The sequence below is a fragment of the Enterovibrio norvegicus FF-33 genome, from assembly GCF_000286835.2.
Taxonomy (GTDB): domain Bacteria; phylum Pseudomonadota; class Gammaproteobacteria; order Enterobacterales; family Vibrionaceae; genus Enterovibrio; species Enterovibrio norvegicus_A.
The window spans coordinates 595692-653362 of sequence record NZ_AJYD02000013.1 but is presented as its reverse complement, the minus strand read 5'-3'; the positions used below and the strand labels follow the sequence as shown (position 1 = coordinate 653362).

Annotated in this window: 48 protein-coding genes, 1 tRNA gene and 1 riboswitch (1 of these 50 only partly in view); of the genes, 21 read left to right on the top strand and 28 right to left on the bottom strand. The window is 46.6% G+C overall.

Annotated features, from left to right (window positions below):
- From A1OO_RS05250 to apbC, 3 genes are all read right to left on the bottom strand, one after another.
- A protein-coding gene (locus A1OO_RS05250) for an AsmA family protein (protein WP_017004826.1) crosses the window boundary here: on the bottom strand, positions 1 to 165 show its start. 2001 nt of this gene lie to the left of the window's left edge; the window shows 165 of its 2166 coding nt (coding positions 1-165); the start codon lies at positions 163 to 165; the stop codon falls past the left edge of the window.
- A 361-nt stretch (positions 166 to 526) separates the two neighbouring features.
- Complete coding sequence (gene udk, locus A1OO_RS05245; protein WP_017004824.1) at positions 527 to 1168, bottom strand: uridine kinase; 642 nt, start codon at positions 1166 to 1168, stop codon at positions 527 to 529.
- A 167-nt stretch (positions 1169 to 1335) separates the two neighbouring features.
- Positions 1336 to 2394 carry an iron-sulfur cluster carrier protein ApbC gene (gene apbC, locus A1OO_RS05240; protein ID WP_017004823.1) on the bottom strand — a complete coding sequence of 353 codons (1059 nt, stop codon included), beginning with the start codon at positions 2392 to 2394 and terminating at the stop codon, positions 1336 to 1338.
- 270 nt (positions 2395 to 2664) lie between these two features.
- Between apbC and metG the strand changes: the two genes are divergently transcribed.
- On the top strand, positions 2665 to 4716 hold the full coding sequence (metG, locus tag A1OO_RS05235) for a methionine--tRNA ligase (RefSeq protein WP_016961531.1): 2052 nt from the start codon (positions 2665 to 2667) through the stop codon (positions 4714 to 4716).
- 462 nt (positions 4717 to 5178) lie between these two features.
- Entirely contained in the window at positions 5179 to 6006 is an 828-nt protein-coding gene (locus A1OO_RS05230; RefSeq protein WP_017004822.1) for a hypothetical protein, read from the top strand.
- A 91-nt stretch (positions 6007 to 6097) separates the two neighbouring features.
- On the opposite strand, the gene A1OO_RS05225 is transcribed toward A1OO_RS05230, so the two are convergent.
- From A1OO_RS05225 to lrp, 6 genes are all read right to left on the bottom strand, one after another.
- Positions 6098 to 7660: a methyl-accepting chemotaxis protein gene (locus A1OO_RS05225; RefSeq protein ID WP_017004821.1), complete on the bottom strand. Its 1563-nt coding sequence runs from the start codon at positions 7658 to 7660 to the stop codon at positions 6098 to 6100.
- Between the two features lie 308 nt (positions 7661 to 7968).
- Positions 7969 to 9255 carry a serine--tRNA ligase gene (gene serS / locus A1OO_RS05220; protein WP_016961528.1) on the bottom strand — a complete coding sequence of 429 codons (1287 nt, stop codon included), beginning with the start codon at positions 9253 to 9255 and terminating at the stop codon, positions 7969 to 7971.
- Between the two features lie 168 nt (positions 9256 to 9423).
- On the bottom strand, positions 9424 to 10758 hold the full coding sequence (locus A1OO_RS05215; RefSeq protein WP_026024053.1) for a replication-associated recombination protein A: 1335 nt from the start codon (positions 10756 to 10758) through the stop codon (positions 9424 to 9426).
- A gap of 123 nt (positions 10759 to 10881) precedes the next feature.
- A complete protein-coding gene (gene lolA / locus A1OO_RS05210) occupies positions 10882 to 11478 on the bottom strand; it encodes an outer membrane lipoprotein chaperone LolA (RefSeq protein ID WP_026024052.1) in 597 nt (198 codons plus the stop codon).
- Positions 11479 to 11491: 13 nt separating this feature from the next.
- Entirely contained in the window at positions 11492 to 14317 is a 2826-nt protein-coding gene (locus A1OO_RS05205) for a DNA translocase FtsK (protein WP_017004819.1), read from the bottom strand.
- 225 nt (positions 14318 to 14542) lie between these two features.
- A complete protein-coding gene (gene lrp, locus A1OO_RS05200) occupies positions 14543 to 15037 on the bottom strand; it encodes a leucine-responsive transcriptional regulator Lrp (protein ID WP_016961524.1) in 495 nt (164 codons plus the stop codon).
- Positions 15038 to 15202: 165 nt separating this feature from the next.
- Between lrp and ald the strand changes: the two genes are divergently transcribed.
- The 7 genes from ald to infA all read left to right on the top strand — a co-directional run bounded on the left by ald (position 15203) and on the right by infA (position 22956).
- Positions 15203 to 16318: an alanine dehydrogenase gene (gene ald, locus A1OO_RS05195; RefSeq protein ID WP_017004818.1), complete on the top strand. Its 1116-nt coding sequence runs from the start codon at positions 15203 to 15205 to the stop codon at positions 16316 to 16318.
- 121 nt (positions 16319 to 16439) lie between these two features.
- Positions 16440 to 17402 (top strand): thioredoxin-disulfide reductase, encoded by a 963-nt coding sequence (gene trxB, locus A1OO_RS05190; protein ID WP_016961522.1) that lies wholly within the window; start codon positions 16440 to 16442, stop codon positions 17400 to 17402.
- Positions 17403 to 17534: 132 nt separating this feature from the next.
- Positions 17535 to 19304, top strand: coding sequence for a heme ABC transporter permease/ATP-binding protein CydD (cydD, locus tag A1OO_RS05185; RefSeq protein ID WP_017004817.1), 1770 nt, complete (start codon positions 17535 to 17537; stop codon positions 19302 to 19304).
- Positions 19297 to 21018, top strand: coding sequence for a heme ABC transporter ATP-binding protein/permease CydC (gene cydC / locus A1OO_RS05180; RefSeq protein ID WP_017004816.1), 1722 nt, complete (start codon positions 19297 to 19299; stop codon positions 21016 to 21018). The genes cydD and cydC overlap by 8 nt, the downstream gene beginning before the upstream one ends.
- A gap of 74 nt (positions 21019 to 21092) precedes the next feature.
- A complete protein-coding gene (gene aat, locus A1OO_RS05175; RefSeq protein WP_016961519.1) occupies positions 21093 to 21815 on the top strand; it encodes a leucyl/phenylalanyl-tRNA--protein transferase in 723 nt (240 codons plus the stop codon).
- Complete coding sequence (locus tag A1OO_RS05170) at positions 21805 to 22518, top strand: arginyltransferase (protein WP_016961518.1); 714 nt, start codon at positions 21805 to 21807, stop codon at positions 22516 to 22518. The genes aat and A1OO_RS05170 overlap by 11 nt, the downstream gene beginning before the upstream one ends.
- Before the next feature lie 219 nt (positions 22519 to 22737).
- The gene (gene infA, locus A1OO_RS05165; protein WP_016961517.1) at positions 22738 to 22956 is read left to right on the top strand and encodes a translation initiation factor IF-1; all 219 of its coding nucleotides are present in this window, start codon (positions 22738 to 22740) and stop codon (positions 22954 to 22956) included.
- A gap of 83 nt (positions 22957 to 23039) precedes the next feature.
- On the opposite strand, the gene clpA is transcribed toward infA, so the two are convergent.
- Positions 23040 to 25301 carry an ATP-dependent Clp protease ATP-binding subunit ClpA gene (gene clpA, locus A1OO_RS05160; RefSeq protein WP_016961516.1) on the bottom strand — a complete coding sequence of 754 codons (2262 nt, stop codon included), beginning with the start codon at positions 25299 to 25301 and terminating at the stop codon, positions 23040 to 23042.
- A gap of 58 nt (positions 25302 to 25359) precedes the next feature.
- A complete protein-coding gene (gene clpS / locus A1OO_RS05155) occupies positions 25360 to 25680 on the bottom strand; it encodes an ATP-dependent Clp protease adapter ClpS (RefSeq protein WP_016961515.1) in 321 nt (106 codons plus the stop codon).
- 816 nt (positions 25681 to 26496) lie between these two features.
- Between clpS and cspD the strand changes: the two genes are divergently transcribed.
- Positions 26497 to 26718: a cold shock domain-containing protein CspD gene (cspD, locus tag A1OO_RS05150; RefSeq protein WP_016961514.1), complete on the top strand. Its 222-nt coding sequence runs from the start codon at positions 26497 to 26499 to the stop codon at positions 26716 to 26718.
- A 440-nt stretch (positions 26719 to 27158) separates the two neighbouring features.
- On the opposite strand, the gene icd is transcribed toward cspD, so the two are convergent.
- Positions 27159 to 28406, bottom strand: coding sequence for an NADP-dependent isocitrate dehydrogenase (gene icd, locus A1OO_RS05145; RefSeq protein WP_017004815.1), 1248 nt, complete (start codon positions 28404 to 28406; stop codon positions 27159 to 27161).
- Positions 28407 to 28649: 243 nt separating this feature from the next.
- Between icd and A1OO_RS05140 the strand changes: the two genes are divergently transcribed.
- The 5 genes from A1OO_RS05140 to A1OO_RS05120 all read left to right on the top strand — a co-directional run bounded on the left by A1OO_RS05140 (position 28650) and on the right by A1OO_RS05120 (position 33787).
- On the top strand, positions 28650 to 29309 hold the full coding sequence (locus A1OO_RS05140; protein WP_017004814.1) for a pseudouridine synthase: 660 nt from the start codon (positions 28650 to 28652) through the stop codon (positions 29307 to 29309).
- Between the two features lie 85 nt (positions 29310 to 29394).
- A complete protein-coding gene (gene mnmA / locus A1OO_RS05135; protein ID WP_017004813.1) occupies positions 29395 to 30507 on the top strand; it encodes a tRNA 2-thiouridine(34) synthase MnmA in 1113 nt (370 codons plus the stop codon).
- 13 nt (positions 30508 to 30520) lie between these two features.
- The gene (hflD, locus tag A1OO_RS05130) at positions 30521 to 31141 is read left to right on the top strand and encodes a high frequency lysogenization protein HflD (RefSeq protein WP_016961510.1); all 621 of its coding nucleotides are present in this window, start codon (positions 30521 to 30523) and stop codon (positions 31139 to 31141) included.
- A gap of 21 nt (positions 31142 to 31162) precedes the next feature.
- The gene (gene purB, locus A1OO_RS05125) at positions 31163 to 32533 is read left to right on the top strand and encodes an adenylosuccinate lyase (RefSeq protein ID WP_017004812.1); all 1371 of its coding nucleotides are present in this window, start codon (positions 31163 to 31165) and stop codon (positions 32531 to 32533) included.
- Positions 32534 to 32653: 120 nt separating this feature from the next.
- Positions 32654 to 33787 carry a cupin domain-containing protein gene (locus A1OO_RS05120; RefSeq protein WP_016961508.1) on the top strand — a complete coding sequence of 378 codons (1134 nt, stop codon included), beginning with the start codon at positions 32654 to 32656 and terminating at the stop codon, positions 33785 to 33787.
- 86 nt (positions 33788 to 33873) lie between these two features.
- On the opposite strand, the gene oppF is transcribed toward A1OO_RS05120, so the two are convergent.
- From oppF to A1OO_RS23540, 6 genes are all read right to left on the bottom strand, one after another.
- Positions 33874 to 34869, bottom strand: a complete 996-nt coding sequence (gene oppF / locus A1OO_RS05115) for a murein tripeptide/oligopeptide ABC transporter ATP binding protein OppF (RefSeq protein ID WP_016961507.1) — start codon at positions 34867 to 34869, stop codon at positions 33874 to 33876.
- On the bottom strand, positions 34869 to 35834 hold the full coding sequence (locus A1OO_RS05110) for an ABC transporter ATP-binding protein (RefSeq protein WP_017004811.1): 966 nt from the start codon (positions 35832 to 35834) through the stop codon (positions 34869 to 34871). Before A1OO_RS05110 ends, oppF begins: the two co-directional genes overlap by 1 nt.
- Before the next feature lie 9 nt (positions 35835 to 35843).
- The gene (oppC, locus tag A1OO_RS05105; protein ID WP_016961505.1) at positions 35844 to 36758 is read right to left on the bottom strand and encodes an oligopeptide ABC transporter permease OppC; all 915 of its coding nucleotides are present in this window, start codon (positions 36756 to 36758) and stop codon (positions 35844 to 35846) included.
- Positions 36759 to 36768: 10 nt separating this feature from the next.
- Entirely contained in the window at positions 36769 to 37689 is a 921-nt protein-coding gene (gene oppB, locus A1OO_RS05100) for an oligopeptide ABC transporter permease OppB (protein ID WP_016961504.1), read from the bottom strand.
- A 72-nt stretch (positions 37690 to 37761) separates the two neighbouring features.
- On the bottom strand, positions 37762 to 39402 hold the full coding sequence (locus A1OO_RS05095; RefSeq protein ID WP_016961503.1) for an ABC transporter substrate-binding protein: 1641 nt from the start codon (positions 39400 to 39402) through the stop codon (positions 37762 to 37764).
- 690 nt (positions 39403 to 40092) lie between these two features.
- On the bottom strand, positions 40093 to 40251 hold the full coding sequence (locus tag A1OO_RS23540; protein WP_016961502.1) for a hypothetical protein: 159 nt from the start codon (positions 40249 to 40251) through the stop codon (positions 40093 to 40095).
- Between the two features lie 851 nt (positions 40252 to 41102).
- Between A1OO_RS23540 and A1OO_RS05090 the strand changes: the two genes are divergently transcribed.
- Entirely contained in the window at positions 41103 to 43625 is a 2523-nt protein-coding gene (locus A1OO_RS05090) for a glycosyl hydrolase family 18 protein (protein WP_017004810.1), read from the top strand.
- Between the two features lie 104 nt (positions 43626 to 43729).
- On the opposite strand, the gene moaE is transcribed toward A1OO_RS05090, so the two are convergent.
- The 5 genes from moaE to moaA all read right to left on the bottom strand — a co-directional run bounded on the left by moaE (position 43730) and on the right by moaA (position 46434).
- On the bottom strand, positions 43730 to 44170 hold the full coding sequence (gene moaE, locus A1OO_RS05085) for a molybdopterin synthase catalytic subunit MoaE (RefSeq protein WP_016961500.1): 441 nt from the start codon (positions 44168 to 44170) through the stop codon (positions 43730 to 43732).
- A gap of 2 nt (positions 44171 to 44172) precedes the next feature.
- A complete protein-coding gene (gene moaD / locus A1OO_RS05080) occupies positions 44173 to 44418 on the bottom strand; it encodes a molybdopterin synthase sulfur carrier subunit (RefSeq protein WP_016961499.1) in 246 nt (81 codons plus the stop codon).
- The gene (gene moaC / locus A1OO_RS05075; RefSeq protein ID WP_026024050.1) at positions 44415 to 44894 is read right to left on the bottom strand and encodes a cyclic pyranopterin monophosphate synthase MoaC; all 480 of its coding nucleotides are present in this window, start codon (positions 44892 to 44894) and stop codon (positions 44415 to 44417) included. Before moaC ends, moaD begins: the two co-directional genes overlap by 4 nt.
- Positions 44895 to 44897: 3 nt before the next feature.
- Positions 44898 to 45410, bottom strand: a complete 513-nt coding sequence (gene moaB / locus A1OO_RS05070) for a molybdenum cofactor biosynthesis protein B (protein ID WP_016961497.1) — start codon at positions 45408 to 45410, stop codon at positions 44898 to 44900.
- A gap of 37 nt (positions 45411 to 45447) precedes the next feature.
- The gene (moaA, locus tag A1OO_RS05065) at positions 45448 to 46434 is read right to left on the bottom strand and encodes a GTP 3',8-cyclase MoaA (protein WP_016961496.1); all 987 of its coding nucleotides are present in this window, start codon (positions 46432 to 46434) and stop codon (positions 45448 to 45450) included.
- A riboswitch (molybdenum cofactor riboswitch) is annotated at positions 46423 to 46558 on the bottom strand. (Overlaps the previous gene by 12 nt.)
- Positions 46559 to 47058: 500 nt before the next feature.
- On the opposite strand from moaA, the gene A1OO_RS05060 reads away from it, so the two are divergent.
- Entirely contained in the window at positions 47059 to 47625 is a 567-nt protein-coding gene (locus A1OO_RS05060; protein ID WP_016961495.1) for an LON peptidase substrate-binding domain-containing protein, read from the top strand.
- Positions 47626 to 47789: 164 nt separating this feature from the next.
- The gene (yvcK, locus tag A1OO_RS05055) at positions 47790 to 48683 is read left to right on the top strand and encodes a uridine diphosphate-N-acetylglucosamine-binding protein YvcK (RefSeq protein WP_026024049.1); all 894 of its coding nucleotides are present in this window, start codon (positions 47790 to 47792) and stop codon (positions 48681 to 48683) included.
- On the opposite strand, the gene A1OO_RS05050 is transcribed toward yvcK, so the two are convergent.
- The 3 genes from A1OO_RS05050 to uvrB all read right to left on the bottom strand — a co-directional run bounded on the left by A1OO_RS05050 (position 48651) and on the right by uvrB (position 52779).
- A complete protein-coding gene (locus A1OO_RS05050) occupies positions 48651 to 49004 on the bottom strand; it encodes an Hpt domain-containing protein (RefSeq protein ID WP_016961493.1) in 354 nt (117 codons plus the stop codon). The genes yvcK and A1OO_RS05050 overlap by 33 nt on opposite strands.
- 13 nt (positions 49005 to 49017) lie before the next feature.
- The gene (luxO, locus tag A1OO_RS05045) at positions 49018 to 50460 is read right to left on the bottom strand and encodes a quorum-sensing sigma-54 dependent transcriptional regulator LuxO (RefSeq protein ID WP_016961492.1); all 1443 of its coding nucleotides are present in this window, start codon (positions 50458 to 50460) and stop codon (positions 49018 to 49020) included.
- A gap of 303 nt (positions 50461 to 50763) precedes the next feature.
- On the bottom strand, positions 50764 to 52779 hold the full coding sequence (gene uvrB, locus A1OO_RS05040; protein WP_016961491.1) for an excinuclease ABC subunit UvrB: 2016 nt from the start codon (positions 52777 to 52779) through the stop codon (positions 50764 to 50766).
- A gap of 214 nt (positions 52780 to 52993) precedes the next feature.
- On the opposite strand from uvrB, the gene A1OO_RS05035 reads away from it, so the two are divergent.
- Entirely contained in the window at positions 52994 to 53722 is a 729-nt protein-coding gene (locus A1OO_RS05035; protein ID WP_016961490.1) for an SDR family NAD(P)-dependent oxidoreductase, read from the top strand.
- 2 nt (positions 53723 to 53724) lie between these two features.
- Positions 53725 to 54570, top strand: coding sequence for an amidohydrolase family protein (locus A1OO_RS05030; protein WP_017004809.1), 846 nt, complete (start codon positions 53725 to 53727; stop codon positions 54568 to 54570).
- Between the two features lie 94 nt (positions 54571 to 54664).
- Here the strand turns inward: A1OO_RS05030 and A1OO_RS05025 are convergent, their stop codons facing one another.
- Both A1OO_RS05025 and A1OO_RS05020 read right to left on the bottom strand, forming a co-directional pair.
- On the bottom strand, positions 54665 to 55840 hold the full coding sequence (locus A1OO_RS05025; RefSeq protein ID WP_016961488.1) for a mandelate racemase/muconate lactonizing enzyme family protein: 1176 nt from the start codon (positions 55838 to 55840) through the stop codon (positions 54665 to 54667).
- A gap of 53 nt (positions 55841 to 55893) precedes the next feature.
- The gene (locus A1OO_RS05020; RefSeq protein ID WP_016961487.1) at positions 55894 to 56661 is read right to left on the bottom strand and encodes a class II aldolase/adducin family protein; all 768 of its coding nucleotides are present in this window, start codon (positions 56659 to 56661) and stop codon (positions 55894 to 55896) included.
- 743 nt (positions 56662 to 57404) lie between these two features.
- Here A1OO_RS05020 and A1OO_RS05015 point away from each other — a divergent pair.
- Positions 57405 to 57480, top strand: a tRNA-Asn gene (locus A1OO_RS05015).
- The last annotated feature ends 191 nt before the right edge of the window (positions 57481 to 57671 follow it).

The window sequence follows — 57671 nt, the reverse complement described above, 5'->3', positions numbered from 1 at the left end:
CCAGCTCATGTCACCGTCGATCACCAGTTCGCGACCCGTTGCTTTTTTGACTTCATCAGCAATCAGCGGCTTAAAATCATTGGGGTTAATAACAGCAACAAGCACACCTATCGCTATTACTACCAACAGCACCAGTCCAAAAAGGATATAGAGTAGCTTTTTCATGATGACAATCAGTTCCTTGTGAGATGCATTTTAAATAACAGTAAAAGCCTAACGAATTATGAAGCAAAATGCTGCATCACATATTCTCGTTTCCGCTTTTTCGCATGATAAAACGCGTAAAATCAATCTTAGTGAAGCCATGAAGCCACAGAACCCAGCTGATCTTGGTGGTTCACGTTTGCCATTTACGATTGGAGGGGCACAGCGCGGTAGCAGGGTTTGAAAACTCGATGCATTCTGTCCGTTGAATACCCAAACGATTCGCTTAAAGTCACATTTTTCCGCGCATTGGCACAGAGTCTTGTCATTACGTTTATCTCAGTAACAGATAGCAAAAAGCCGGACTTCGCCGGCTTCTTGATTATGATTTTAGCAGTTTCGCAATGTGTGCTTTCAGCACATCAATAGCAATGCGGTTCTTGCCGCCGCGTGGGACAATAATGTCCGCATACTGTTTGGAGGGCTCAATGAACTGCATGAACATCGGACGCACTGTCTTCTGATACTGAGCCAGCACAGATTCCATGGTACGGCCTCTTTCTGCCACATCACGCTTAACGCGACGCAGCAAACAAATATCTAATGGGGTATCCATAAAGATGCTTGCATGCATCAACTCACGAAGACGAGGGTCTGTCAGCAACAAAATCCCTTCCAAAATGATCACCTTCTTTGGCGTCAACGTGGTGGTCTCATTCAGCCGAGTATGCTCACCATAACTATATTGTGGCACTTCTACCGCTTTACCTTCCATGAGGGTTTGAAGGTGTTTACAAAGTAGATCATGGTCAAGCGCTTGCGGATGGTCATAGTTTGTTTTAACACGATCTTCCATGCTTAGGTGGCTTTGATCGCGATAGTAGCGGTCTTCCGTGATAACACCGATCTGATGATCGCCGACTTTTTCCTTTAATTCCTGATAAATGGTGCTGGCGATCAGACTTTTACCGGATGCAGATGCGCCTGCAATACCGATAATGACACATTGGTTGTTGTCACTCATATATGAATACCCGGAAGTTTGGCGAGAAATAAACCGCCTGATTATAGGGAGTTGGATGCACGGACGCCATCTAAATATGTGATGAACATCTCAATTAAAAGTAATCCGCACAATGTTTCATCAACTCTCAAGTGATTTGCGCATCAATTCACTCTTTATTTACAGCCCTAATCCTTCAAGGTGGTAATCGAAATCTGCTCTGCGATGGGCTCACCGCTCCAGTAAAGATGGCACGCGATTCTTAGTGCAAGTTGACGATATACCGCTGCATGCTCACTTTCAGGCTTCGAAACGACAGTCGGACACCCGGCATCGATGTCTTCGCGAATACTCATGTGTAGTGGCACTTGTGCGAGTATCGACAAGTCGAGGTTCTTCGCCATCTTTTCAGCACCGCCCTGACCGAATATCGCTTCGTGATGCCCACATTGACTACAAATGTGATAACTCATGTTCTCGATAACACCGAGCACCGGCACGGCCACTTTATCAAACATGGTCACGCCTTTAATCGCATCCGCTAATGCCAGATCCTGAGGCGTTGTCACCACCACAGCCCCCGTGATAGGGAATTGCTGCGCCATACTTAGCGCAATATCGCCGGTACCCGGTGGCATATCCACCACCAGATAATCCAAATCAGGCCAACGCGTTTCATTCACCAACTGCGCAAACGCTTTAGATGCCATAGGGCCACGCCAGACCATGGCGTTTTCGTCGGGCACGAGATAGCCAATAGAATTGCTAAACAGACCATGCGCTTCAACGGGTTCCATATTCTTGCCATCCAGCGTGACGGGCTGCTTCCCCTTTGTACCTAGCATAATAGGTACAGATGGGCCGTAAATATCTGCGTCCAAGATGCCGACTTTCGCACCCTGTGCGCTCAGTGCCAATGCAAGGTTCACTGAAGTCGTCGATTTCCCCACCCCGCCTTTTGCAGAACTGACAACAATCACGTTCTTCACACCCTTTATCGGGGATTTATCACCGGCCTTCAGTGGAACAACGCGCTGTTGAATCGAGATAGGAGGAATCACATGCCCATTGGCTTTTTGCGCTTCTAACCAAGCGTTTAGTTCAGCAATCAGGTCTTTGGCAGCAAAGGGGAAAGTCAGCGTCACCTCTCCCTGTTTTGATTCGGTCACAATACCGGCGTGGCTAGCCCAGTCGGGGATCAAAGCGGGGTGTTGAAACTGGTTAAGCAAAGCAATGACGTCAGACATATCAATCCCTCTATAATATTGTTACGACCCCCACTCAAGGCAGTCGCGTTCTCCGTGTTCGAAGCGTAATTCATTCGTGTTCGTTGTTAGCCTAATGAAATTCAAACCAAATCGCACGGTTTTCGTCGCTTAAACCTACTGCCGTTCTGTCGCATTCAAACCGCCTCTTTAGAAGCGGCAAACTTAATGTGCGCTAGGCATTCCAACGTGTATCAGGTAATATTTGCGCCATTCTTTCGATTCATTTATCAAAAGCGAACTAACTAAATTATGGCTGCAAACCAACGTAAAATTCTGGTTACCTGTGCCCTGCCTTACGCGAATGGCTCTATCCATTTAGGTCATATGCTTGAGCATATTCAGGCAGACGTATGGGTGCGTTATCAGCGCCTACGTGGCAACATTGTCAACTTCATTTGTGCCGACGATGCACACGGTACTCCAATCATGCTGAAAGCACAGCAATTGGGTATTGAACCGGAAGCCATGATTGCGGCAATGCAGAAAGAGCATGAAACAGACTTCGCAGGCTTTGACATCAGTTTTGACAACTACCATAGCACTCACAGTGACGAAAACCGTGAGCTGGCTTCGTACATCTATACTGAGCTGAAAAACAAAGGTTTCATCAACAGTCGCACCATTTCGCAACTGTTCGATCCTGAAAAAGAAATGTTCCTGCCTGATCGTTTCGTTAAAGGCACCTGTCCGAAATGTGGCGCTGAAGATCAGTACGGTGACAACTGCGACAACTGCGGTGAAACCTACAGCCCAACCGATTTGATCAATCCAAAATCAGCGGTTAGCGGCGCAACCCCAGTCATGAAAGACTCGGTACATTTCTTCTTCGACTTGCCGCAATTCGCAGACATGTTGAAAGCATGGACCACTTCTGGTGCGCTACAAGACGAAACCGCCAACAAAATGGCTGAGTGGTTTGAAACGGGCTTACAACAGTGGGATATCTCACGCGATGCCCCTTACTTCGGTTTCGAAATCCCAGGTGAACCTGGTAAATATTTCTACGTTTGGCTAGACGCACCAATTGGTTACATGGGTTCGTTCAAGAACTACTGTGACAAAAATAGCAACGTGGACTTTGACGAATATTGGAAGAAAGACAGCACCACAGAGCTGTATCACTTCATCGGTAAAGACATTGTCTATTTCCACAGCCTTTTCTGGCCAGCGATGCTTGAAGGCTCAGGTTTCCGTAAACCAACCAATGTGTTCGTTCATGGTTACGTGACAGTGAATGGCGCCAAAATGTCTAAATCAAAAGGAACGTTCGTGAAAGCGAGCACCTATTTGAAGCATTTGGATCCAGAGTGTCTGCGCTACTACTACACAGCAAAACTCAATAACCGTATTGATGACCTAGATTTAAATCTGGACGATTTCGTTCAGCGCGTAAACTCAGACATCGTGAACAAAGTGGTTAACCTTGCTTCACGTAACGCGGGCTTCATTGCCAAACGTTTCGACGGTAAGTTATCAGCAGAATGCGCAGAGCCTGAGCTTTACGCTGAGTTTGCTGGTGCAGTAGAACGCATCGGTGACATGTACGAGAAACGTGAGTTTAGCCGTGCAGTCCGTGAAATCATGGCGCTGGCTGACAAAGCGAATCAGTACGTTGATGAAAAAGCGCCATGGGTTGTCGCGAAAGAAGAAGGCAAAGATGCCGAGCTTCAAGCGATATGCTCTATGGGCATTAACTTGTTCCGTGTGCTGATGGCATACCTGAAACCTGTCATGCCTGAGCTAGCGTTGCGTACTGAAGCATTCTTGAATGAAACACTGACATGGGAAGGCATCGCACAACCGCTGACTGACCATACCGTCAGCCCGTTCAAAGCGCTGTTCAGTCGTATCGATCCAAAGCATGTAGAAGCGATGGTAGAAACTTCAAAAGAAGATGCTGCAGCAGAGAAAGCGCTCGCGGAAAAAGCAGAGGCTGCAAAAGCAAAAAGCCCGCTAGCAGACGAGCCTATCGCAGCTGAAATCGAGTTTGATGACTTTGCCAAAGTAGACCTTCGTATCGCAAAAATCATCTCGTGTGAATCAGTGCCTAAAGCGGATAAATTGCTGAAATTCCAACTGGACCTTGGTGGAGAAACACGCCAAGTATTCTCTGGTATCAAATCTGCGTATAACCCTGAAGATTTGGTCGGTAAATACACCGTCGTTGTTGCTAATCTTAAACCACGCAAAATGAAGTTCGGTATGTCAGAAGGTATGATTTTGGCTGCTGGCCCTGGTGGTAAAGACTTGTGGCTCCTTGAACCACATGAAGGTGCACAAGCTGGTATGCGTGTGATGTAACCACACCGTCATTTGTCACGAATACAAAAGACAAAAGAAGAGGGAGCCAGTTTGGCTCCCTCTTCTTTATCTTTCATATCGCTTGATTAAGTAATAAGAACAAAGCGTTCTATATCCAAGTAATACCAATCGGAATAAGTAAACCGTCATAAATTTGCGCGGAAAAATCGTCAAGAGCAAGGAAGAGATTGCAGTAACTGGTTATTCTACTAATAAAATCTCTGACGCAACTATTGTCGATTTTAACCAGTAAGAATGACTGAATACTTATTTCGATTGGTACAACCTTACAAGTCGATTTGTCTATTTCTTCACACACTTATTGCACCGTATTGGTTCAAAGATGCATCAGCGATGTACAATAAACAGCCACACCGAGCCTAAGGTATTGTTTTTATTGATACAAACAATTGGCATATCCCCTGCAGTATCTGTACAGGCTCTCAATGTGAGGAAAAAGATATGTCACTACTACGCGCAATTACCCCAACTTGGTTAGTACAGCTAAGTAAAAGCGTCTCAAGTACCAAAGAGACCCGTCGAGAACATTACCGCTCACAGATCAACAGTCTTCGCTCTTTATTGTGGATGCTGCACGAACACAATACACGCTATGTTCGCTGCCCTCAGTCGCCACAAGCATCTAAAGCAAGAGATGAGATACGCGAGTTTTGTGAAGAGTTGCAAACGTCTTGCAACAATCCTCAGCGTCCTCTTTTTCGCGTTTTGAGTGCTAGGATGGAGCAGGCTCTTTCGTCACTGCCCAGCCAGTCAAAGGCAGGTTGGTATGCGATACATCACCGCACTTCTGACCACCTTATTTATATCATCGATGAAATTGCTCGTTCATACATTGCAGAGAGCAAACATGATGCAATGTATGAAGAGTATCAGGCATTTTGGCAAACATGGATTGATACCAAAGAGTCTCAGCTGCGCTTTGAGCAAGCCACGATGCGCTTGATCGAAGGTAAAACCGCGGCATGGCAATCTGTCAGCTTACAAAGTCGAATTCTGCAAAAGCGCCTGTATCAACTGTCGCTGATATCCAGCGCTGAAGCGTCGCTTGCTTTTGACCGTATCGACAGCCGTTTTGACTCGGTGATTGGTTCTGAAAATGGGGATATTCCAGCGTCTTCTTTGGTCAAAATCTCCCAGGATCTTAGTGTTGTATTGCTCCACCTTTTTGATCGTGAACTCACGATACGCACCGACGATGCCTTGGTAGAAAAGATGCACGAAGCGAAGAACACAATGCATACATTACCAAGCCCACGCCAAACTGCGTAATTCTCACTATCCTTTGGCGGCGACGACTGAATCAACAGAAACAAAAAAAGGCCAGCAATGCTGGCCTTTAAATTCTTTAACAAAAGTCCCGCTAAGATGTACGACGGAACTGCATCACTAATCGCTTCTGATCACCCAGCGCATCAAACAAATTTTGCGCTTCCACCACAGATTCTCGAGCAATATTAATGGTTTCCTGCGATAGCTCTGAGACCGACTGAATGTTACCATTCATTTCGTTAGACACAGCAGCCTGTTCTTGCACCGCTGTCGCGATTTGATGGTTTCGGTCGTTAATGTCTGTGACTAGCTCTTGTGAACGACGAAGTACATCCCCCGCTTGCTCTGCGCTAGCGACACAATCTTCTGACAAGGTTGTTCCTCGTTCCATCGCATCGACAGCCAGTTGCGTACCGTTTTGGATTTTCGAGATAACATCTTGGATCTCTGATGTCGATTCTTGCGTACGCTGAGCCAGTGCCCGCACTTCATCAGCAACCACCGCAAAGCCCCGACCTTGCTCACCGGCACGTGCCGCTTCGATCGCAGCGTTCAATGCCAACAAGTTGGTCTGTTCTGCAATTCCTTGAATCACGTCCGACACAGCACCAATTCGCTTGCCGTGCTCTTCAAGTTCAGAAATAACACTGGATGCAGAACTAAGCTGCTTCGCAAGATTCTGAATCGCGTCGACAGTTTTACCAACGGTTTCCATACCCGCTAACGTCGCATCTTGGGCTTCGGTCGCTGCATCAGAGGCACTTTGCGTGTTACCAGACATATCATTCGCAGTCGCTGACATTTCATTGATTGCCGCGGCTATCTGATCGGTCTCAGCATTTTGTCTATCAAGGTTATCCGCCGTCCTTTGACCATTGCCTTTCGCTGTATTCGCAGCATCAAGAACCTGATCACTACCGTCCATGATTCGACCGACCACAGCATTCAATTCAGCTGCACGCATTTTTAATGCGAGCTCTATTTCTGACACATCATCAATCGCCCCATTGTAGATATATTCCATCAATGGGTTGTCATAGGCTTCTCTCGCCAACTTGGTAACCCTTTCCAACCGACGAGTCAGCATGAAAATAGCCACCATCGAAAAGACCAATTGCACGGCAACTGACGCGGCGAAACCAGCAAAGAAACCCGCAGCCCCCGCTAAAATAGCCCCAGGAACAAACCACATGGCGGCTCGCTGCCAAAGGCGAGTACGTGGCATTTTCAATGCCGATGGTGTCTTACCGGCTAGGAGAAGTGGGTAAACTTTTTCTGCGCGATCAACAGCTATTCGATCAGGCACCATACGCACAGACTGGAATTCCACAATCTGGCCATTTTGTTTGATGGGGGAAGCAAACGCGTTGACCCAATAGTGATCACCATTTTGGGAACGGTTTTTCACCATGCCCATCCACGACTGACCATTTTTTATGAAGTCCCACATGTTCTGGAATGCTGCTGGGGGCATTGATGGATGGCGAACCATATTATGGGGTTGCCCAATCAACTCTTCTTGAGTATATCCAGCGACTTCGCAGAACTCTTTACTTACATATTTAATGATACCGCGCGTGTCGGTGGTAGAGAGCAGGTTGTAATCAGCAGGAAAGCGTATTTCCTTGTCTGTTACCGGATTGTTGACTCGCATACAACGCTACCTTTTTTGTGAGTGATACATATCTCTAATAAGTAATATTAGTCCAATAATTTGGAATGAAATGAGAAGGTTGCGCCTAATTGATGACTTACGTCGTCGTTGAAGTGATAGTGTTTATTTTTCAATCATTTAAAAAATTCCATGTCAGGGAAATTTGTTTACATCAATTCCATAGAACATGTGATTGCATGGGAAAATAAGGAAACAGTGCCCAAGCCAAAAGACATTTTATTGAATAGCAAAATGGAGATATAAAAAAACCGGCAATGATATGCCGGCCTTCTAAATAGCTATATTAATCAGCCAATCTGAGTCAAACCACCCATATATGGGCGCAGCACTTCTGGTACTTCAATTCGACCATCTTCTAACTGATAATTCTCTAGAATCGCAACCATGGTGCGACCAACCGCCAAACCTGAACCATTCAACGTATGAAGCAGTTCTGGCTTCTTCTCTGCTTTGCGACGGAAACGCGCTTGCATGCGGCGAGCTTGGAAGTCAGTCATGTTTGAACATGATGAAATCTCGCGATACGTGTTTTGAGCAGGAACCCAGACTTCTAAGTCATATGTTTTCGCAGCACCAAAGCCCATATCACCTGTACACAGGATCACTTTACGATAAGGCAAGTTCAGAAGCTGAAGAACTTTCTCAGCATGACCCGTTAGTTCTTCCAGTGCCGCCATTGAATCTTCTGGCTTCACGATTTGAACCAACTCAACTTTGTCAAATTGGTGCATGCGGATCAAACCGCGTGTATCACGACCATAAGAGCCCGCTTCAGAACGGAAACACGGTGTATGTGCTGTCATTCGAATTGGCAAATCTGCTTCGTCAACAATCGTATCGCGTACCATGTTAGTCAGCGGCACTTCAGCAGTTGGGATCAGCGACATGCCAACGCCTTCTTCTGTCGCTGGCTGAGTATGGAACAGGTCTTCACCAAACTTAGGTAGCTGGCCCGTACCGAACAAGCTATCTGCATTTACCAAATACGGCACATACATTTCTGTGTAGCCGTGCTCAGTAGTATGAAGATCAAGCATGAATTGTGCGATGGCACGGTGCAAACGTGCCATCTGTCCTTTCATGACGATGAAGCGAGAACCTGACAGTTTCACGGCACTTGCGAAATCAAGGCCACCAGACATTTCGCCCAGATCAACGTGATCTTTCACTTCAAAATCGTAAGTTTTAGGTTCGCCCCAAACAGAAATTTCAACGTTTTCAGACTCATCTTTACCAACAGGCACAGCATCATCTGCAACGTTTGGTACCATTTGTACAATCGTATTCAGTTCATTTTGAAGCTCAGACAATTCCGCTTTTGCTTTGTTTAGCTCATCGCCTAAGTTTTCAACTTCCGCCAGCAAAGGCTGGATATCTTCGCCTTTCGCCTTCGCCTGACCAATGGACTTAGAACGCGAATTACGCTCAGCCTGCAGCTCTTCAGTGCGAACTTGTAGCGATTTACGCTTTTCTTCTAAGTCGCGAAGTGTGTCAACGTCAAGCTTAAAGCCACGACGCGCTAGCTTTTCAGCGGTTGCGTCCAACTCGGTACGAAGTAGTTTAGAATCCAGCATGTTAATCCTGTGAATCGTTATCTAACAGTGCCTGAAAAATTTAACGCTGCCACGCACTACTATGACAACGCCAATATGAAAGGTGCTTAGCCCACTATTTGATGATATTACCATTGAAAATAGAGGGTATTAATTGGCTTAAACAATACCCAAAATACCCTCTTTTTCCTAGCGTTTTTGCGGGCTATTTACATCTAACTGGTCAAGAAATGCCAACTTCTCAGCGATTTTAATTTCAAGGCCACGATTTACGGGTTGGTAGTATCGCGTACCTTTCATTTCTTGAGGGAAATAGCTCTCACCAGCCGCGTAAGCATTTGGCTCATCATGGGCGTAGCGGTACCCTTCACCGTAACCCAAGTCTTTCATTAAATTCGTGGGGGCATTACGCAGATGGTTGGGTACTTCATAGTCTGGGTGCATTTTGGCATCTGACAGGGCTTGTTTCCAGGCCGTGTATACCGCATTGCTTTTCGGAGCGCAGGCCAAATAAACCGTCGCTTGTGCAATGGCTCGCTCGCCTTCCGACGGACCCACGCGCGTGAAACAATCCCACGCACTGATGGCAATTTGCATCGCTCTTGGGTCGGCATTCCCTATGTCTTCCGAGGCTATCGCTAGCAAACGTCTTGCCACGTATAGAGGATCACCACCTGCAGTAATAATTCGCGCATACCAATACAATGCAGCGTCAGGATCAGAGCCTCGAACAGATTTATGAAACGCCGAAATCAAGTCGTACCAAAGATCGCCTTTGTTATCGAACCTTGCAACTTTTTCACCTGCCACTTCTGCCAACAGCTCTAGCGTGATGAGCTTGTCGCCTTTGTCATCCGCTTCTGCCATATCAGACAACATTTCAAGGTAGTTGAGCGTCATCCGCGCATCACCCGAGGTAAAGTTGGCCAACTGTTCTTTAACATCTGACGGAAAACTCAATTTTTCATTGCCCAAGCCACGGGTTTTGTCCGTCAGGGCTTGTTCAATGACTTCAAGAATATCTTCTTTGTCGAGCGACTTGAGTTTGTAAACCCGTGCACGCGAAAGCAGTGCATTATTCAGTTCAAACGAAGGGTTTTCCGTTGTTGCACCAATAAAGGTGACGGTGCCATCTTCTATATGTGGCAGAAATGCATCTTGCTGGCTTTTGTTAAAGCGATGCACCTCATCAACAAACAGTATGGTCCTGCGCCCAACCAGCTTGCTTTCTTTGGCCTTATCAATCGCAATACGTATGTCTTTGACCCCAGAGGTCACTGCCGAAACACGCTCGATTTCAGCATCGGCATAACCCGCAGCGACTTCCGCTAACGTGGTTTTCCCGGTGCCTGGCGGTCCCCATAAAATCATGGAATGCAGTTGACCGCTTTCGAGTGCGCGACGCAACGGCTTTCCTTCGCTTAAAAGATGTTTTTGACCAATGTATTCGGAAAGATTGGTTGGCCGCATACGGGCAGCGAGGGGGCGAAAATCGTCCGCAAATTCCAGACTGAAATTACTCACAAACAGGACTCTCGGTTAGAGGTTGCAAGGTGTTAACTTAGCATGGCTAAGGCAAACACCTCACTCAATAATAAAAATGCGATTGGGTGCAAAAGGCGCTAAGAGGACCAGCGCCTGTCGAGATTATTGACGTTGATCGTCCAGCTCTACCCCTTCAGGAACAGTAAAGCTGAAAAGTGAAGCACTTGGCGACACATTCTTGATATTTTCAAGCTCAAAACGACTGGTTTGGCCATCTTGTTCTACAACAGCAAACTCTGTGATACGCCCATCGGTGCGCACATCGACGATAAACTCACCCAGATTACTGGCTTGCTTTGGCGACAAAACGAAAGTATCTCCGTCTTGCTTCACGTTGTAATTGTTCCAGTCTTTCGGGTCATTACGCGTTAGCAGAACAAACGGTGTTTGCGACGTTGCATCTTCCAACCACATGGCAGTGACTTGCTCAATAAACGGGCTGTAGTACCACAAGGTTTTACCGTCTGAAACAAGGATGTTTTCATCCGGTCGCACCGTTTCCCAGTTGAACAAGTTAGGACGTTTCATGGCAAGTTTGCCTTCGCCTTCACTGATCAGCTCTCCTTCAGGGCTCGTCACTCTCTGCTCGAAGCTAGCCGTAAAGTTGTTTAATTTACCTAAGCGAGTGTTTAATTCTTGCTGGGGTGTTGCAAATACTGCTGGCGCTACCAGCAGTAAGGACATCAACATCTTTCTCATTCTATTTTTCCAATCAATCTCTTGGCGGTGGTGGCGGAGCCAACACCTCTCGATTTGAGTTATGGCCTGGTGCGCTGACAATGCCCTGCACTTCCAGTTGTTCTACGATTCGCGCAGCACGGTTGTAACCAATTTTAAAGCGACGCTGTACGCCAGAGACTGACGCACGGCGAGATTCAGTCACAAATTCAACCACCTGATCGAACAGTTGATCCAACTCTTCACCACCTTCGGCAGCTTCGCCCGGTAACAAGCCTTCTGAGCCTTGGTCACCATTGGTAATGTCGGTAATGTATTGCGGTTTACCCCGTGCTTTCCAGTTACTCACAACACGGTGAACTTCATCATCATTGACGAAAGCACCATGGACACGCGCTGGATGGTTCGAGCCGTTTGGCATAAAGAGCATGTCACCCATACCCAGCAATGATTCAGCGCCACCTTGGTCAAGAATGGTGCGTGAGTCAGTTTTGGTTGATACAGTAAAAGCCACACGTGTTGGAATATTGGCTTTGATAAGACCCGTGATCACATCCACTGACGGGCGCTGCGTAGCCAACACAAGGTGAATACCTGCGGCACGCGCTTTTTGCGCCAGACGAGCAATTAGCTCTTCAACCTTCTTGCCCACAACCATCATCAGATCAGCGAACTCATCGACAATTACAACGATATAAGGCAGTTTTTCCAGTGAAGGCGCCGTTTCGTCCATGCTGTCACCCGGACTCCACAGTGGATCGGGAATAGGATGATTGGCATCAGCAGCTTCTTTCACTTTTTCGTTGAAGCCACCGATGTTTCTCACACCGAGCATAGACATGAGTTTGTAGCGGCGTTCCATCTCGGCCACACACCAACGCAACGCGTTGCCCGCGTCTTTCATGTCAGTAACCACTTCGGTTAGCAGATGCGGGATACCTTCATAGACGGACAATTCGAGCATTTTAGGGTCAATCATGATGAAGCGAACATCTTCTGGGCCCGCTTTGTACAACATGCTGACGATCATGACATTCACACCGACCGATTTACCTGAACCTGTGGTACCTGCCACCAGCATGTGAGGCGCTTTGGCAAGATCAGTCACGATCGCTTCGCCTGCAATATCTTTACCCAATACCACAGAAAGCGGTGATTTCGACGATTGGAAGCGCTCGCTCGCCACCACATCTGACATAAACACAGTTTCACGACTGGTGTTCGGTAACTCTAGACCGATATAGGGTTTGCCTGGGATCACATCGACTACACGCACGGCGCTCGTCGAAAGAGAGCGGGCGATGTCTTTTGATAGTCCCATGATGCGGCTGACTTTGACGCCTGGTGCAAGTTCTAATTCGAAACGTGTGATAACTGGGCCTGGGAATATACCCATCACGGTCACTTTAATCTTGTACTCTTCCAATCGCGTTTCGATAAGACGCGCTTGGTACTGAAGTTCTTCGTCTGTTGCCCGTGTCGCGGTGTTACGCGGCGGGTCCAACAAATCAAGGGTTGGCAGAGGTTCTTTAGGTCTGGGTACGTTCGGCTCATCTTTGACCAAAAATGGGTGTAACGCACCAGCGGCATTCTTCTGAGCTTCACGGATAGTCTGCTGGAATGGGTCTTCATCATCAGGGATCACGGACATGGCTTGTGCCCTATCTAGTTCTGATAGACCATCTGTGTTGCCAATAGCAACGTCAGGACGAGACTCGTCGTTAAGTTCGACAACATCGACATTCATCGAATTTCCTTCCGCTGTCTCGGCTTCAATAGCACTCTCATCAAGATCAACAGGCGGTGTTTCAACTATCGATTCAGAAGGCGTAGGTGCATCCATCATCAAGGCATCGACGTCACCGCTAGGCTGAACAGATGTCTCCACGTCATCATTGCTGATGTCGTCATGACTAACTTCAACGTCAGCGTTATTATCAACAACGCTTTCAAAGACCGGAGCTGGTGACGGGGCAATCACAACCTCAGGGCTGGATTCCATCGTCATGCTTGGTTCTTTACGTTCGACAATCACTGGTGCTGGTGAATGGATTACTGGCATGCCACTGCGCGCACTTGAATCAACCAGTTCATTCACACGTTGGACTTTGCTCAGCGCTGCAATGTCTACCAGCTCACGCTGGTCGCCATCTCTCGTTGGATCAGCAAACAGTGGATCAGACACGTCGACATTTGTTGTATCTATCGTGGCACCCAATGTTTGAGGTTTATCACCGCGAATACGATTCACAACCCATGTGATAGAAGAGAGGGTTTTCTCCCCCAGCGTATCGACGATGGTTAACCATGATATACCTGTAAACAAGGTAAAACCGGCCGCCCACAGAAACATCAATATCAGTGTGGAACCTAGTAGGTTAAACAACGGCAAAGAGAGTGCCGTCAGTACATCACCCACAACGCCACCGGAAGAAAAATACCAGAAGTCATCGAAATTCAGATCTGCCAACGCGGTACTCGTTAATAGAAGCAGAGCAACACCCAAGATTTTGGTGGCCAAGATGGTGTAGTTCAGTGGCTCCGATTCGCCACGACGACGAAATACAACCCAACCACCAAGAAGAAGCAAGAATGGCATGGGATACGCCAACGTACCCAGCGCAAAGAAAAACGTGTCTGCAACCCATGCGCCTGTACTGCCTGCTGCGTTTTGCACCGGTCCATCCCAAGCGGTCTGTGACCATGAAGGATCGGAGGAGTCGTAACTAAGAAGGGACACTAACATGAACACAGCAGACAAGAGCGCGAGAATAAGTGCGCTTTCTTTTAAACGTTGTTTCCCGTTTAAACGACGTGAGGTGTCTGTCTGTTTCTGCTCCTGACGCAAGAAGAACTCCATTATCACCTATCTTTCTAAATTTAAGCCCCAAAATGGACGCGATGGCTTTGTAATTATTCATTATTTGCCGAAGACACGAAGGAAGAAATAGCCTTATTTCCTCTTTCAACGCCCTTTACTTGCAAAAGTGTACACCAAACAAAAAAACAAACCGAGCAGCAAGCTACTCGGTTTATCGAATATAACACTAATGTCAGCCCTCTTTGTTTGAGGGATGTGAGCTTTTTAACGCGTTTTGATGACCAAATGGTTAGTTTGCTTCACTTCTTCCATGACGACATACGTACGAGTGTCGTTCACACCTGGCAGACGAAGTAACGTCTCACCCAAAAGTTTACGATACGCCGACATGTCCGATACGCGGGTTTTAAGCAAATAGTCGAAATCGCCCGATACCAAATGACACTCCTGGATATCTTCGAGCTGCTGAACGGCCTTGTTAAACTGTTCGAACACATCCGGTGCACCACGGTTAAGTGTGATTTCTACAAATACCAACAGTGATGCATCGAGGAACTGAGGGTTCAACAACGCAGTGTAACCACTGATATAACCTTGTCTTTCTAGGCGACGAACGCGCTCAAGACAGGGTGTTGGCGACAGTCCTACTCGCTTAGACAGTTCAACGTTTGATACGCGACCATCTTTTTGAAGCTCATTAAGGATATTTCTGTCAATGCGATCCAATTCCTTGGAGGGTTTCTTTTTGGCGTCAACCATTTTTTATTCCACCTTCTTACGTCCTTGCAATGTAAAATGCCATTTTCATTAACATAACTTATATTTTTAGCATCAAATCTGGCTTTCCGCGAACTATACTAGCTCTAAATACAATAATACTACAAAACAACAGCTAATAACTCTATAAAGAAGCGAGGAATCAGGATGATCATTGGTGTACCTAAAGAGATTAAGAACCACGAGTATCGAGTCGGCATGGTTCCTGCCAGCGTACGCGAGCTTGTTTCCCGTGGCCACGCTGTGTACGTCCAGTCACAGGCAGGCATGGGCATTGGCTTTAGCGATGACGATTACATCAATGCTGGTGCTTCTATTCTTCCAAGCGCAGAAGAAGTGTTTGCCACTGCTGAAATGATTGTCAAAGTTAAAGAGCCGCAGGCCGTTGAACGAGCCTTACTTCGCGAAGGGCAAATTTTGTTTACCTATTTGCACCTTGCACCAGATTTTCCACAGACACAAGACCTTATCAAGAGCAAAGCTGTCTGTATAGCCTATGAAACCGTAACAGATTCTAAAGGTCGACTACCACTTTTGGCGCCGATGTCAGAAGTCGCTGGTCGCATGTCGATTCAGGCAGGTGCACAGGCACTAGAAAAATCTCGTGGTGGCGCAGGAATGCTTCTAGGCGGCGTACCAGGCGTAGAACCCGCGAAAATTGTGGTCTTGGGTGGTGGCGTTGTTGGCTCCAATGCAGCGCGTATGGCAGTGGGTATGCGCGCTGATGTTTCCATCTTAGATCGCAACATTGATACGCTAAGATCATTAGATGAAGAGTTTCAGGGACGCGCGAAAGTACTCTATTCCACAGAAGAAATTCTTGAAAAACACGTTCTCGCCGCAGATTTGGTCATCGGAGCAGTGCTAATTCCCGGTGCAGCAGCACCAAAATTGGTGACGGCCGATCACATCGCAAGAATGAAACCGGGCTCTGCCGTTGTCGACGTTGCGATTGACCAAGGTGGTTGTTTCGAGACTTCGCATGCAACAACCCACGCTGATCCGACATATATCGTGGACGATGTCGTTCATTATTGCGTAGCAAACATGCCAGGAGCCGTAGCACGAACTTCTACCTTTGCATTGAATAACGCTACCTTGCCCTACATTGTGAAACTGGCAAATATGGGGTATCGAGATGCACTGCTTAGTAATGAAGGTCTGCTGAAAGGTCTAAATGTGATTAACGGCAACGTCACCATCAAAGAAGTTGCAGAAGCCTTTGATCTCGATTACCTCGATCCAAGAGTTGCGCTCGCATAATCTTCAAGTAATAACAGATAACACAATTCCATGAAGGGCACCGCAAGGTGCTCTTTCTTTAGCAACACATTTTCCCTACAATCTCTCTCATTACATAACACTCAATCCATCCGGAGAAATAATGAGCAACGTAAAGCATTCAAGCCTTCTTATCTTAGGTTCAGGTCCTGCAGGTTACACCGCTGCAGTCTATGCTGCGCGCGCTAACCTTACGCCAGTCATGGTGACAGGGATGCAACAGGGCGGTCAGCTAACGACCACCACAGAGGTCGAGAACTGGCCAGGGGATGCTGAAGGGTTAACTGGTCCCGCTCTGATGGAGCGCATGAAAGAGCATGCGGAAAAATTTGATACCGAAATCATTTTCGATCACATCAATGAAACCGATCTGACTCAGCGTCCTTTTCGCCTAAAAGGCGACAGTGCCGAATACACCTGTGATGCACTAATCATTGCAACCGGCGCTTCTGCTCAATACTTGGGTATGGAGTCTGAGGAAAAATTCAAAGGTCGCGGCGTTTCAGCGTGCGCAACGTGTGATGGCTTCTTTTATCGCAATCAAAAAGTCGCGGTCATCGGTGGTGGTAACACGGCAGTTGAAGAAGCACTGTACTTGTCTAATATTGCTTCTGAAGTACACCTTATTCACCGTCGTGACACTTTCCGTGCCGAAAAGATCTTGGTTAGTCGCCTGATGGATAAAGTCGAGAACGGTAACATTACTCTTCACACCGATCGTGTCCTTGACGAAGTCTTGGGTGACGACATGGGCGTGACTGGCGTTCGAATCAAAGAAACCCAATCTGACGTAACGCAAGATCTGGAAGTCATGGGCTTGTTCGTGGCCATTGGCCATAAACCAAATACCAGCATCTTTGAAGGCCAACTGGACATGCACAATGGTTACATCAAAGTGCAATCAGGCCTTGAAGGCAACGCGACTCAAACCAGCGTTGACGGTGTTTTTGCGGCGGGTGACGTCATGGATCACATCTATCGCCAAGCCATCACCTCTGCAGGTACAGGTTGCATGGCTGCACTGGATGCAGAACGCTTCCTTGATGCGTTAGAAAGCAATAAGTAATTCGCGTTTCTAGGCCCATTTATGGGCCTATATTTTTGCCAATTTAGCCTTCCTTTACTCCAAGGCAACCATTGAGATTGCATCACTGAAGTCATGCTCAAGTGCCGTGGAATAATAAAACCAAGAAGTACTATGGATAAAAAGAAACAACGCTCGCTTGTCCAGTGGCTCAAAGGGCAAAGTAAGCTTGGCAAAACCTGGCTCATCGCAGCGATTGGCTTGGCATTTCTGTCTGGTCTTTTTTTGATCGCCCAAGCCGCATTACTTGCCAATATTCTTCACGAACTCATCATAGAGAAAACCGACAAATCCGATATTTGGCTTTCTTTCGTCGGATTGGCGATCATTGTTTGTCTTCGTGCAGTTTGCAGTTGGGGGAAAGAACAAGCCGGCTATCGCGCAGGGGAAGCCGTGCGTCTTCACGTTCGTCATCTTATTCTTGATAAGCTCCAGACACTGGGACCTGCAACTATCCAAGGTAAACCTGCCGGTTCTTGGGCAAGCTTGGTGCTAGAGCAAGTCGAAGATATGCAAGATTTCTTTGCGCGTTATTTACCGCAAATGGCAATCGCAGGTCTCATACCTTTTGTCATCCTGCTCGTCGTCTTCCCCCTTAACTGGGCCGCTGGGCTTATCTTCATGCTTACAGCGCCATTAGTGCCGTTTTTCATGGCACTGGTTGGTATGGGAGCTGCTGACGCAAACCGACGCAACTTTAAGGCACTACAACGCCTTTCTGGCCACTTTTATGATCGTCTACGAGGTCTCGCTACCATCAGACTATTTGATCAGGCTGAAGCTGAAAGTAACTATCTCAAGGTCGCCTCTGAAGATTTTCGCAAACGCACAATGGAAGTATTGCGCTTGGCGTTTCTCTCATCAGCAGTACTAGAGTTCTTTACATCACTGTCCATTGCTATCACGGCTGTTTACTTTGGTTTTAGTTACATTGGCGAGCTGAATTTCGGTCACTATGGCTTAGGCATTTCACTGTTTGTTGGTGTTTTCGTTCTGGTTCTCGCCCCTGAGTTTTACCAGCCTTTGCGCGATCTCGGTACGTATTACCACGCGAAAGCGCAAGCGATTGGTGCAGCAGAATCTATTGTTAATTTCCTCGATGCCGAGCCAGAGCATCAAGCATCAGGTACAGCAAAAATCCCCGCAAATATCGTGGCAATCAAAGCAACAGATCTTGAAGTACTCAGTCCTGATGGCGTGATATTGGCCGGCCCGCTTAGCTTTGACATCAAAGCTGGCGAGCGCGTGGCTTTAGTTGGCCAAAGCGGAGCCGGTAAAACCAGCCTTATTAACGCCCTACTTGGCTTTTTGCCTTATCGTGGTAGCCTGAAAATCAACGGTATAGAACTTAATCAGGCTGATTTAGCGCATTGGCGTAAACAAGTCAGCTGGGTCGGTCAAAACCCTCAACTTTTCCATGGCAGTATCAAGGACAATATCTGTCTTCCTGCACCATTGGCGACCGATGATCAGATCCAACGTGCAACGAAAGCCGCCTATGCTGATGAGTTCATTCAACACCTCGACCAAGGCTACTTGCACCACGTGGGCGATCGCGCAAGTGGTTTGTCCGTCGGCCAAGCGCAACGTATTGCGGTGGCACGTGCGCTGCTACAAGATGGTCAGTTCTGGTTATTAGATGAACCGACAGCGAGTCTTGATGCGTCGAGCGAGCGATTAGTGATGGACAGTCTGAACAAAGCCACGAAAGACACCACCACATTGCTCGTGAGCCATCGTATCGATCAGCTTGGTACCACAGATAACATTTTGGTGATGAGCAAAGGTAAGTTGGTACAACAAGGCCCATTTGAAGCGCTTAAACACGAAGGTACATTTGCTGAAATGATCCAAGCGGTTGACAGGAGTGACCTTGATGCGTGATCTCATTCCTTTTCTTAAACTCTACAAAAAGCATTGGTTTGGTTTGCTGTTAGGCATGCTACTTTCGTTTGCGACCCTGGCCTCTGCGATCAGTCTACTCACTCTGTCCGGTTGGTTTATTGCCGCGTCGGCGGTAGCGGGACTTGCGGCGGCGAGCAATTTTAATTACATGTTACCCGCTGCGGGTGTTCGTGGTTTTTCGATTGCACGTACTGCTGGGCGATGGGGCGAACGCGTTGTCAGCCACAACGCCACATTCAAACTGCTCGCAGATCTTCGTATTTTCTTCTTCGACAAACTCACACCGCTGATCCCTGGCAAAGTGGGTAACTTACGTGATGCCGATATTCTCAATCGATTGGTTGCCGATGTGGATGCGATGGACCATGTCTATCTTCGCCTTATCAGCCCATTGTTTGTCGGCGTGCTCGGCATATTTTGTGTTAGCGGCTTCCTATATTGGTTCGATCCAAAACTGGGACTCACGCTCGGTGTGATTCTTCTGTCGCTCATGTTAATACTGCCCGTGGTGTTTTACCGTCTTGGTGGCCCACATGGGGAAGAAATTACACGTGCAAAGTCTGAGCTTCGAATTTCACTCGTTGATTGGCTCCAAGGGCACGCTGAACTGCAAATCTTTGGTGCAGCAGATAGGTTCCGCGAACGCGCGCATGATGCTGAAAAGCGGCTACTTGGCGCGCAACGTCAAATGGCAGGCGTGACGGGTTTAGCGAATGGGATATTGCTCGCCGCAAATGGATTAACCTTGGTGTTGATGCTTTGGATAGCTGCTGATGGTGTAGGCGGGAACTTCCCGAACCCTATGGTGGCGATGGTGGCGTTTACGACGATGGCAAGCTTTGAGTTGATGATGCCCGTTGCCGGCGCATTCCAGTATTTAAGCCAAACAATGACCTCTGCTAAACGATTGAACGAGATCATCGAAGCAACGCCTGAAACTCAATTCGACCCAATGGGTTACAACAATACGGCTAAGGGGCAAATTGAGTTCCAAGACGTAAGCTATTCTTACCATTGCGCAGATAAGCCTGCGGTTGATTCCGTATCGCTTACCATCAAAGTCGGTGAGAAAGTGGCGCTGCTTGGTCGCACCGGGTGTGGTAAGTCAACCCTGCTGCAGCTCCTCACACGCTCTTGGGACCCCTCACAAGGAACGGTTAGCATAGATGGTCAACCTCTAACTGCGTGGCGTGAGTCGGCGCTTAGAGCGTCCATCGCTGTTGTTAGCCAACGTGTCGACATCTTTAATGGTGCATTGCGTAACAACCTCTCTATGGCAAAGCCAACTGCAACAGACGAAGAATTGATCTCAGTGATTGAGCAAGTCGGACTTTCCGATCTTTTGGATGGTCCCGGCTTGGACGTTTGGCTTGGCGACGGCGGTCGACAATTATCAGGGGGAGAACGCCGCCGCTTAGGGATTGCGCGTGCACTATTGCGCGATGCGCCTATCTTGCTGCTGGACGAGCCAACCGAAGGGCTTGATGTCAAAACCGAGCAGCAGATTCTGTCTTTGCTTCTTGAGCATGCAAAAGGCAAAACGGTTCTGTTTATCACCCATCGCTTAGTTGGCCTCAAAGACATGGACACTGTGTGTTTAATGGATGAAGGCCGAATTATTGAGCAAGGTGACCATCAAAGCTTGAAGGCTGCCGGTGGGCGTTACACTAACCTGCTTCAACGTATTCAGTAATCGGCATGAGTTTGTATAATTAAGGGAGCCTCGGCTCCCTTTTTTGCAACCGGGAACAGGAACCCATACTAGCTATGACCATATATTTACCGCCACTGGATGACAACGACCCAGAGCTATTTCCGCCTGTGAGCAGCGCGTTGGATGATCCTGATGGACTTCTTGCCATTGGTGGTGATCTGTCACCACAACGCCTTAGGGCGGCTTATGAGCATGGAATCTTTCCATGGTTTGGCAATGAAGAACCTTATCTTTGGTGGTCACCGTCTGAGCGGGCAGTCATCGACCCGACAACGTTCGTCCCTAGCAAAAGCCTGAGGAAGTTTGCACGTAAGCAAGGCTTTCGTGTTTCGATCAATCATCGATTTGACGACGTTATCGAGCAATGCGCGCTGATCCGTGGAGCCCATCAAGTTTGGATCACGCACGAAATGCGCGAAGCCTACAAAAAACTGCATCGACTTGGTGGTGCACACAGTGTCGAAGTTTGGCAAGGTGACACATTGGTAGGCGGCTTATACGGTGTGGGAATAGGAGGACTGTTTTGCGGAGAATCTATGTTCTCCCTACAAACCAACGCATCTAAAACAGCACTTTGGCGTTTCTGCGAACACTTCAAGCAACATGGCGGCCGATTGATCGACTGCCAAATGATGACTGAGCACCTCGCCTCTTTAGGCGCACAACCTCTGCCACGTGCTGATTTCATCCAACGACTTAACCAGCTGAAACATCGCATTACTGATGCCACGCTTTTTCAGTCTCAGTGGATCAGTGGTGATCTCAATGGACAATAACACCATGGTGAAACGATCGTTTCGTGTTGGAGTCATGGCGCCGTCGTCGTGTTCCTATCTGCCGGACAGGCAAGAGTCCATCGCGGTTGTGCTAGATCCCGAACTTCACAACATGGATGGCTACAATGCCCTCATTCAGTCTGGCTTTCGCCGCAGTGGCAGCAACATCTATCGTCCTCACTGCGGTGAATGCAGTGCATGCCATTCACTGCGCGTAGACACGTTTGGTTTCACACCGTCCAAAAGCCAGAAACGTCAAATTAACCAGCTCTCTCGCCTTGATGTTCGACTTCAAGACACGTTAGATGATGAATGGTTCTCATTGTACGAACGCTACATCAACAAGCGTCATCAGCAGGGCTCTATGTATCCTGCAAACAAACATGATTTTCTTTCTTTTGTGCAAAGTGACTGGCAAGACTCAAAATTCCTTCACCTTTTTGACCAAGGGAAATTAATAGCGATTGCCGTCACGGATGTTCTGGAGCAGGGATACAGCGCTATCTACAGCTTTTTTGACCCAGACCACCCTTGGTCACTTGGCTCACTGTGCGTGTTAGCACAAATAAAAGTGGCCATAGAAAACAAAACGCCTTGGCTTTATTTAGGTTTTCAAATAGATGAATGCGATGCAATGCGTTATAAACAAAAATTCAAACCCCATCAGCGTTTTGTCGCGGGACAATGGCAACAAACTCCCTAGGGTTTAAAGTAAACATCACCCCAACGTCAATCGGCCAGAATGCCCACTTTGACTTTCACAGAATGAAGTATTTAGCCCAAACCGCAACCGATAGCCGATTTTTACTGGTCAGCCAGAGAGCAAAAGAGTAAAATTTCGGCCTTGAACTTTACAGACTTAACGAATCAAGGCATTATCTGCCAGTCAAAAATTGGCTGATTGATAGCCTAAGAGGATTAAATGGCAAAAGAAGACGTAATTGAATTGCAAGGTACCGTACTGGACACCCTGCCAAACACCATGTTTCGCGTAGAACTAGAGAACGGCCACGTAGTAACTGCTCACATCTCTGGTAAGATGCGCAAAAACTACATCCGTATCCTTACCGGTGACAAAGTTACCGTTGAAATGACGCCTTACGATCTGTCGAAGGGACGCATTATCTTCCGCGCGCGCTAATCATCACGTCTCGCGAACACGAAAAACCCGGCTTTCAGGCCGGGTTTTGTCATATTTATAATCTGTAAATCTACCTAGTTGTATCAGGCAGGTTCCATCTCATCGCTGAAGCTAAATGTCAGTGCATCGCTTTTCACGTCCACTTTCACCGTGCCACCGTTGACCAGACACCCAAACAACAACTCGTTGGCCAGATTTTTCTTAACGTGTTCTTGCATCACACGAGCCATTGGACGTGCGCCCATTGACTTGTCATAGCCCTTCTCTGCTAACCAGAATTTCGCTTTGTCGGTGACTTCCAAAGACACGCCGCGAACATCCAGCTGAGCTTGCAGTTCGACCACAAATTTATCAACCACTTGAAGAATGACTTCTTTATCAAGATGATTGAACCAGATGATGTTATCGAGACGGTTACGGAACTCTGGTGAGAACATTTTCTTGATCTCAGCCATAGCATCAAGGCTATGATCTTGCTGAATCAGACCAATCGATTTACGAACCGTTTCGGTTACGCCCGCATTCGTCGTCATCACAAGGATGACATTTCGGAAATCTGCTTTTCGGCCATTGTTGTCCGTCAGCGTACCGTTATCCATCACCTGCAAAAGCAAGTTAAACACATCAGGGTGCGCTTTCTCGATTTCATCAAGCAGCACAACACTGTGAGGGTGTTTGATCACAGCATCGGTCAATAAACCGCCTTGATCGTAGCCAACATAGCCAGGAGGCGCACCAATCAAACGACTGACAGTATGACGCTCCATGTACTCAGACATATCAAAACGCTGAAGCTCAATGCCCATAGCGCGAGCCAGTTGCACCGTCACTTCGGTTTTACCTACCCCTGTCGGGCCCGCAAACAAAAATGAACCTACTGGTTTGTTTTCTGCACCCAGACCGGCTCTGCTTAGCTTAATCGCTTCACACAGCGCACCAATGGCATCGTCTTGCCCAAACACCAGCATTTTCAATTTATGCTCAAGCGATTGAAGCACTTCGCGATCCGATGAAGAAATAGACTTCTCAGGGATACGCGCCATTCTGGCGATCATGGATTCAATATCACCCACGCCTACCGTCTTCTTACGCTTGTTTGCAGGCGCCAAACGGCAGCGAGCTCCCGCTTCATCAATCACATCAATGGCTTTATCCGGCAAATGACGGTCATTAATGTATTTCGCTGATAGCTCAACTGCAGCGCGAATCGCTTTGTTGGTATATCTCACTTCGTGGTGAGCTTCGTATTTCGATTTCAGACCCATCAAAATTTTAGTGGTGTCATCAATCGAAGGCTCAATCACATCAATCTTTTGGAAGCGACGCGCAAGTGCTCGCTCTTTTTCAAAAATACTGCTGTATTCCTGATAAGTGGTCGAACCGATGCAACGAAGTTTGCCGCTAGAAAGCAGTGGCTTAATTAGGTTAGCGGCGTCTACCTGACCACCTGACGCTGCGCCAGCACCAATGATGGTATGAATTTCATCAATAAATAGTACCGCATGCTCTTCTTTTTCAAGCTGCTTCAAAATGCCTTTGAAACGCTTTTCGAAGTCGCCACGGTATTTAGTACCCGCCAACAAAGAGCCTATATCGAGCGAGTAAATGACGCAGTTTTGAATAATCTCCGGCACTTGGCCTTCAACAATCCGCCATGCTAGCCCCTCAGCAATCGCCGTCTTACCGACGCCAGCTTCACCGACGAGTAGCGGGTTGTTTTTACGGCGACGACAAAGTACTTGAATTGTTCGCTCAAGTTCTTTGTCTCGACCAATCAAAGGATCAATGCCACCGACACGGGCAAGTTGGTTTAGATTAGTCGCGAAATTTTCAAGACGCTCTTCACCACCTTCAACAGCCGCTTCTTCTGATGACAAATCAGCACCAGGCAATTCATCATCACTGCTAGAAGATTTTGTCGTGCCATGGGAAATGTAGTTAACAACATCGAGTCGGCTAATATCGTTTTTCTTCAGCAAATAGGCCGCATGGGACTCTTGTTCACTAAAGATAGCCACCAGCACATTAGCGCCACTCACTTCGCTGCGGCCTGAAGATTGAACATGGAAGACAGCACGCTGAAGCACGCGCTGGAAACTCAGGGTTGGCTGAGTCTCGCGATTGTCGTCATCGACAGGGATGAGCGGTGTTGTTTGTTCAATAAATGCTTCTAGCTCTTTACGCAAAGCATCAAGGTCAGCGCGGCACGCAAGCAAAGCTTCGCGAGCAGCCACATTTTCCAGAAGCGCCAATAGCAAATGTTCCACTGTCATAAACTCATGACGTTTTTCACGTGCTCTAGCAAAAGCCCCGTTCAGGCTTGCTTCGAGTTCTTTATTTAGCATAAGGCACCTCCCTCAAATACCACATTATGGCGTGCCGGAGAAAACCAAGTTCTCCTTCTTAGGCTTTCTCCATTGTGCACAACAATGGGTGTTGATGTTCTTTTGCGTACATCATTACCTGGGCGACTTTCATCTCGGCAACTTCCGCACTGTAAACGCCACAAACAGCCTTTCCTTCGTAATGAACTGCTAACATCACTTGCGTTGCTTTCTCTATGTCCATGGTGAAAAAACGCTGCAAAATCTCTACAACAAACTCCATGGGGGTGTAATCATCATTATTCAACATCACTTTATATAAGGATGGCGGCTTTACTTTAGTTTCTTCCGCTTCTTTTACATCAGAATCCGGAACTATCCATTCGTACTTTTTGCTCATAACTGCTTACAATCTTTAAGGTAGCTCAAGTGTTCTTTACAAAACAAGGTTTTATACGTCAGGTTTGTAGATTGAGATATCAAACACAAGATTTGCTACCACTACTTAAAACGTAATCCACAGATTGTATTCCAGCAACCATAACAATGCCATGTTGCTCGAACCCTCTCACTGAAATTCACCTTGTCTCACCCAATATGAAGCGACACCACTCGCATTGCAAATTTTGCAATTCGTATGTAAGCCACGGCAGCACTACAAAGTGAACCACCTAGCATGTCAAAAATTCCATACAAAAACACATTGCATCTCAATGCCTCAAAAATGACAAAATGTCTCGAGGAATATAAAGTTAATTTTCGTAATTAATGTTTCAGCATGAATTATTCACCCTAGGAATATATCTGAACTGGTGTATTTAGTCATTAAGCCACTAAAGCACACTCCCAAGTTTAAATTCATATTTTTCATAACATTATCAATACACCCCAAGAGCATAGATGTCGTCATGGTAGTGTTTTCAACTGATGGGTTTGTAAATTATACTCCTAGATCAAAGTATTACATGTAACACATGGTCGTATTAATGAAACAAATTCTACCAAAATGATACTCATATCATCCTTCCGTCACATCACTGGTTATTTTTATTAAAATGTTGTTATATAGACGTTCAGACGCTTGACTGTCTAAATCTTTCTACTAGAGTGGGAATTGAAGTAAAAACATACAGCATCAATTACGATTGAGTAACATGATTGCAAATGTTGGTTTTACTCATAGTTATGCAATTTGAATGCAAGAGGGATGTTTCGCATGGCAACTGGTACGGTTAAATGGTTTAACAATGCTAAAGGGTTTGGTTTTATCTGCCCTGATGAGGGTGATGGTGATATCTTCGCGCACTACTCAACAATCCAGATGGATGGATATCGCACTTTGAAAGCTGGTCAAACAGTGAACTATGAAGTGCAAGAGGGCCCCAAAGGCTATCACGCAAGTGAAATTGTTCCAGTAGAAAACGAAGCCCTAAAATAAAATAGTGTTGCTACAATCTTTTTGCTGCCCGAAGGTCGACATTTAAAGAGCGAACTCAAGTTCGCTCTTTTTACTTTCAAAGCCCCCTAAAACGACGCTCTCGCCATTAATCGCTCATCACCCACATCTATACCCAATATTCCCACGCTGCAGGCCTAGCGCTTCATATGAGTCTGCATATCCCAGCGTAACCTTCAATCTAGTCTTCAACGTCAGTCTGTTTACAAGAGATATTATTGCTTTCCTGTTTTGTTGATGATTTTCAACGCATATAAATCATGATGTTTTAGGGCAGCGACACGCGTTCACGCACCTATTTAAAAGCCAACAAATACTTGTTGAACACACAATCTTTAGTTGGCAAGTACACAGAGACAAAAAAACCCAGCCGAGGCTGGGTTTGTTCAATCAAAACGCTCACTCAATAAATGAATGATGGATTACATTTGATCGACCATGTCTTGTGCGAACTCAGAACACTTACGCAGTGTTGCACCGTCCATCAGACGCTCAAAGTCATAAGTCACAGTCTTGTTGCTGATCGCTTTTTCCATTGAACTGATGATGAGGTCAGCCGCTTCTGTCCAACCCATGTGGCGAAGCATCATTTCTGCAGAAAGGATCAAAGAACCAGGGTTTACTTTGTCCTGGCCTGCATACTTAGGAGCCGTACCGTGCGTTGCTTCGAACAATGCAATGCCGTCACCGATGTTTGCACCAGGTGCAATACCGATACCACCAACTTGAGCAGCCAATGCATCAGAGATGTAATCGCCGTTTAGGTTCATGGTTGCAATGACATCATACTCTGCAGGGCGCAGAAGGATTTGCTGCAGGAACGCATCAGCAATGACATCTTTAATGATAATTTCTTTGCCAGTGTTTGGGTTTTTCAGCGTCATCCATGGACCACCGTCCAACAACTCTGCACCAAACTCTTCTTTTGCTACTTCATAGCCCCAATCTTTGAAGGCACCTTCGGTGAACTTCATGATGTTGCCTTTGTGAACTAGCGTCATTGAATCACGATCGTTGTCAATCGTGTATTGAATCGCCGCGCGAACCAAACGCTTAGTGCCTTGCTCAGAAACAGGCTTGATACCGATACCACATTCTTCGTCAAAACGGATTTTCGTTGCACCCATTTCTTCTTTCAGGAATTTGATCACTTTATCGGCTTCTGCAGTACCTGCTTTAAACTCAACACCTGCGTAGATGTCTTCTGAGTTCTCACGGTAAATAACCATGTCAGTCAGTTCAGGTTGCTTCACTGGACTTGGTACACCAGAGAAGTAACGAACTGGACGAACACAAATGTACAGATCAAGCTCTTGGCGCAGTGCCACGTTCAAAGAACGAATGCCGCCGCCTACTGGCGTAGTCAGAGGGCCTTTGATTGATACTTTGTATTCACGAACAAAATCCAGTGTTTCAGTAGGCAACCACTCGTCTTCACCGTACACCTGCGTTGATTTCTCACCGGTGTAGATTTCCATCCAGGAGATCTTACGGTCACCGCCGTAAGCTTTTTCTACTGCCGCATCAACAACTTTGATCATTGCAGGGCTAACATCAATACCAATACCGTCACCCTCGATGTAAGGGATGATTGGATTGTTAGGAACGACTAATTTGCCGTTTTCAACTGCAATTTTCTCACCTGCTGGTACGACTACTTTGCTTTCCATTTAATTCTCCTAGCGTCCATTTTCTATTTAGCGCTTACCAAACAGAACAATTTGCCGTCGTGCTGCGATTTTCCCAACAGGCTGAGATTGAGCTAACAGTCTGATGTAGCACGTCAGGTAATTGTTCTGTTTGGTATAACATGCGAGCAAAAGAATACTGTAAATCATGCAACACGCCAATCACATTATTCCATGTATAATACCAAGGTCTCATTTGTTACCAGACCTGATTGACAGTACTTCATGACGTTTAAAACTACATCGAAAAGAAGCGTGAATAAGCCCGCTTCAAACCCTGATTTCCGACGCACTTCACGTCGTCGGTCCGATAAACCTGCAAGGCCAAAAGGGCCAACAAAGGTCATCATATTCAATAAACCTTTCAACACCCTGACACAATTCACCGGCGAGCCTAGTGATTCGACGTTGGCAGACTATATTTCTGTCAAAGATGTGTATGCAGCCGGCCGCTTGGACAAAGACAGCGAAGGGCTACTTGTGCTTACTAATGACGGCATTTTGCAAGCACGTCTTACTCAGCCAAAATCCAAGTCACCCAAAGTCTACTGGGTACAAGTTGAAGGCATTCCTTCAAATGAAGCAATAGCACAGCTTCGTGAAGGCGTGGAACTCAATGACGGTTGGACGTTGCCAGCAGGTGTTGAAGTGATGGAAGAGCCTGAATTGTGGCCTCGAAACCCGCCCATTCGTCACCGCCCTTCCGTGCCAACCACTTGGCTTGCTATCACGTTAGAAGAAGGACGAAACCGTCAGGTTCGTCGAATGACCGCAGCCATTGGACACCCGACGTTACGTTTGGTGCGTTATCAAATGGCAGGATGGACCGTTGAAGGTCTGCAACCTGGTGAATGGCGAGAAGTTTCACCGCCTTCGCGCGAGTGAAACTGTGACTAACATCCCATCTGTAACCGCGTAAAGGATTCTGGTAAACTCTGCCACCGATTTAATTGGAGCTAGAAATTTCGTCATGTCAGATAACAGCAGCAAAAAAGTTATTGTCGGTATGTCCGGCGGCGTCGACTCCTCAGTGTCCGCCTATTTACTGAAGCAACAAGGCTATCAGGTAGAAGGCCTTTTCATGAAAAACTGGGAAGAAGACGATAACGACGAGTACTGCTCGGCAGCGGAAGATCTGGCCGATGCACAAGCCGTTTGTGACAAGCTTGGTATTGAGATGCACACCATCAACTTTGCAGCTGAATACTGGGATAACGTCTTCGAGCACTTCCTGACTGAATACAAAGCCGGGCGCACGCCAAACCCAGACATTCTTTGTAACAAAGAAATCAAGTTCAAAGCCTTCTTGGAATTTGCCGACGAAGTGCTAGAAGCTGATTACATTGCAATGGGTCACTATGTCCGCCGCACCTTCCCTACACAGGAAGGTGAAACGGCACAGATGCTTCGCGGCGTCGATAACAACAAAGACCAGAGCTACTTCTTGTATACGCTGAGCCACGAGCAAGTTGCACGCAGCCTGTTCCCTGTTGGCGAGCTAGAGAAACCGGAAGTACGCCGTATTGCAGAAGAGCAAGATCTGATCACCGCAAAGAAGAAGGATTCAACCGGTATCTGCTTTATCGGTGAGCGCAAATTCACTGACTTTTTGGCGAAATATTTACCCGCACAACCGGGTGTTATCGAAACCACTGAAGGTCAAGCAATAGGCGAACACCAAGGCTTGATGTACCACACATTGGGTCAACGTAAAGGCTTGCATATTGGCGGGCAAAAAGGCGGTGGTGGTCTAGAAGCGGCTTGGTATGTCGTTGATAAAGATGTCGTGCGTAACGTGCTTATTGTTGCACAAGGTCATGATCACCCACGTCTATTTTCAGATGGGTTGATTGCTGGTCAACTGCATTGGGTCGATCGTCATACGATGACCGAACCATTGAAGTGCACCGTAAAAACGCGATACCGCCAACAAGACATATCATGTACCATCGAGCCCATTGATGGAGACCAAATCAAAGTCATCTTTGATGAGCCGCAAGCTGCGGTAACTCCAGGTCAATCAGCGGTATTTTATTCCGGTGATGTTTGCCTAGGCGGTGGCATCATTGAGCAGCGAATTTAAGGAGCAATCGTCAGTGGCTAATACTTTATTTGATCGAACCATCGCGTTCGCAAGTATCTGTCAATCCGTCAAACTGGTGCAGGAAATATCACGTACAGGCAGCTGTGACCCAGATGCACTCAGCGCCAGCTTGAAGAGTATTATTGTCACTAACCCTGCTTCCACACTGGAGGTTTTCGGCAATGAAGAAAACCTCACAGTGGGTTTAAACACGCTCATTAGCGAACTAGATAACAGCCCTGGTGGCAGCGAACTTACGCGTTATCTCATTAACCTGCTCGCACTGGAACGTAAGCTTTCAGGCCGTCGTGATAGCCTCGCGCAATTGTCTGATCGCCTGGAAAACGTCCAGCGTCAGGTGCAACATTTTGACCTGCTTGATGATCAAATGATCAGCAACCTTGCCAGTGTATATTTGGATACGATTAGTCCGTTAGGTCCACGAATTCAGGTCACTGGTAACCCAGCTCAATTGCAGCAAACGGGCGTGCAACATAAAGTCCGTGCCTTACTGCTATCTGGGATCCGCAGCGCCGTATTATGGCGTCAGGTCGGCGGCAAGCGCCGTCATCTTATCTTTGGCCGCAAACAAATGATTGAGCAGGCCAAAATCATCTTAGCCCGAAATTCGTAATAATAATTCAGGAGAGAGACCATGGAACTGTCAGCGCTGACAGCTGTTTCACCGGTGGATGGCCGTTACGGAGCGAAAACGATTGCGTTGCGTTCAATCTTCAGTGAGTTTGGCTTATTGAAGTACCGCACAATCGTCGAAGTTCGTTGGTTACAAAAACTGGCAGCAACAGATGCTATCAAGGAAGTACCGGCATTCAGCCCAGAAGCAAACGCCATTCTGGACAAAATCGCAGCCGAATTTAGCGAAGCCGACGCGATGCGCATTAAAGACATTGAGCGCACGACCAACCACGACGTTAAGGCGGTTGAGTATTTCCTGAAAGAAAAAGTGGCTGACAATGCCGAATTGCATGCAGTGAATGAGTTCATTCACTTCGCCTGTACTTCAGAAGATATCAACAACACGTCTCATGCTCTGATGCTTCAAGAAGCGCGCGAGCAAGTGCTGTTGCCAGAAATTCGCAACGTCATTGATGCAATTAAATCACTGGCGGTTGAATATCGCGATGTCCCTCTTCTGTCTCGCACCCACGGCCAACCCGCCTCTCCTTCTACCATGGGTAAAGAGATGGCTAACGTTGCATACCGTATGGAGCGTCAGTACAAGCAAATCGAAAACGTTGAAATTCTGGCGAAAATCAATGGTGCTGTAGGCAACTACAACGCTCACCTTTCTGCTTACCCAGAAATCGACTGGCACGCATTCAGCGAAGAATTCATTACTGAATCACTGGGCGTGACGTGGAACCCGTACACCACGCAAATCGAACCGCATGACTACATTGCTGAGTTATTCGATGCGATTGCACGATTCAACACCATCCTTCTTGATTTCGATCGTGACGTTTGGGGCTACATCGCACTGGGTCACTTCAAACAAAAAACGATTGCAGGCGAAATTGGTTCTTCAACCATGCCGCATAAAGTTAACCCAATCGACTTTGAAAACTCAGAAGGTAACCTAGGTCTTGCTAATGCAATCTTTAGCCACCTAGCACAAAAATTGCCGGTATCTCGCTGGCAGCGTGACCTAACCGATTCTACGGTTTTGCGTAACCTAGGTGTGGGTTGTGGCTATGCGATCATTGCATACACGTCGACGCTAAAAGGCATCAGCAAATTAGAAATAAACCAAGCTGCGCTTGAAGCTGAGTTAGACAAAAACTGGGAAGTATTGGCAGAGCCTGTACAAACTGTTATGCGTCGTTATGGCATTGAAAAGCCATACGAAAAGCTAAAAGAGCTAACGCGTGGTAAGCGTGTTGACGGCGAAGGCATGCGCGTCTTCATCGATGGTCTGGATCTTCCTGAAGAAGAAAAAGTACGTCTGAAGAAAATGACCCCAGCTAACTACATTGGTGAAGCGATCAAGCTGACTGATCAGCTGTAAGCAAACACCCTGAGAAAGAAGCCCGCTGACTAGGCGGGCTTTTTATTTCTTGCAATCCTGCCCCTCTATGGCTCATGGGTATATAATCGCCCCCTCACTTAAAGAAACCGTGCATCTCCTATGTATCAGCTAAATTTTGACTTAAACGAATTCCTTACCACCTACTGGCACAAACAGCCGGTTGTGATCAAAAAAGGCTTTGTCGACTTTGAAGATCCGATTAGCCCAGATGAACTTGCAGGTCTGGCAATGGAAGAGGAAATCGATTCTCGCTTTGTGACGAATCTGGATGGCAATTGGAAGGCGCAGCACGGTCCATTCGAAAGCTTTGACGAATTTCCCGACACACATTCTCAGTTAATCGTTCAAGCGGCTAACCATTGGCACCCAGGGCTTCGCGAATTGGCTCAACCTTTCCGTGTTCTGCCAAATTGGTTGTTTGACGATGTGATGATTTGCCTTTCAATGCCTAATGGCGGCGTAGGCCCTCATATTGACCAATACGATGTATTCATCATTCAAGGCATGGGTAAGCGTCGCTGGCGTGTGGGTGAAAAAGGCGAATACAAAGACGCCAACCATGACTCAGGTCTGCGCCAAATCGAAGGCTTTGACCCGATCATCGATGACGTTTTAGAACCGGGAGATATTCTTTATATCCCACCTGGTTTCCCGCACGAAGGGAATACCATCGACGTATCGATGAGCTACTCAATTGGCTACCGTTCACCGAAGAAGCAAGAACTGCTAAGTACTCTTGCGGATTATGTGTTGACCAATGAGCTGGGTGATGTTCACTTCTATGACCCTAACCTACAAACTCGTGATGAGCACGGCATGATCCCAACGTCTGAATCCGAGGCGCTCAATGACATGCTAATGAAACTGATCAACGACCCGAAAATCAAAGCTCGCTGGTTAGGTGAGCAATTGAGTCAGTCTCGTCACGAACTGGACATCATGGCAGCAGAGCCACCATGGCAGGCAGATGAATTATTCCAATTCGTCGAAGATAACATGGTGCTGGAAAAAGTGTCGGGTATGAAAGCGCTGTATCACGAGAATGATTTATCCGTCATTTACGTCAACGGCGAAGCGATTGAATTACCCGAAGGCTGCGAGGCTGCAGCGAGACTCCTTTGCGATCAGGAAGCGTTTACTGGTGAAGACTTGGGTGAGATGGCTAGCAATCCTGCGCTGCTCGCGCTTCTGCTTGATCTGTGTAACCAAGGTTACTGGTACCCTCAAGCCTAATCGCAACAAAAAACCAGATTAAAAATGAAAGCCTTCCGATTGGAAGGCTTTTTTGTGGATTCGTTCTGGTTGGTTAAGTTCAACGGTTATAGATGAACTTGCAAACAAGCCGCTGAGTGGTAATCCGTGCCTTCTAGCATTGGCTTTTTCTGCGCACACGCTTCTGTTGCCTGAGGGCAACGCGTACGGAATACACAACCTGATGGTGGATTCATTGGCGAGGGTAATTCACCTTCCAACAACTGGATCTTCTTGTTACGTTCTTTGATCGGATCAGGAACCGGCACTGCTGACATCAACGCACGCGTATATGGGTGCTGTGGGTTATCAAACAGTGCTTTCCCTTCGGCCAATTCAACCGCATTCCCTAGATACATCACCAATACCCGATCAGAGATGTGTTTTACCACGGACAAGTCATGCGCAATGAAGATGAGGCTTAGACCCATCTCTTGTTGCAGTTCTTTTAGTAGATTCACTACCTGCGCTTGAATAGACACGTCCAGTGCCGATACAGGCTCATCACAAATCACCAGCTTTGGCTTTAAGATAAGCGCACGCGCAATACCAATACGCTGACACTGGCCACCGGAAAATTCATGCGGATAACGGTTAATCACATTAGGCAATAAACCAACACGCGTCATCATGGTTTGCACCTGCTGCTTCACTTCATCCTTAGATAGCTCGGGATAGAAAGTTTTCAGCGGTTCAGCAATGATATCGCCAATGGTCATACGCGGATTAAGCGATGCCAGCGGATCCTGAAAAATCATCTGGATTTCTTTGCGTTTCTCTCGCAAATCATTGACGCCCAGTTTTGTGAGATCTTGACCCAACCACACAACTTGGCCTTCTGTTGCTTCCACCAAACCAATCACAGCGCGAGCAAAGGTCGATTTTCCGCATCCTGATTCACCAACGACACCAAGGGTTTCCCCTTCGTACAGTTTGATGTTCACACCATCAACCGCTTTGAGTACCGAAGGTTTTGCCCACGGTAGCAGTGATTTCGATGCGATATTGAAATAAACTTTTAGATCTTCAATATCCAGCAGTAAGTTCTTGTTCATTGCACCCATTACCACGTCCCCTGATCAGAAAAACACGCACGAAGACGACCGTCAGAAAATGGCGTCAGAATCGGTGACTCGCTCTTACAGGGGACAGAAACACGATGGCAACGATCTTGATATGGACAGCCCGGTGGTAGCTTCAACAAGTTCGGTGGATTACCCGGAATGGTTGGTAACACATCGCCTTCCACATCCAAGCGAGGAATGGCTCTTAGCAAGCCCTCAGTGTAGGGGTGGCTAGGTTTGTAAAAGATATCATCCACATTGCCGTATTCCATCGTACGGCCCGCGTACATGACCAGCACTTTGTCACACGAACCTGCAACCACACCCAGATCGTGCGTGATCATGATAATCGCGGTGTTGAATTCTGATTTCAGTTCGTTCAGCAGATCCATGATCTGCGCCTGAACCGTCACGTCCAATGCCGTTGTTGGCTCATCAGCAATCAAGAGCTTTGGACGACACAACAGCGCCATTGCAATCATCACACGTTGGCGCATACCGCCTGAAAACTCGTGTGGGTACATGGTAATGCGCTTGCGCGCTTCAGGGATTTTCACCGCTTCCAGCATACGAACAGATTCTTCAAATGCGTCTGTTTTACCCATGCCCTTATGGTGCATCAATACTTCCATCAGCTGATCGCTGACTTTCATATACGGATTAAGCGACGTCATGGGATCTTGGAAAATCATCGCAATCTGCTCTGCTCGGATCTTGTTCAGTTCCTTTTCAGACAGATTGAGAATTTCATTTCCTTCAAATTTAGCGCTGCCTTTAATGACACCATTTTTCGCAAGTAGACCCATAATCGCAAACACGGTCTGGCTTTTACCTGAACCTGATTCACCCACAATGCCAAGCGTTTCGCCACGCTCGAGTGAAAAGTTCAGGTCGTTAACTGCGGTAACAGAACCATCTTGGGTTTTGAATTCTACACGCAGATCTTTAACATCTAATAGGCTCATACTTCCTCCTTATCGGTCCTTTGGATCTAGCGCGTCACGCAGACCATCACCCACATAGTTGAAACACAACAGCGTGGTTACCATGAACAAGGTTGGAAACGCCAGTTGCCAAATCGCCAGTTCCATCGTTTGAGAACCTTCTTGCAACAGCGCACCCCAGCTGGTCATTGGCTCTTGTACTCCTAAGCCCAAGAAGCTTAAGAAAGATTCAATTAAAATCATGCTTGGAATAAGCAGCGTTGAATACACAGCCACAATGCCTAGCACATTCGGGATGATATGACGGAGGATAATGTTTCGTGTACTGACACCACTCACGTGGGCAGCTTCGATGAACTCTTTGTTTCGTAAACTCAACGTTTGACCGCGCACAATACGTGCCATATCGAGCCAAGCAATCGCGCCGATAGCGACGAAGATCAGCACGATATTTCGTCCGAAGAAGGTCACCAATACAATCACTAAGAACATGAATGGAATTGCGTTCAATATTTCCAGAATACGCATCATGACACGGTCTGTACGACCACCAATGTAACCAGATGCAGCCCCGTAAACGGTGCCAATCAGTACTGCAACAAAGGCGCCCATTAGGCCAACCATCAGCGAGATTTGGCCACCAACCAAGGTACGAACATAAATGTCTCGGCCTAGTGCGTCAGTACCAAAAATGTGTCCTTCTGCACCCAATGAAGGAGCCGCATGCATGGCATACCAATCCGTATCATCAAACGCATAAGTCGCGAACAATGGACCGACTATCACCCACAAGGTGATACAGAGCAAAATGGCTAGACTCGTCATTGCGGCTTTATTACGCATAAAACGAATGCGCGCGTCTTGCCACAAGCTGCGACCTTCTACTTCAAGTTGTGCCGAAAAATTCTCGAGAGCTTCGTTATTTTCTTCTTTTTTTAATAGCATATTTCAAACCTCAATAACGAATCTTTGGATCAAGCCACGCCAGCAAAATATCCACAACGGCGTTAAAAATAATGAACAGCGTACCAATCAAGATGGTGACACCCATGACCAATGAGTAATCACGGTTGAAAGCGGCGTTAACGAAAAGCTTACCAATCCCAGGAAGGCCGAATATTGTTTCGATAACCACTGAGCCGGTAATAATGCCGACAAACGCTGGGCCCATGTAGGACACTACCGGCAGCATTGCAGGACGAAGCGCATGCTTCACTACGATGTAGCTCATGCTCAACCCTTTCGCTTTCGCGGTACGGATGAAATTGCTGTTCAACGTTTCAATCATGCTGCCACGCGTAATACGGGCAAATGTCGCGATATAAAGGAAAGACATGGCAAGGATTGGCAGGACCATAAATTCAATTGCGCCGCCATTCCAACCGCCCGCAGGCAGCCATCCCAAGCCGATGGAGAAGACATAAATCAGTACCGGCGCCAAAACAAAGGAAGGCAGCACCACCCCGAACATGGACGTAGACATAATGAGATAGTCGACCCAACTGTTTTGCCGCAACGCAGCAATGGTGCCGATAGTGACACCTACAATCACCGTCAGAATAAAGGCGTAGAAACCCACTTTTGCCGAAACAGGCAAGGCCGTAGCAACCAGCTCATTCACTGTATAGTCTTTGTATTTGAATGACGGTCCGAAATCGCCTTGCAGAATATTACCTAGATACGTTGTGTACTGTTCGAATACGGGCTTATCAAGACCATATTTCGCATTGATGTTTTCCATTACCTGAGGAGGCAGTGTTTTTTCAGAAGAGAATGGATTTCCCGGCGCGAAACGCATCAAGAAAAAGGAGATGGTGATCAATACCAACAATGTTGGTATTGCTTCCAGTGTTCGAGTAAAAATCAATCTAAACATAAAGCATCTCACATATGCTCAAAAAAACATGCGCTCGCAGCCAAGCCACGGGCGCATGGAGTGACCCTGTTATTATTCTGCGATAATGAACATATCTTTGGTGTAGATATTGTCTTGAGGGTTTTTATCTGGGTAGCCGCCTACGGATGTCGCAACCAGACGTGGTTGGACATACTGATAGATAGGAGCAATTGGCATGTCTTTGGCAAGTTGCGCTTCAGCAATTGCGTAGTAGCTATTACGCTCAGCTTCCGTTTTTGCAACGGTCACTGCATCGTTCATCGCTTTATCAAAGATTGCACTCGAGTACTTCTGGTCGTTAGAACCATTCTCTGTCATCGCAATCGCCAAGAACGTAGACGCTTCGTTGTAGTCTGCACACCAGCCTGCACGACGAACATCAAAGTCGCCTTGCTTACTGCTATCCAGATAGGTCTTCCACTCTTGGTTTTCCAAGGTCACATTGACGAAGTCACCCAGTGATTTTTTCCACATTGACTGAATCGCAACTGCAATTTTCTTGTGGTTTTCACTGGTGTTATAAAGCAGCGTAAAATCAAGCGGATTGCCTTTACCGAAGCCTGCTTCTGTAAGCAATACCTTCGCTTCTGCAATGCGCTCTTTTTGATTCATCGTTGCATATTCAGGTGTCTCAGGGTTAAAGCCAGTAATGCCGCTGTGAGTGAGTGCATACGCTGGTTTTTGACCTTGACCCAAGATAGCCTTGGCGATGATATCGCGATCGATGGTGTAAGACAGTGCACTGCGAACCCGGTTGTCATCAAACGGTGCGCGCTGCGTGTTGAAACCATAGTAGTAAGTACAAAGGTTTGGTGAAACAACAACGTTATCAGGATATTGTTTCTCAAGACGACGGAATTGCTCGTTAGGCACTTCATACGTGATGTCGATTTCACCGGATAGGAAGCGGTTCATTTCCGCGTTCTGGTTTTCGATAGGCAGGAAGCTGACTTTATCGATAACAGTATCTTCGTTATCCCAATAGCTTCCATTTCGCTCTAGAACGATCTTCTCGTTCACCACCCAGTCACTCAGTTTATATGCACCGTTGCCGATAAAATTATCAGGCTTAGTCCATGAGTCACCATGCTTATCAACTGAAGCCTTGTGAACCGGATACATAGTAGTGTGCGCTAACATTTTCACGAAGTACGGCAATGCCACTTCGGTTTCTAGTACGAGGGTGTGATCGTCGACAGCTTTAACCGCTAACTCATCTACTGACTTCTTACCAGCAATGACATCTTTTGCGTTTTTAAGCTTGGTGTATTCAATATACCAAGCATATGGCGACGCTGTTGCAGGATCGGCTGCACGCTTGAAGCTGTACTCAAAATCCTGAGCCGTTACCGGGTCACCGTTCGACCACTTGGCATCTTTGCGAATTTTAAACGTGAAAGTTTGATTATCTTCTGTTGTCCAAGACTCTGCGGCACCTGGAATGGTATTACCCAATGCGTCTTGAATAACCAGACCTTCCATCAGATCACGCAGAACATGAGCCTCTGGCACACCTTCGACTTTGTGCGGGTCAAGCGAAGCAACTTCAGTGCCGTTACCACGAACCAACTCTTGAACCGGTGCGAGTTTTACATCCGCGGGGACTTCTGCTGCCACAGAAGTGAAAGACGTTGCCGATACGGCCATTCCTGCGCCCAACAACAGGGCCTGAGTGATTTTGTTCTTATACATGCAGATACTCCAATTTATCCTGTGCTTGCATCCATGACACTCTCCGGCACTCTTAAATCGAGAAGAAAACTAAGTCGTATTTCATCTAAAAACTTGAGTGGACGACGGAGAATTGCTTGGAACATTACCAAGCATCAAAGTAATTTGCCACAAAATCGACAGAAAAAGTCACATGTATCTAACAAATAGTAGAAAACCAGCATGTTCAACCAACCCTATGAGATAAGTTGAACGGATACTTCAATGCAGACTCAATAAAAAGTGAAAAATTGTATAAAAAACCCTAAAAGGGCAATTTTTAAGCATTTAAATTGGAATTTATGGGTAACTTTCATCATATAAATCGATTATAAACGTTAGATTAGAGATATATGACTGCGTAATAACTCACTGAAAGTGCATAAGTAGCCACAGTTTGAAAGGGGTCATTTAATGCATGCCTTTGTTCTCAGGCACTGTACAGGCAGTTAATGCGACAATTTACATTTACTTAAGCTTTTCCTTGCGCTCTTTTATGTAATTAAATCATCCATCAACACTTAATACGCGAACAAAAAAAGCCAGCGATATCTCAGCTGACTTTTTATTCACACTATTATTCAGCATCGGTTAAAAAGAACCACCATGCCTGATAATCAACAAACTCTCGCTCTAAAGCATCTGAGGTTGCTTGGGTGTAAAACGTTTGCGTTATTTTTGCTCGTTTTCAAGTTTAAGGGGAGCCTCAGCATTACCTTTAACGGCTTTCCCTTCCACGAGCGAATCATTTTTGGACTGCTGCGCGTCGTCCGGCATGATGTCGTGCATCATTTGCTTCATTTTTTTATTGCTAATACGTCTATGTCCCATTGGAATCCTCCTGATTGATATTACCGCTCAGGCACAGATACAGCTTGTGCATATACGAAATGATCGTATCTGACGTTTCATTGAGCTTTGTGATTTCACTTAAAAGTGTAGCAAAGCTTTAGAGGCCACCCGACGCAGTTTTGACACAATGAGACACCAACCACCCCTAGTCCCTTTTTCTCACCAAGAAACAATCTATTGGCGTGTTTTAATAACAATATGGAATAAAAAAAATGCTGGTTAGAATTTATTCATTCTGACTGTAAATGTGACAGAGATTCAATTGTGAAAGTCTTAAATATTGCGCACTATGTCTCTGTACCGATGTAATGATTCGTTGTTTTTCGGCGCTGAGGTGCAAACAGCTACGCAACAAACCAATTTATGTCCAACAAACAATTAAAGAGACGATCATCAATGAGACCCGCAGGCTCACAATCTAGACCTCTGTGCTCTCGCGTCCGACATGGCTTTATTCCGGCTGGAAAACAAAAACCAGCAAACGAAGAAAAAGCACAAGAACGCCGTTAAACCACAGTTTATTACATGAATAAATGGCCTTTCATTTGAGAGGCCATTTTTTATCTATAACCATTTCAAATTCCATTGAGACATTCATCACTTAGTTTCCAAAGAAGAATAAGTGCTACTTTTTGTGACTTGCTACCTGAAAAACAACCGCAATGTAACGTAAGTGTTACTGTATTACCTCTTCTACCTCTAAAACATTCCCTCTCAATTTTGCCTAATTTACCTTTAAGAACAACTATCTGAATAGGGTTAACGAAGATTGACTCACATTCATGCGCTGAATAGTTAATTCTCGCAATAAATTTTCGAGGTATATTAAGATGAACAAATCGGCTTTTCTGAAGGGGCTGCTTGCCGCCTCTGTCGCGGGGGCGCTATCTACACCGGCCTTCGCTGCGCCCGGTGCGCCCGTCATTTCATGGATGGAAACGAATTTCTCCATTATTGAAGTGAATGACGCTGCTACCGCATACAAAGACTTGGTCACAGTGAAACCGTATGCAGAAGTCCCAGTGACTTGGGATCGCTGGTCTGGTGAACCCGCCGATTCTTGGCGTGTTCTTCTCAACGGCGACGTTGTGTATCAAGCTAACGTGACACCGTCTGCTAGCCAAAAAGAATCGGCCATCCTGGAGGTCGCTAAAGGCGGTAAGTACAGCATGGTTGTTGAACTGTGTAGTGGTGAAGGCGCGACACAGACGTGCACGCCTAGCGCACCAAAAGACATCGTTGTGGCTGATACAGATGGAAGTCATTTAGACCCACTTCCTATGAACGTTGACCCTAACAACGGTAATTACACGACACCAACAGATACTGTCGTCGGTGCATACTTTGTAGAATGGGGTGTTTATGGCCGTAAGTTTGCCGTTGACAAAATCCCAGCACAAAACTTGACTCACATTATCTATGGTTTTGTGCCTATTTGTGGCAACAACCCATCTCTTGATGACGGACCTCTTGCTGCTTTGAACCGTGCTTGTGTTGGAACCCCGGACTACGAAGTTGTTATCCACGACCCTTGGGCCGCAGTTCAAATGCCACATCCACAGTCTGGTCAGAGCCACTCTTCTTCTTATAAAGGCACCTATGGTCAAATCATGGCGCTTAAACAACGCTATCCTGACCTGAAAATACTTCCTTCTATCGGTGGCTGGACACTTTCTGACCCTTTTTATGATTTCGGTGTAAAAGCTAACCGTGATGTATTCGTCACCTCAGTGAAGAGTTTCCTACAAACGTGGAAATTCTACGATGGTGTCGACATTGATTGGGAATACCCAGGAGGTCAAGGTGCGAATCCCGATCTCGGCGACTCTGTAAATGACGGCAATACTTATGCGTTGCTCATGCAAGAGTTACGTACCATGCTGGACGAACTGTCGGCAGAAACAAGTCGTACCTATGAACTCACGTCAGCGGTTGGTGTTGGTTACGACAAAATCGAAGACGTAAACTACGCAGATGCTGTGCCACACATGGACTACATCTTCGCAATGACGTACGACTACTATGGTGGTTGGAACAATGTTGTTGGGCATCAGACAGCACTCAATTGCGGTAGCCATCTTTCGGCGGATGAATGCGCAGGTAAAGGCCTTGATGACGAAGGAAAACCACGTAAAGGCCCAGCTTATTCAACTGTAAATGGTATTAATCTTTTATTGGATAAAGGCGTTCCAGCAGAGAAACTCGTTGTTGGCGCAGCCATGTATGCACGTGGTTGGACGGGCGTAACAGAGGCGAGCATGAGTGATCCTACTAATCCGATGACGGGTGTGGGTAACGGCAAAGTCGCGGGTTCTTGGGAAGCAGGGATCCTTGATTACAAGGACGTTGTCACTCAGTTCGAAAACAAGACTGGTGTGGTTCTTGGCTATGATGAACAAGCTGAAGCACCTTGGGCTTGGGACCCATCAAACGGTGATTTAATCACTTATGACAACAAACGCTCAGTGATGGCGAAAGGGGCATATGTTCGTCAAAACAACTTTGCAGGGCTATTTGCTTGGGAAATCGATGCAGACAACGGTGATATCTTGAACGCAATGCAAGAATCCCTCGCAAGTGATGTCACACAACCACCACGTAACAAAGATCCCGTCGCTAACGCTGGTGTAGATGTTACGGTTAACATTGCTGGCTTAGTCGCATTAGATGGCTCGGCATCTTCTGACGTAGATGGCCAAGTCGTTGCGTATAGCTGGAAACAAACCAGCGGTCCAGCAGTAACCCTTGCGAATGCAGATACTTCTTCTGCTTCTGCTGACATTCCTGCCGTTACAGTCGATACCCAGTTTGTATTCATGTTAACTGTGACAGATGACAAAGGCGCTACTGCGGTTGATGCTGTTTCTATCACGGCAAAAGCACAAGGTGGAACTGTTCCAACGAACCAAGCCCCTGTTGCCGCATTGACAGTGCAAGCAACAGCCAATGCGGGTGATATTGTATTTGTTAACGCAAGTGGTTCAAGCGATCCGGACAGCGATACGCTCACATACACGTGGAACATTCCAGCGGGTGTTCAAGCTACGCCAAACGGTGCTAGCCTGACATTCACAGCAGACAGTTACACTGTCGATACAACGCTGACGTTCTCAGTGACAGTGTCTGATGGGAAACTGACTGACAGTGCAAGCGCGTCGGTTGCCGTAGCAAAAGACGCACCGGTTGTGAATTGTCCAAATGGGTGGAAGGAAGGCGTAGTTTACAACTCGGGTGATGTTGTCACTCAAAATGGCAAAGAGTACTCAGCCAAGTGGTGGACAACCAACGAAGAACCTGGAACCACAGGACAATGGGGTGTATGGAAAGAACTTGGCGCAGCAGTCTGCAAATAGTCCTTCTATTTAACCTAATGAGCTAACGGTTCAAACGTAAAAGGGATGCTTACGCATCCCTTTTGTTTTTTATCGTGTTGCTCTGGTTTACCACCGTTGAGGCTTTACCAACGATTAGCTGCCGTATCATCACTTTCACGCGCTTCCACCCACCGCTCGTCATCATTTAGACGCTCTTTCTTCCAAAAAGGTGCGCGAGTTTTTAGGTAATCCATAATGAACTCACAGGCTTCAAATGCCGCATTGCGGTGAGCACTGGTTACGCCAACAAACACTATCTGATCACCAATGTTCAACGCACCAACACGGTGGATAACACGAATATGAGTCAAGGGCCAACGTTGCTTCGCTTGAAGCACAATCTCGTTCAGCGACTTTTCTGTCATCCCCGGATAATGCTCAAGCGTCAATCCAGTCACATTGTCACCGAGGTTCATGTCACGTACTTTGCCAATAAAAGTCACGATAGCACCATCACTGTCGCTATCATTTAGACGCTGGTATTCCTCGGCGAGGGAAAAATCTTCGTGCTGAACAGATATCACGCTTAGCCCCCTGTCACCGGTGGGAAAAAAGCCACCTCATCACCATCTTTTACCGGCGATGACAGTTCAGAAATGGTTTGATTAATTGCCACCAGCAACTTTCCAGATTCTAACGCTAATGACCACTTGTCTCCTTTCGCCGCAAGGTGTTGGCGAATATCTTCAGCAGAATTGAATTTCGCATCAAGAGCCAAAGATCCGGTTCCCACCAGCTCTTTAACCTGAGCAAAGAAAAGCACTTGGATCATTGTTCCACCTTAAAATGTCCTGATTTTCCGCCGGTTTTCTCAAGCAAACGTACTTGCCCAATCACCATGTCCTTTTGCACCGCTTTACACATATCGTAAATGGTTAGCGCAGCCACAGACGCCGCAGTTAACGCCTCCATTTCTACGCCTGTCTTTCCGGTAAGTTTACAAAGCGATTCAATACGTACCTGTGATGTTTCCGGTAACGCTTGAAGTGATACCTCCACTTTAGAAAGCATCAGAGGGTGACACAACGGGATCAGATCCCATGTGCGTTTCGCGGCTTGAATACCTGCAATGCGTGCCGTCGCAAATACATCACCTTTGTGGTGCTTTCCGGAAACAATCAATTCGAGGGTCTCTGGTGCCATATCGACATAAGCTTCAGCTCGTGCTTCACGTACGGTCTCAGTTTTACCAGACACATCCACCATGTTTGCTTCGCCCGACGCATTTATATGAGTAAACCCAGTCATGGATTATTGACCCAAATGCGGCATGAAGTTACATGGGCGATGACTCGCATCAAGCTGTTGCTTAATGATACCCGTCCAACCTGTGCGGCATGCGCCGGTTGAACCCGGCATCGCAAAGATCACCGTGTGATTAGCAAAACCCGCAATGGCGCGAGACTGAATCGTCGATGTGCCGATTTCTTCATAAGAAATAGCACGGAACAACTCACCAAACCCTTCGACTTCTTTATCAAAGAGCGGTTTCAATGCTTCTGGCGTGCTGTCGCGAGATGTAAAGCCTGTACCGCCAGTGATCATCACAGCTTGAACGTTCTCATCAGCAATCCATTGTGAAACGACTGCACGGATCTTGTAGACATCATCAATCACGATTTGCTTGTCAGCCAATGTGTGTCCTGCATCTTTCAATGCATCCACCAGGAATTGGCCCGATGTGTCGTTTTCCTCGGTACGAGTATCTGAAACAGTCAGAACCGCAATCTTAGCCGGTGTAAATTCAGTAACAGCGTGACCCATAAAATTTGAACCTCAACGAAATAATTCTAAGACAGCGTTAGCCGCCGATGGATGCCAGGTGTGGGGTCATACCCGTGTGTCCCTGGTCAAGAAAATGGCTTTGTTTCTTATTGGCGAGTTGGCCTTGGATACGCGCAATCAATTCAGGTTCCTGTGTGTTGTCTTGCAACAAATCACGCAATTCCACGCCGTAATCTCCAAAAAGGCACATATGAAGTTTGCCTACCGCAGATACACGCAGACGATTGCATGAATGACAGAAATCTTTTTTGTAAGGCATGATAAGGCCTATCTCACCCACATAATCTGGGTGGCAATAGACTTCAGCGGGACCATCGCTTTGTTCACGCACTTTCATTATCCAGCCATTCGCTATCAGATGGTTGCGAATGGAAATGCCAGATTGATGATGGCGTTCGAACAGAGAGTTCATATCTCCAGTTTGCATCAATTCGATAAATCGCAGCTGAATTGGCTTGTCTTTTATCCAGCGTAAGAAGGCTGGCAATTCTCCGCTATTTAAGTCTTTGAGCAAAACCGCGTTGACTTTTACTTGTTCAAAGCCCGCGTCAAAGGCAGCATCGAGCCCTTTCATCACTTGATGAAATTTATTCTCACCGGTGATTTGATGAAACATGCGAGGATCTAAGCTATCAATACTGACATTGATGTTAGTCAGCCCTGCATCACGCCATTCCTGAGCATTTTTCGCCAAACGGTAGCCGTTCGTCGTCATCGCCACCTTTTTGATGCCGTCTTGCTCAGCAATCATAGAAATAATGTCAGTAAAGTCCTTGCGCAGAGACGGCTCGCCCCCGGTTATACGGACTTTAGACGTTCCACAATCAGCAAACGCCGCAACCACTCGACGCAACTCATCAAGGGAAAGAAAGCTTGAATTCTTCTGGGAGGGTCGATAACCATCCGGCAAACAGTAGGTGCACCGAAAGTTACAGACATCAGTAATAGACAATCGCAAATAGTAAAATTTGCGATCGAAAGAATCTTGAAATTGAACAGCCACAAAACACCTTTCCAAATACGGGAGACGGACACATTTCTATGGCCGCCCTGGTGACATAATGTCACGGCCTAATCCCCTTATTCAGGAGAACTTAGCGAACTAGGCTTCGGAGTTATTTACGTGTGAGGCGCTTTTTCACGCGACCTCAAGCATTACTCGTTAATTTAGCAAACTATGTCATTCAGTAACAAGGAATGACATCCACTTTTGCTTTGAGGCGATAGCTTGGTAACTAAATGCTTACCGTCTCAAAACACAAACAGACCCAACACACAACCATAAAGCACAATCTGTTCTCAATCTATACAATGACAATTTTCATGGCTCTTCAAGAGAGATAGCCACTTTATCGCTCATTGTCGTGAAAGTGAGCATACACTCTATAGAGTATGGCATCAGAAAGTCGTTAGCATTTTGATTTCCAAAATTCGCAATTTTGAAATGCAATTTGCAATTTCTTTCATACGCGTTGCCTAAAAACAGTGTTTGTCGTGTGGGCATTGAAATTGCAGTCTGGATTGAAAGACACGGGTATCTAAGCAGTTCCGATATTAAAAATAATGAGCAGCGCAGAGGCATAACGCCCAAACAAAAAAGCGCGCAGAATATGACCGGGAGCTCACGATGGCAATTACACTACCAATCCTGTTTAACAACCGTCATATCTTACCTTCTGGCCGCCTTCCACTTCGTGTGGTGCCAGGGGAGCAATTGAATACTGTAAAATATGCCATGCAAAACGGATTGGATATTGGCGTGTGCATGGATGAAACCAGCCCTATCGGGGCAGGTATCGGCACAAGAGTCACGATTGAAGATTTTAATATGGCTAACGAAGACGGCGCACTAACCATTACTGTCTGTGGTCATGAAAGCTTTGTGATCGACAGTATCAAGGAAAACGATGTCGGAATTTTAGAAGCTCAATGTCAAACATTGCCAAAGTGGCCAGAGCGAGCAGTCAGCAACGATGCAGCGCCATTGGCCGAGCGTTTGCAAATTATGTTTGAACGCTACCCAGAATTGAGTTCTTTGCACAAAGCACCTAATTTCGAAAACCTAAGCTGGTTGTGCCAACGTTGGCTAGAACTTTTGCCTATACCTGCCAGTGAAAAACAGGTGTTAATGGCTGCTAATTCATGTAGCGACACCGCTGAATACTTGCTCAGCCTAATGAAAGATCCTCACTAAGACTCAACATCCATTTCTCAAAAGAAAAAGACCAGACGCATCTGGTCTTTTTTTCACGTTACGTGATCAAAAAATCAAAATAATCAATGAAACACAGAAGAATGTGACCCTTTTACGATCCATGCCTTATTATTGCTGTAGACAATAAAAATAAATTACAAACGATGACGAATAAAAATAGAAAACCAATAATCGTAGCTATCGGTGGTGGGCATGGTCTAGGGCGCATGTTATCTGCGCTCGGAGAGTACGGTGAAGATGTCACAGGTATCGTGACAACCACGGACAACGGTGGCTCGACGGGCAGAATACGAGCCTGTCAGGGTGGTATTGCTTGGGGAGACACACGAAACTGTATTAATCAGCTGATCACTGAGCCTTCTATTGGCTCGATGATTTTCGAATATCGATTCAAAGGAAACGGTGAGTTAGACGGTCATAATCTGGGAAACCTGATGCTGACGGCATTGGATAATTTGTCCATACGACCACTTGAAGCGATAAATCTCATTCGTGACATGTTGAAAGTATCCACCAACATTGTCCCCATGTCTGAGCATCCCGCCGATCTCGCCGCGCAAACGAGATCAGGGCAAATGATCTCTGGTGAAACGGATGTCGACGACCTTTCTGAGCCACCCGCCAGATTGATGCTAGAGCCTGTCGTGCCGGCAACCAAAGAAGCGGTTCTAGCCATCCATGACGCCGATCTTGTCATACTTGGTCCTGGCAGCTTTTTAACCAGTGTGATGCCGCCGCTTTTACTCCCTGAAATCAGTAGAGCGCTTAAGCAAACAGAAGCAAAAGTGGTGTTTGTACGTAATCTTGGAAAAGAAGCGGGCCCGGCTGGGTCAATGTCTCTACAGACAATGTTGACATGGTGTGAACGTTCAATGGGTGGGCGAGCCATAGACCTGGTACTTGGCCCAGATATTGATGACGACGTCGAAGAAAACTATCAACAGGTGGTGGAGGACATGGCGTCCGCCAACCACCAGTGGAGACATGATAGAGACAAGCTGTCCCTAGCTATCAAAAAGATTTTGTTGGCCGGCTAACGCTTTATATTGTGAAGCGGTGCCATCGAGCATCGAGGTTAAGCGCGGAAGCTGCGCATGAACCCATGACTCTTGACCTAACTTGACACGTGATTCGCATTCACGTGCAAGTTCTGCGAGTTCATCTGCGCCAAAGCTCGCTGCACTGCTTTTGATTGCATGACTAATTTCGCGCACCTGCAACACACTAGGCGTTTCGGACAACTCATCTGAATAACGACTCAGTTCATCGCTAAACACCACAAGAAGAGAAGATACCGTCTCTTCACCCACTTCAACTGCCAGCCGTCGCAGCGTTTCATGGTTCACCGTGGACGCCATAAACATTTTCCTTTTATTGTGATTCTTGCCAACTCTGCAGCTTACGATAAATGGTAGATGGGCTAACTTCGAGTAAACCAGCGGCTTGAGGGATGTTGCCATCGCAGGCATCAATCGCAATTTGAATTGCTCTTTTCTCAACCAACCACAAGGGTTCGATATCAGCTTTACTTATTACTCCTTGCTTCAACATCACTGTTGCAGCGGAGAATCCACTATCACGCACTTGATCGATTTTTGCATGAGTACTGCTTATTGCAGGACTAGATGCAAGTTTGACACCAGAAACGAGAGAAAGCGGTGGCGGAAGCATTTGTTCAGTCACTTCACGTCCGTTGTGCAACACAACAATGTTGCGAATGACATTCTGTAGCTGTCGGACATTGCCAGGCCATTCATAGCTAAGCAGACGCTGAATTACGCCTTCGCTAAACGAACGAAAATCCTTACCTTCTTCCATTGCAAACATAAGCAATAGTGACTGTGCAATGTCTACAACGTCGTCACCACGCTCACGCAACGGCGGTAGCCCGAGTGGAATAACATGTAAGCGGTAATAGAGATCCTCTCTGAAATTACCTTTGTTCACCTCTACCCAAGGATCGCGATTCGTTGCACAGATAAACCGGACATCAACTTGTTTAACTTTGGAAGAACCCACTTTTTGGAAGGTGCCAGTCTGAATAAAACGCAGCAATTTGGATTGAAGATCTAAATCCATCTCACAAATTTCATCAAGAAATAAGGTGCCGCCATCTGCCATTTCCGCCGCACCTTCACGCTCTGAAGCCGCACCAGTAAAGGCCCCTTTCATATGACCAAACAGTTCACTCTCGATCAAATCTTTGGGGATCGCTGCACAGTTAATCGCAACGAATGGCTTTTTCGCACGTGAGCTAGCAGCATGGACAGCCTCGGCACAAACCTCTTTGCCTGTTCCACTTTCACCGGTTATAAAAACAGTCGCTTTACTCGGTGCCGCAGAGTCGATAACACGATATACCGCTTGCATCGGTACACTGTGACCGATGAACCCATAATATGAGCCTTCCGGTGTCTGCCCGCTCATTTTACTCTTTGGTTTCAGAGCGTTATTGACAGTCACTCGTAGTAAGTCAGCTTCACATGGCTTGATAAGGAAATCACTCGCGCCATAACGCAAAGCTTCAACCGCAGCATCAATTGAGCCATGCGCTGTCATAATAACAACAGGGATCTCAGGTTGATGTTTTCTGATCTCTGAAAGCACATCAAAACCAGAGATATCCGGCAAACGCAGATCAAGTAATATCAGTGAAAATGTGTGGCCTGAAGAAAAACAATCAAGCGCTTGTTGACCCGTACTCGCTATCTCAACATCAACATCTAACGGGTTGAGATAGGATTTATACAGTGCAGCTACTGATGCGGTATCTTCCACCATCAGTATTTGTTTTTTGGCGCCAGAATCTAGCATTGAACCCTCGCCATTAATTCCCAAAAACTATCTTTGTATTAAAAAGCCTGTACCAAGTATAACGCTGAATTTCAATAATAAGGCTAAAACGTATGCGTTTTGCATTGCAAAATGCAAAAGAAATTGCGATTACCTAACGCTGAATCAAGAAATCATACGCTATCATGCAACAACAAAAATTGGCATGGTAAATGCATTTAATAATATGACCCTTCTGGGTCACCTAGCCAACTGACGTTGTTTGTGAGCACTTCGTTCACTGAAACAAGACAGCCAACCGACATTTTCCGGTTGGCTTTTTTTTTAGCTATTTTGGATAAACAGCGTTCGTAGTGTTGATATTTCGTCACGCAGGCCCGCTGCGGTTTCAAACTCTAGGTTTTGAGCTGCCTCATACATTTGCGCTTCTAGCTTCTGAATACGCGCCTCAATTTGCTGTGGTGATTTGCTCATGTAAGCCGCATCTTCCTCTGCAACCGCTTTCAGTGAAGACGATACCCTTGGTTTGCGCTTTCCACCCATCTCCATGATGTCGGAAACTTTCTTGTTGAGCTTTTGCGGCACAATGTCATGTTCTACATTGTAGGCTTGCTGTTTTTCGCGACGTCGTTCAGTTTCATCGATAGCACGACGCATAGAACCCGTGATCTTATCGCCATAGAGTATCGCTTTACCATTTAAATTACGTGCTGCACGACCAATCGTTTGAATAAGCGACCGCTCAGAACGCAAAAAGCCCTCTTTATCTGCATCCAATATGGCCACCAGCGACACTTCTGGTATATCTAAGCCTTCACGTAACAAGTTAATACCGACTAATACATCGAACTTGCCAAGTCTAAGATCGCGAATAATCTCGATACGCTCCACGGTATCAATATCCGAGTGCAAATAACGCACACGCACCCCATGTTCTTCAAGGTATTCCGTTAAATCTTCCGCCATGCGTTTGGTCAGTGTTGTCACTAACACACGTTCTTGTATGGCTTCTCTTATCCGAATTTCTGAGAGAAGGTCATCAACTTGTGTCGCGACAGGGCGAACCTCGATTTCAGGATCCAGCAAGCCTGTAGGCCGCACTACTTGTTCAGCGATTTCTCCCGCTGACTTATCAATTTCATACGCGCTCGGTGTCGCTGAAACATACACGGTCTGTGGTGCGATAGACTCAAACTCGTCAAATTTCATCGGACGGTTATCAAGGGCAGATGGCAATCGAAAACCGTATTCAACAAGGTTCTCTTTACGCGAGCGGTCACCTTTATACATAGCACCGATCTGCGGCACGGTGACGTGAGACTCATCGATAATTAGCAAGCCGTCAGCCGGCAAGTAATCAAACAAAGTCGGAGGCGGCTCGCCATCATTGCGACCACTGAGATAACGCGAGTAGTTTTCGATGCCAGAGCAATAACCGAGTTCTTGCATCATTTCGAGATCAAACAAAGTGCGCTGCGAAATTCGCTGCTCTTCAATCAGCTTATTGTTCTCAAGCAGTACTTTTTTGCGATCAACCAATTCCACTTTGATGTGTTCAATGGCTTCAATAATACGCTCACGAGGGGTGACGTAATGCGTCTTAGGATAAATCGTACAACGCGGCAAATCGCGTTCAGAAATTGCACCTGTCAATGGATCGAACACGCTGATGCATTCCACTTCACCATCAAACAATTCAACGCGAATTGCGTCGCGATCAGATTCCGCAGGGTAAACATCAATCACTTCTCCGCGAACACGGAACGTACCGCGGGTAAACGCCTGGTCGTTTCGGCTATATTGGATTTCTGCAAGACGTCGCAGCATGGCGCGCTGATCAATCATGTCGCCGCGACGTAGATGAAGCATCATTTTGAGGTAAGAGTTAGGGTCACCAAGACCATAAATCGCTGACACCGATGCCACGATCACCACATCTCGCCTTTCCAACAACGCTTTAGTGGCAGACAGGCGCATTTGTTCAACGTGTTCGTTAATCGACGCATCTTTTTCGATAAAAGTATCCGTCGACGGAACGTAAGCCTCAGGCTGATAGTAGTCGTAATAAGAAACGAAATACTCAACGGCATTCTCAGGGAAGAACTCTCTCATTTCCCCATAGAGTTGAGCCGCCAGCGTTTTGTTGGGCGCCAATATCATGGTAGGCCGCCCCGTTTGGGCGATCACATTGGCCATGGTGTAAGTTTTTCCTGATCCCGTCACACCAAGCAGAGTTTGATGCGCAATCCCCGAGTCCAAACCTTCAAGTAACTGACTGATGGCAGCAGGCTGATCGCCCGCAGGTTTGAATGGCGAATGTAAGTTAAAGGCTTTACCCATGATTCGTCCGTGGCTAATAACTCGAACCGTTCATTTTCCGCTCTGGCTGAACTAAGTCAACTGACAAAGCGCTGACAAACCCAAATCCCTCATTTTCTTTTACCCGTAGCAAGACATTGAGTCAGTTGACATCCTTGAGTAAGCCGCTGATCATCACTGTCATAAGCAATGGAAACAATGCGTAATGGTTTCCACTCAAGCATTGAGGAATAAAATGAATAAGGTAGCAGTAGTGACAGGGGGTTCAGCCGGTATTGGTCTTGCCGTGGTTGAGGGATTCATCGAAGAAGGTTACACCGCCTATAGCTTGGATCTTCAACAAGGCGCATCAGGAAACTGGGTGGCATGTGATGTTACCGACCCTGACGCCGTGAACCGAGCCGTTGAGACAGTGTTGGCAAAAGAAGCCACCATCGATGCTCTGGTATGCAATGCAGGCATTCATTTTAGTTCAAACATAGAAGCTACCAGCGAAGCGGACTTAGATCGCGTCTTCTCTATCAATGTAAAAGGCGCATACCATGCCATTCGCGCCTGCTTGCCAATCATGAAAGCGACCAACAAAGGCAGCATTGTGTTACTGGGCTCTGATCAGTGCACTATCGCAAAGACAAATTCCTTTGCTTATAACCTCAGCAAACACGCTATCGCTTCTATGGCAAAAACCACCGCGCTGGATTACGCCAAATATAACATTCGTGCTAATGCTGTCTGCGCAGGCACAACGGAAACGCCGCTTTATCACAAGGCCATCGACAGCTATTGTGCCCGCTCTGGCGCTGATAAAAACGAAATACATAAAGAAGAAGGAAACCTCCAGCCACTCGGTCGTATTGCTCAGCCTGAAGAAATCGCAAACCTTGTCGTGTTCTTAGCCAGCGACAAAGCCAGTTTCATTACCGGCAGCTTACATGCCGTTGATGGCGGCTACACGGCGCAATAACGATGCAGATTATTGATCCTCACTTACATCTGTTCGATCTTTCACTTGGACAATATGATTGGCTTCGTTCAGGTAATGCTCCGCATTGGCGTGATAAAGCGACGATCCAGCGTGATTTTTCTGACGCTGATTTGACGCTATCTGCGCCTCATCAACTCTGCGGATTCGTTCATGTTGAAGCCGGGTTTGATAATGACGCGCCGTGGAGAGAAATTGCATGGTTAGAAAGCACCTGCGCGTTGCCATTTAAGAGCATTGGATGTGTCGATATAACCTTGCCACCAAGCGCCTTTGCAAAGCAGTTAGCTAAACTGGGGCAATACCAAAGCTTGGTCGGTGTTCGGCATATTTTGGACAGCGATGCTGTCACTTTGCTCGCCATGAACACAGTACATACTAACTTGATGCAGATTGCTGACGCGAAGCTGATTTTCGAGGCGCAATTCGACGCGCAAGATACAGGAGCCGTTAACGCATTCATTCGAATGTCCAATGCCTTACCTACCCTGCGCTTGGCGTTAAACCATGCTGGTTTTCCACCACCGGAAAAACATTTGGAGTGGGACAAAAACATGAAGGCCTTAGCCGTATTGCCTTCACTGTCGGTCAAGGCGTCTGGTTGGGAAATGTCAGATCGACACTATCCCCTCTCCACGATACAAGATCGGCTAACTTCGTTAGTCACGCTATTTGGCGAAGACAGAATCATGCTGGCGAGCAATTTTCCACTGACGCTGTTTAGAGCACGTTATGACGAGCTATGGCACGATTACCTATCGCTTCCTTACTCGGAGGCCTTGCTAACAAAGCTCTGCAATGAGAATGCTCGTCGCTTCTATGGCTTTTGATATCCCCCGGCAAATTACTTTCAGCGATTTTCGTGCAAAAACAAACAACCCGCATTTAAGCGGGTTGTTTTACTTTTATCATGCGAAGCAAATTTTACTTGATGATCATATGCGGTGAACGCTTCACCACTTCATCATTCAGTTCAATGCCGAGACCAGGCTCTTCTGACACTTGGAAGAAGCCATTAACAGGCTGTGGATCTTGAAGACACAATTCACGGTTCCACGCTTTGATCGCGTAAGTATGATGCTCGTGGATCAAGAAATTAGGAATCGCCGTTTCTAAATGCAATGAGGCAGCAGTCGCAACAGGACCACCGCAAACATGCGCTTGAATACGCACATCAAAGATATCCGCATAATCACACACCTTTTTGGTTTCAGTAAAACCGCCGCATAAGCCAATATCCGGCTGCAAAACATCAATACTTTGGTCTTCCAGATACGGTCTCACACCCCAGCGGTTATACAAACGCTCACCACCAGCAATGGGCACCTTCACTTTGTCCGCCACTTTAGCGTGCAAAGAATGATTGAGATAGTTGACGGGCTCTTCGTAATACATGCAGTCAAATTCTTCGGCAATCTCGCCAAGTTGAATAGCCGTTGTCGCACCCGGTAGGCTATGGCATTCAAAAATGATATCAACTTCATCACCAACCGCTTCACGAATCGCTTTCATACGCGCGCGATACAACTTCATTTCACCGCGGGAGATAATTTTGGTTCGCTCGTAATAGGTGTTGCCATCTTTGTCATACATGATGGGATCAACCTTCACGGCATCATATCCTTCCGCGATGGCTTTTAACGCCGCTTCCGCATATTCCTCAGGCTGAGAAAGTGCCTTGAAATCTTTGTCCCAGTCAAACTGTAACTGAGAAGCGTAAGTACGCAACGTGTCGTTGACCTTGCCACCCAGCAATTGGTAAACAGGCACATTAAGCGCCTTGCCTTTAATGTCCCAAAGCGCCGTATCAATCGCACTCATCGCGGCATACACCACAGGGCCGCCACCTAAACCCCAAAAGCTTTCACGCAGCATACGCGACCATAGCTTTTCAGTTTGGAAAGGATCATGGCCAATCAGAAAGGCTTCTGCCATTTCTTTCACCATGTGCGCGGCAGCGCTATGGCCTAAGTCGTAAGCAAGACCCGCTTCACCGACACCGCTGATCCCTTCATCCGTGTGAATTCGCACAAACACCGGATTCCACGTTGCACGATCCGGGCAATGAATATCAAACACTTCAACTGATGTTACTTTCATCCTTGTACTCCAATAGGGTTATCGCTTTCTACCTTCCACTCGGGGAGAGGCGTTTAATCCATAAAACTCGGGTCGAGTCGCCATGCTTTACGCAATAATGAAGGCCAAGCCTTTTGGCCACCCGTCGCGCCGGAATGCACCACGTTCGCTTGAGCGACGATATTGTCTTGAATTGATTTAGGCACCGCGATGGTGTCTTTACCTGCCGCCTGCAACATTAGCTGTACTTCACAAGCACGTTGCATATCATAAAAACGCATGAAGGCATCACCCACCGTCGGCCCAAGCGTTAAACCACCGTGATTAACCAGCAGCATGTGATTGGTATTTCCAAGGTCACTTTGAAGGCGTTTACGTTCTGCATCATTGACCGCAAGCCCTTCATAGCCGTGATAGGACAATGAAGGAAGTGAAAACATCGAATACTGGCTCAGTGACTGCAAGCCTTCCTTTTGCGTCGCCACCGCGATGGTTTCGTTAGTGTGCAGGTGAATAACGCAATGGGCATCGTGACGCACTTCGTGAATCGCGCTGTGAATCGTGAACCCCGCAGGGTTAATAGTAAATGGCGAGTCATCGAGAATGTTGCCGTCTAAATCGACCTTAACGAGGTTCGATGCAGTCACTTCATCAAAAGCGACGCCGAAAGCATTGACTAAGTAGTTATCAGTCTCTGGGATACGAAGAGAGAGGTGGGTATAAATGAGGTCATCCCATCCCATATGAGCAACCAAACGATAACAAGCAGCCAGATCGACACGGCGCTGCCACTCGATGTCGCTAACTTTCCCTTTTAAGTCCAATTTGGGTAAAGCATCCACAATCTCTTCCTTTTGATAGTTCTTGCTCTTCTCAGCTTGTCTTATTTACTGGGTCATCGCAAACAAGACACTGAAAACTGCGCACGTTTTTAAAACGTAAAAGTGTGTACAACTCAATTTATCGCTGGCAATTGAAAATATCATCAAAAAACACCTCAACACACTGTTGTTTACTTGATTTTCGCCAACAATATTCATATTACTCCACATTTCCATCCCAAAGAGGATCTTTAAATGGGGATAAAAGTCTTGATTAACACACTTATCCACAGATTTTGTGGGTAACCTTTGTCGAACCAATCACTAAAAGCACTTAGTAATGTCAATGTATTTTTCATTAAATACTCCCTTAATAGACCGATCCCACATCAAAAGCGCCAATGAGAGCTACATCACAAAGTTTTTGAACCAGCCGAAAGCGATAGTTGGCTCAATATAGATACCCTTAAACGCTCAACTGACATTGCTGCGGTTACTTTTTAACCAATCTAAGTCACGGCGATTTTCTGCACCGCTGGAAACAGCATTCTTCAATCGAAAGTGATGTTCGCTAATACAATCAGAGAATTTCTTAAGCCAACACTGATCCAAGCTTAAATCTGACGCATATTCATCCAACAGAACAAAAAAGCAGCCAACTTTGATCGCACATTAAACAGATGATTTAAAATCGTCATTTTGTAGTGTTTGAGAGGTTGACAGCCTACGAGACGATAGCTAAGATTCGCCCCGCTTTGAGAGATTCCCCCTTAGTTCAGTTGGTAGAACGGCGGACTGTTAATCCGTATGTCGCAAGTTCAAGTCTTGCAGGGGGAGCCAAATTTCTAATGTCTTGTCGAAAGATGAGATGTTATTAGGTTGGGATAATCGCTTCGCGATTTGTCGCAAGCCTAGGCGGCCCCGTTAAGTCTTGCAGGGGGAGCCACTTTTAAATGATTGGTTCGTAGAACGAATCATTGGTTTGAGAATATCGCTTCGCGATATGTCGCAAACCATGTTGGATTTATTGC

Coding starts and splice junctions, on each gene's coding strand:
- A1OO_RS05225 (WP_017004821.1), bottom strand. CDS start 7,660: ATGCGAGTCAACAATCCGGTAACAGACAAGGAAATACGCTTTCCTGCT.
- moaC (WP_026024050.1), bottom strand. CDS start 44,894: ATGACTGGGTTTACTCATATAAATGCGTCGGGCGAAGCAAACATGGTG.
- clpS (WP_016961515.1), bottom strand. CDS start 25,680: ATGAGCAAAAAGTACGAATGGATAGTTCCGGATTCTGATGTAAAAGAA.
- cydD (WP_017004817.1), top strand. CDS start 17,535: ATGGATAAAAAGAAACAACGCTCGCTTGTCCAGTGGCTCAAAGGGCAA.
- clpA (WP_016961516.1), bottom strand. CDS start 25,301: ATGCTAAATAAAGAACTCGAAGCAAGCCTGAACGGGGCTTTTGCTAGA.
- oppF (WP_016961507.1), bottom strand. CDS start 34,869: ATGGGTGCAATGAACAAGAACTTACTGCTGGATATTGAAGATCTAAAA.
- A1OO_RS23540 (WP_016961502.1), bottom strand. CDS start 40,251: ATGGGACATAGACGTATTAGCAATAAAAAAATGAAGCAAATGATGCAC.
- A1OO_RS05030 (WP_017004809.1), top strand. CDS start 53,725: ATGCAGATTATTGATCCTCACTTACATCTGTTCGATCTTTCACTTGGA.
- luxO (WP_016961492.1), bottom strand. CDS start 50,460: ATGCTAGATTCTGGCGCCAAAAAACAAATACTGATGGTGGAAGATACC.
- A1OO_RS05050 (WP_016961493.1), bottom strand. CDS start 49,004: ATGGCGTCCACGGTGAACCATGAAACGCTGCGACGGCTGGCAGTTGAA.
- A1OO_RS05140 (WP_017004814.1), top strand. CDS start 28,650: ATGACGTTTAAAACTACATCGAAAAGAAGCGTGAATAAGCCCGCTTCA.
- aat (WP_016961519.1), top strand. CDS start 21,093: ATGACCATATATTTACCGCCACTGGATGACAACGACCCAGAGCTATTT.
- ald (WP_017004818.1), top strand. CDS start 15,203: ATGATCATTGGTGTACCTAAAGAGATTAAGAACCACGAGTATCGAGTC.
- infA (WP_016961517.1), top strand. CDS start 22,738: ATGGCAAAAGAAGACGTAATTGAATTGCAAGGTACCGTACTGGACACC.
- metG (WP_016961531.1), top strand. CDS start 2,665: ATGGCTGCAAACCAACGTAAAATTCTGGTTACCTGTGCCCTGCCTTAC.
- A1OO_RS05035 (WP_016961490.1), top strand. CDS start 52,994: ATGAATAAGGTAGCAGTAGTGACAGGGGGTTCAGCCGGTATTGGTCTT.
- icd (WP_017004815.1), bottom strand. CDS start 28,406: ATGGAAAGCAAAGTAGTCGTACCAGCAGGTGAGAAAATTGCAGTTGAA.
- A1OO_RS05060 (WP_016961495.1), top strand. CDS start 47,059: ATGGCAATTACACTACCAATCCTGTTTAACAACCGTCATATCTTACCT.
- A1OO_RS05120 (WP_016961508.1), top strand. CDS start 32,654: ATGTATCAGCTAAATTTTGACTTAAACGAATTCCTTACCACCTACTGG.
- A1OO_RS05090 (WP_017004810.1), top strand. CDS start 41,103: ATGAACAAATCGGCTTTTCTGAAGGGGCTGCTTGCCGCCTCTGTCGCG.
- A1OO_RS05110 (WP_017004811.1), bottom strand. CDS start 35,834: ATGAGCCTATTAGATGTTAAAGATCTGCGTGTAGAATTCAAAACCCAA.
- cydC (WP_017004816.1), top strand. CDS start 19,297: ATGCGTGATCTCATTCCTTTTCTTAAACTCTACAAAAAGCATTGGTTT.
- A1OO_RS05230 (WP_017004822.1), top strand. CDS start 5,179: ATGTCACTACTACGCGCAATTACCCCAACTTGGTTAGTACAGCTAAGT.
- trxB (WP_016961522.1), top strand. CDS start 16,440: ATGAGCAACGTAAAGCATTCAAGCCTTCTTATCTTAGGTTCAGGTCCT.
- A1OO_RS05170 (WP_016961518.1), top strand. CDS start 21,805: ATGGACAATAACACCATGGTGAAACGATCGTTTCGTGTTGGAGTCATG.
- oppC (WP_016961505.1), bottom strand. CDS start 36,758: ATGCTATTAAAAAAAGAAGAAAATAACGAAGCTCTCGAGAATTTTTCG.
- cspD (WP_016961514.1), top strand. CDS start 26,497: ATGGCAACTGGTACGGTTAAATGGTTTAACAATGCTAAAGGGTTTGGT.
- purB (WP_017004812.1), top strand. CDS start 31,163: ATGGAACTGTCAGCGCTGACAGCTGTTTCACCGGTGGATGGCCGTTAC.
- A1OO_RS05025 (WP_016961488.1), bottom strand. CDS start 55,840: ATGAAAGTAACATCAGTTGAAGTGTTTGATATTCATTGCCCGGATCGT.
- uvrB (WP_016961491.1), bottom strand. CDS start 52,779: ATGGGTAAAGCCTTTAACTTACATTCGCCATTCAAACCTGCGGGCGAT.
- moaD (WP_016961499.1), bottom strand. CDS start 44,418: ATGATCCAAGTGCTTTTCTTTGCTCAGGTTAAAGAGCTGGTGGGAACC.
- udk (WP_017004824.1), bottom strand. CDS start 1,168: ATGAGTGACAACAACCAATGTGTCATTATCGGTATTGCAGGCGCATCT.
- serS (WP_016961528.1), bottom strand. CDS start 9,255: ATGCTGGATTCTAAACTACTTCGTACCGAGTTGGACGCAACCGCTGAA.
- oppB (WP_016961504.1), bottom strand. CDS start 37,689: ATGTTTAGATTGATTTTTACTCGAACACTGGAAGCAATACCAACATTG.
- moaB (WP_016961497.1), bottom strand. CDS start 45,410: ATGGGTCACGCTGTTACTGAATTTACACCGGCTAAGATTGCGGTTCTG.
- yvcK (WP_026024049.1), top strand. CDS start 47,790: ATGACGAATAAAAATAGAAAACCAATAATCGTAGCTATCGGTGGTGGG.
- apbC (WP_017004823.1), bottom strand. CDS start 2,394: ATGTCTGACGTCATTGCTTTGCTTAACCAGTTTCAACACCCCGCTTTG.
- mnmA (WP_017004813.1), top strand. CDS start 29,395: ATGTCAGATAACAGCAGCAAAAAAGTTATTGTCGGTATGTCCGGCGGC.
- A1OO_RS05205 (WP_017004819.1), bottom strand. CDS start 14,317: ATGGAGTTCTTCTTGCGTCAGGAGCAGAAACAGACAGACACCTCACGT.
- lolA (WP_026024052.1), bottom strand. CDS start 11,478: ATGAGAAAGATGTTGATGTCCTTACTGCTGGTAGCGCCAGCAGTATTT.
- A1OO_RS05095 (WP_016961503.1), bottom strand. CDS start 39,402: ATGTATAAGAACAAAATCACTCAGGCCCTGTTGTTGGGCGCAGGAATG.
- lrp (WP_016961524.1), bottom strand. CDS start 15,037: ATGGTTGACGCCAAAAAGAAACCCTCCAAGGAATTGGATCGCATTGAC.